At 70.3% G+C, this 44,410-nt stretch carries 39 protein-coding genes and 2 tRNA genes; 14 read left to right on the forward strand and 27 right to left on the reverse strand.

Annotated features, from left to right (window positions below; genetic code table 11):
- Nucleotides 1-263: 263 nt before the first annotated feature.
- Nucleotides 264-1,127 carry an alpha/beta fold hydrolase gene (locus FL311_RS09290; RefSeq protein ID WP_141324583.1) on the reverse strand — a complete coding sequence of 288 codons (864 nt, stop codon included), beginning with the start codon at nucleotides 1,125-1,127 and terminating at the stop codon, nucleotides 264-266.
- 176 nt (nucleotides 1,128-1,303) lie between these two features.
- On the opposite strand from FL311_RS09290, the gene FL311_RS09295 reads away from it, so the two are divergent.
- Complete coding sequence (locus FL311_RS09295; RefSeq protein ID WP_141324584.1) at nucleotides 1,304-1,759, forward strand: DUF1622 domain-containing protein; 456 nt, start codon at nucleotides 1,304-1,306, stop codon at nucleotides 1,757-1,759.
- 8 nt (nucleotides 1,760-1,767) lie between these two features.
- Here FL311_RS09295 and FL311_RS09300 read toward each other — a convergent pair whose 3' ends face one another.
- From FL311_RS09300 to tgt, 4 genes are all read right to left on the reverse strand, one after another.
- Entirely contained in the window at nucleotides 1,768-2,301 is a 534-nt protein-coding gene (locus FL311_RS09300; RefSeq protein ID WP_141324585.1) for a hypothetical protein, read from the reverse strand.
- A 42-nt stretch (nucleotides 2,302-2,343) separates the two neighbouring features.
- The gene (locus tag FL311_RS09305) at nucleotides 2,344-2,868 is read right to left on the reverse strand and encodes a hypothetical protein (RefSeq protein WP_141324586.1); all 525 of its coding nucleotides are present in this window, start codon (nucleotides 2,866-2,868) and stop codon (nucleotides 2,344-2,346) included.
- A 126-nt stretch (nucleotides 2,869-2,994) separates the two neighbouring features.
- Nucleotides 2,995-3,843, reverse strand: a complete 849-nt coding sequence (locus FL311_RS09310) for an MnmC family methyltransferase (RefSeq protein ID WP_141324587.1) — start codon at nucleotides 3,841-3,843, stop codon at nucleotides 2,995-2,997.
- Nucleotides 3,840-5,009, reverse strand: a complete 1,170-nt coding sequence (gene tgt / locus FL311_RS09315; protein WP_141324588.1) for a tRNA guanosine(34) transglycosylase Tgt — start codon at nucleotides 5,007-5,009, stop codon at nucleotides 3,840-3,842. Before tgt ends, FL311_RS09310 begins: the two co-directional genes overlap by 4 nt.
- A gap of 212 nt (nucleotides 5,010-5,221) precedes the next feature.
- Between tgt and FL311_RS09320 the strand changes: the two genes are divergently transcribed.
- The 3 genes from FL311_RS09320 (at nucleotide 5,222) to FL311_RS09330 (ending at nucleotide 8,385) form a co-directional block, all read left to right on the forward strand.
- Nucleotides 5,222-6,820 (forward strand): ABC-F family ATP-binding cassette domain-containing protein, encoded by a 1,599-nt coding sequence (locus FL311_RS09320; protein WP_141324615.1) that lies wholly within the window; start codon nucleotides 5,222-5,224, stop codon nucleotides 6,818-6,820.
- Between the two features lie 85 nt (nucleotides 6,821-6,905).
- Nucleotides 6,906-7,886, forward strand: coding sequence for a sigma-70 family RNA polymerase sigma factor (locus tag FL311_RS09325; protein ID WP_141324589.1), 981 nt, complete (start codon nucleotides 6,906-6,908; stop codon nucleotides 7,884-7,886).
- Between the two features lie 82 nt (nucleotides 7,887-7,968).
- A complete protein-coding gene (locus FL311_RS09330; protein ID WP_141324590.1) occupies nucleotides 7,969-8,385 on the forward strand; it encodes a VOC family protein in 417 nt (138 codons plus the stop codon).
- A 3-nt stretch (nucleotides 8,386-8,388) separates the two neighbouring features.
- Here the strand turns inward: FL311_RS09330 and FL311_RS09335 are convergent, their stop codons facing one another.
- From FL311_RS09335 to FL311_RS09350, 4 genes are all read right to left on the reverse strand, one after another.
- Nucleotides 8,389-8,847, reverse strand: a complete 459-nt coding sequence (locus FL311_RS09335; protein WP_141324591.1) for an Rrf2 family transcriptional regulator — start codon at nucleotides 8,845-8,847, stop codon at nucleotides 8,389-8,391.
- 111 nt (nucleotides 8,848-8,958) lie between these two features.
- Entirely contained in the window at nucleotides 8,959-10,026 is a 1,068-nt protein-coding gene (locus FL311_RS09340; protein WP_141324592.1) for a YihY/virulence factor BrkB family protein, read from the reverse strand.
- A gap of 157 nt (nucleotides 10,027-10,183) precedes the next feature.
- The gene (locus tag FL311_RS09345; RefSeq protein ID WP_141324593.1) at nucleotides 10,184-11,206 is read right to left on the reverse strand and encodes an LLM class flavin-dependent oxidoreductase; all 1,023 of its coding nucleotides are present in this window, start codon (nucleotides 11,204-11,206) and stop codon (nucleotides 10,184-10,186) included.
- A 141-nt stretch (nucleotides 11,207-11,347) separates the two neighbouring features.
- Nucleotides 11,348-11,953: a hypothetical protein gene (locus FL311_RS09350; protein ID WP_141324594.1), complete on the reverse strand. Its 606-nt coding sequence runs from the start codon at nucleotides 11,951-11,953 to the stop codon at nucleotides 11,348-11,350.
- Between the two features lie 115 nt (nucleotides 11,954-12,068).
- On the opposite strand from FL311_RS09350, the gene FL311_RS09355 reads away from it, so the two are divergent.
- From FL311_RS09355 to FL311_RS09365, 3 genes are all read left to right on the forward strand, one after another.
- Nucleotides 12,069-12,953, forward strand: coding sequence for a LysR family transcriptional regulator (locus FL311_RS09355; protein WP_194869131.1), 885 nt, complete (start codon nucleotides 12,069-12,071; stop codon nucleotides 12,951-12,953).
- Between the two features lie 13 nt (nucleotides 12,954-12,966).
- The gene (locus FL311_RS09360) at nucleotides 12,967-13,743 is read left to right on the forward strand and encodes an AAC(3) family N-acetyltransferase (RefSeq protein WP_194869132.1); all 777 of its coding nucleotides are present in this window, start codon (nucleotides 12,967-12,969) and stop codon (nucleotides 13,741-13,743) included.
- A gap of 180 nt (nucleotides 13,744-13,923) precedes the next feature.
- Nucleotides 13,924-15,603, forward strand: a complete 1,680-nt coding sequence (locus FL311_RS09365; RefSeq protein WP_228556776.1) for a hypothetical protein — start codon at nucleotides 13,924-13,926, stop codon at nucleotides 15,601-15,603.
- Nucleotides 15,604-15,621: 18 nt separating this feature from the next.
- On the opposite strand, the gene FL311_RS09370 is transcribed toward FL311_RS09365, so the two are convergent.
- Complete coding sequence (locus FL311_RS09370) at nucleotides 15,622-15,951, reverse strand: helix-turn-helix transcriptional regulator (protein ID WP_141324596.1); 330 nt, start codon at nucleotides 15,949-15,951, stop codon at nucleotides 15,622-15,624.
- Nucleotides 15,952-16,005: 54 nt separating this feature from the next.
- Here FL311_RS09370 and FL311_RS09375 point away from each other — a divergent pair, with 54 nt between their 5' ends.
- Nucleotides 16,006-16,446 carry an SRPBCC domain-containing protein gene (locus FL311_RS09375; RefSeq protein ID WP_141324597.1) on the forward strand — a complete coding sequence of 147 codons (441 nt, stop codon included), beginning with the start codon at nucleotides 16,006-16,008 and terminating at the stop codon, nucleotides 16,444-16,446.
- Nucleotides 16,447-16,474: 28 nt separating this feature from the next.
- Here the strand turns inward: FL311_RS09375 and rfbC are convergent, their stop codons facing one another.
- The 4 genes from rfbC to rfbB are packed head-to-tail and all read right to left on the reverse strand — an operon-like array spanning nucleotide 16,475 to nucleotide 19,846.
- Nucleotides 16,475-17,020 (reverse strand): dTDP-4-dehydrorhamnose 3,5-epimerase, encoded by a 546-nt coding sequence (gene rfbC / locus FL311_RS09380; RefSeq protein ID WP_141324598.1) that lies wholly within the window; start codon nucleotides 17,018-17,020, stop codon nucleotides 16,475-16,477.
- Entirely contained in the window at nucleotides 17,017-17,901 is an 885-nt protein-coding gene (gene rfbA, locus FL311_RS09385; protein ID WP_141324599.1) for a glucose-1-phosphate thymidylyltransferase RfbA, read from the reverse strand. The genes rfbC and rfbA overlap by 4 nt, the downstream gene beginning before the upstream one ends.
- A gap of 15 nt (nucleotides 17,902-17,916) precedes the next feature.
- Nucleotides 17,917-18,819, reverse strand: coding sequence for an SDR family oxidoreductase (locus FL311_RS09390; RefSeq protein WP_141324600.1), 903 nt, complete (start codon nucleotides 18,817-18,819; stop codon nucleotides 17,917-17,919).
- Nucleotide 18,820: 1 nt separating this feature from the next.
- Nucleotides 18,821-19,846, reverse strand: a complete 1,026-nt coding sequence (gene rfbB, locus FL311_RS09395) for a dTDP-glucose 4,6-dehydratase (RefSeq protein WP_141324601.1) — start codon at nucleotides 19,844-19,846, stop codon at nucleotides 18,821-18,823.
- A gap of 120 nt (nucleotides 19,847-19,966) precedes the next feature.
- Here rfbB and FL311_RS09400 point away from each other — a divergent pair, with 120 nt between their 5' ends.
- Genes FL311_RS09400 through FL311_RS09410 form a run of 3 tightly spaced genes read left to right on the forward strand, consistent with a single transcriptional unit; the run spans nucleotide 19,967 to nucleotide 24,440 of the window.
- Entirely contained in the window at nucleotides 19,967-21,601 is a 1,635-nt protein-coding gene (locus FL311_RS09400; RefSeq protein WP_228556777.1) for a glycosyltransferase, read from the forward strand.
- Nucleotides 21,591-22,235, forward strand: coding sequence for a hypothetical protein (locus FL311_RS09405; protein ID WP_141324602.1), 645 nt, complete (start codon nucleotides 21,591-21,593; stop codon nucleotides 22,233-22,235). Before FL311_RS09400 ends, FL311_RS09405 begins: the two co-directional genes overlap by 11 nt.
- A gap of 21 nt (nucleotides 22,236-22,256) precedes the next feature.
- On the forward strand, nucleotides 22,257-24,440 hold the full coding sequence (locus tag FL311_RS09410) for a glycosyltransferase (RefSeq protein ID WP_228556778.1): 2,184 nt from the start codon (nucleotides 22,257-22,259) through the stop codon (nucleotides 24,438-24,440).
- 47 nt (nucleotides 24,441-24,487) lie between these two features.
- Here the strand turns inward: FL311_RS09410 and FL311_RS09415 are convergent, their stop codons facing one another.
- From FL311_RS09415 to FL311_RS09460, 10 genes are all read right to left on the reverse strand, one after another.
- Nucleotides 24,488-26,779, reverse strand: a complete 2,292-nt coding sequence (locus tag FL311_RS09415; protein ID WP_141324603.1) for a glycosyltransferase — start codon at nucleotides 26,777-26,779, stop codon at nucleotides 24,488-24,490.
- Nucleotides 26,776-28,737 (reverse strand): methyltransferase, encoded by a 1,962-nt coding sequence (locus tag FL311_RS09420; RefSeq protein ID WP_194869133.1) that lies wholly within the window; start codon nucleotides 28,735-28,737, stop codon nucleotides 26,776-26,778. The genes FL311_RS09415 and FL311_RS09420 overlap by 4 nt, the downstream gene beginning before the upstream one ends.
- A gap of 273 nt (nucleotides 28,738-29,010) precedes the next feature.
- Nucleotides 29,011-32,823, reverse strand: a complete 3,813-nt coding sequence (locus FL311_RS09425) for a glycosyltransferase (protein ID WP_305036144.1) — start codon at nucleotides 32,821-32,823, stop codon at nucleotides 29,011-29,013.
- A 75-nt stretch (nucleotides 32,824-32,898) separates the two neighbouring features.
- Complete coding sequence (locus tag FL311_RS09430; RefSeq protein ID WP_141324605.1) at nucleotides 32,899-34,191, reverse strand: ABC transporter ATP-binding protein; 1,293 nt, start codon at nucleotides 34,189-34,191, stop codon at nucleotides 32,899-32,901.
- 9 nt (nucleotides 34,192-34,200) lie between these two features.
- Nucleotides 34,201-34,983 (reverse strand): ABC transporter permease, encoded by a 783-nt coding sequence (locus tag FL311_RS09435; protein ID WP_141324606.1) that lies wholly within the window; start codon nucleotides 34,981-34,983, stop codon nucleotides 34,201-34,203.
- A gap of 219 nt (nucleotides 34,984-35,202) precedes the next feature.
- Nucleotides 35,203-35,277 (reverse strand) — tRNA-Gly (locus tag FL311_RS09440).
- A 91-nt stretch (nucleotides 35,278-35,368) separates the two neighbouring features.
- A tRNA-Gly gene (locus FL311_RS09445) sits at nucleotides 35,369-35,443 on the reverse strand.
- Nucleotides 35,444-35,520: 77 nt separating this feature from the next.
- Nucleotides 35,521-36,210, reverse strand: a complete 690-nt coding sequence (pgsA, locus tag FL311_RS09450) for a CDP-diacylglycerol--glycerol-3-phosphate 3-phosphatidyltransferase (protein ID WP_141324607.1) — start codon at nucleotides 36,208-36,210, stop codon at nucleotides 35,521-35,523.
- A 10-nt stretch (nucleotides 36,211-36,220) separates the two neighbouring features.
- Nucleotides 36,221-38,086, reverse strand: coding sequence for a tetratricopeptide repeat protein (locus FL311_RS09455; RefSeq protein WP_141324608.1), 1,866 nt, complete (start codon nucleotides 38,084-38,086; stop codon nucleotides 36,221-36,223).
- On the reverse strand, nucleotides 38,043-38,732 hold the full coding sequence (locus FL311_RS09460) for a lytic transglycosylase domain-containing protein (RefSeq protein ID WP_141324609.1): 690 nt from the start codon (nucleotides 38,730-38,732) through the stop codon (nucleotides 38,043-38,045). The genes FL311_RS09455 and FL311_RS09460 overlap by 44 nt, the downstream gene beginning before the upstream one ends.
- Before the next feature lie 87 nt (nucleotides 38,733-38,819).
- Between FL311_RS09460 and nadB the strand changes: the two genes are divergently transcribed.
- The 3 genes from nadB to FL311_RS09475 are packed head-to-tail and all read left to right on the forward strand — an operon-like array spanning nucleotide 38,820 to nucleotide 41,735.
- Entirely contained in the window at nucleotides 38,820-40,409 is a 1,590-nt protein-coding gene (gene nadB, locus FL311_RS09465; RefSeq protein ID WP_141324610.1) for an L-aspartate oxidase, read from the forward strand.
- Nucleotides 40,410-40,414: 5 nt separating this feature from the next.
- Nucleotides 40,415-41,140 (forward strand): rhomboid family intramembrane serine protease, encoded by a 726-nt coding sequence (locus FL311_RS09470; RefSeq protein ID WP_141324611.1) that lies wholly within the window; start codon nucleotides 40,415-40,417, stop codon nucleotides 41,138-41,140.
- A gap of 1 nt (nucleotide 41,141) precedes the next feature.
- The gene (locus tag FL311_RS09475) at nucleotides 41,142-41,735 is read left to right on the forward strand and encodes a TIGR00730 family Rossman fold protein (RefSeq protein ID WP_141324612.1); all 594 of its coding nucleotides are present in this window, start codon (nucleotides 41,142-41,144) and stop codon (nucleotides 41,733-41,735) included.
- A gap of 16 nt (nucleotides 41,736-41,751) precedes the next feature.
- On the opposite strand, the gene FL311_RS09480 is transcribed toward FL311_RS09475, so the two are convergent.
- From FL311_RS09480 to FL311_RS09490, 3 genes are read right to left on the reverse strand one after another with little or no spacing between them, the layout of a single operon-like run.
- Nucleotides 41,752-42,384 carry a hypothetical protein gene (locus FL311_RS09480; protein WP_141324613.1) on the reverse strand — a complete coding sequence of 211 codons (633 nt, stop codon included), beginning with the start codon at nucleotides 42,382-42,384 and terminating at the stop codon, nucleotides 41,752-41,754.
- The gene (gene pyrE, locus FL311_RS09485) at nucleotides 42,381-42,947 is read right to left on the reverse strand and encodes an orotate phosphoribosyltransferase (protein WP_074955483.1); all 567 of its coding nucleotides are present in this window, start codon (nucleotides 42,945-42,947) and stop codon (nucleotides 42,381-42,383) included. The genes FL311_RS09480 and pyrE overlap by 4 nt, the downstream gene beginning before the upstream one ends.
- Nucleotides 42,947-43,900 carry a ParB N-terminal domain-containing protein gene (locus FL311_RS09490; protein WP_228556779.1) on the reverse strand — a complete coding sequence of 318 codons (954 nt, stop codon included), beginning with the start codon at nucleotides 43,898-43,900 and terminating at the stop codon, nucleotides 42,947-42,949. The genes pyrE and FL311_RS09490 overlap by 1 nt, the downstream gene beginning before the upstream one ends.
- Nucleotides 43,901-44,410 lie beyond the last annotated feature (510 nt).

A 44,410-nucleotide genomic window follows, 5' to 3' on the forward strand; every position in this document is an offset into this window, starting at 1 on the left:
AAAGACAGTATCCGCGTGCGGTGAAAATCAAGATGAGCAGCTACCCACGGAAACGCCCTCGCCCGGTCCGTCGAGCACGCTCCCTCGGCCCCCTACGTCGCGTCCGTCCCTAAAGTGAACGGCATTGGGTTTAGGTCCTCAATAGCCCCGAGGAGAAATCTGTCGGGGCTGCCTACCCACCACAATTCACTGGAATTGAAGTCCAGGCTGAAGGGGCATGAACACGACACAGGCTCCGACAGCTTCAATCGCCTAACTGCCCCTTAGCGCGCCTGACGCAGCGGCTCGCCAGGAGCCTCGAGTGAGTCCAGGAACGCGAGGATGCGCCGGGCACAGTCCGCCGGGTCCTCCAACGGGAACAGGTGCCCGCCGGGAGCCTCCTCCAGGCGGACACCCGGGATGACCCGCCGGGCCTTGGCGAAGGCCGAGGTGGCCAACGTGCGCGTGCGTGCCCCTCGAACGATGAGCGTGGGCACGGAGATGGAGCGCAGCGACCGCCACATCCCCTTCGGCGTCGTCTCGAAGACGCGGGCCTCCCACTCCCGCGGGATGGTCAGCTGGAAACCACCCTCGGGAGCCTCCGTGAGCCCATACGTCACATAGTCCTGGAAGCACGCCTCGTCGAAGGCCGCGAACAGCGGCTTCTTGCGATAGACGGTGTAGGCCAGCTCACGCGTGGGCCAGTGCGCGCGACGGCGGCGCGCCAGGCTCGCGGGAGGCACACGGCTTCGCTGTCCGAGCAGCGTCAGCACGTCCAGCACCAGCTTGCGCATCCCGGAGAACAGCACCGGGTCCAGGGTGACGACGGCGCGGAAGAGGCTCGGGTCCTTCACGGAGGCGAGCAGCGTCGCCACGCCGCCCATGCTGTGCCCCACCCCGACGATGCCCTCCAGCTTCGCGGCGCGGAGCGCGCCGATGAGGTCATCCGCCATGTCGTTCCAGTCCCGCATCGACAGCGGATCCGAGCCGGGGACGAGGCACCGCGAGCGCACCATCACGACGTGGAAGCGAGGCTTCAGCCGCTCGATGAGCTGGCGATAGGTGCCTGGGGGAAATCCGTTGGCGTGCGCCAGGTGCAGCACGGGGCCGGTGCCGCCCCAGTCATCCAGTTGAAGGGCCTCGCTCATCGCCCCTCCCGGATATCCCGAACAGCCCCGGTTGTCTGCCTCGACGACAGCTCCCCAGGGTGTCCACGAGATGCAGGCAGGCGGCGACCCCTCGCGCGCCCGTCCGCGCATCCGGAGAAAAAGGACCAGCGCCCGCTGGCGATGTCCATCTTCCGAAGCGGAGGAGCCCCGGGTCCATGGACGAGCTCATCAACGAAGCCTGGCTGCACGGCGTGGTGACGCTGCTGGTGCGACTGGTGGAGGTCGCCGCCGCGCTCGTCATCTTCACCGGCGCCGCCATCGGCTTCGTGCGCTTCATCCTGGCGGCGGTCCAGAAGGAGCGGACCGATTCCTTCACCCGAATCCGCCTCACCCTCGGCCGGTTCCTCGCGCTGGGGCTGGAGTTCCAGCTCGGCGCGGACCTGCTGCGCACGGCCGTCGCGCCCACGTGGGAGCAGATCGGCCAGGTCGCCGCGGTGGCCGCCATCCGGACCGCCCTCAATTACTTCCTCGGCCGGGAGATTCGCGACGAGCAGCGACAGGACGCACTCGCGCGGGCGGCCCGTTCCTCCTCGGAAGAGGTGCCCCCGCGAGAGCAGCCTCCCCTCCGGCGACCTCCGGGAGCGGACCCCACGTCACATCCGCCCCACTGAGCCAGGCGTCAGGAGCCGGTGAGGGTGAGGACCACGGGCCCCGCCGTGGCGGTGACGCCCTCGTCCGTGAAGCACCCGGTGACCTGCGTCTGGGCCAGGACGAGCACCATGAGCACATCGGCCCCCGCGAACCGCCCGCTCGACACGGTGCCGGAGTACGTCACCACCACCTCGCCGAGCGGCCGGGCGGAGACGAGGATGCTCACGCTGACGGTGCTGGTGGTGCCGTCATTCCACGTGAGCGTCGACATGGACTGCGTCGACCCGGCGAGGCAGCTCAGCTGCCCCGTCCCGCCTCCTTCCAGCGACGCGGACAGGAGCGTCAGCGGCGTACCCACACAGGGGCCGAACGTCCCGCTCACACTCGTCGCGATGGTTTGCGGAGTGTTGGTCATGCCCGGCGAGTACCGCGCCTGGAGCGTACCGGGACAGGTCAACAGCACCGCCTCGGCGCGCGAAGGCGAGGCCCAGCCCAGCGCGACGACGACCCACAGCAGCGACAGACTTCCCCACGCACCACGACACCTCGAACCGTAGGACATGCTTCCTCCCAGGACAGACGTGTTCCGGCTCCCACCGGAGCCTCAGAGCAGCCCGATGAGGGTGATGACGGCCGGACCCGCCGTGGCGGTGACCCCCTCCTCGGTGAAGCACCCCAGGAGGTCCGTCTGGAGGAGGGTCAGCGTCCCCGTCGCGGTGGCGCCCTGGAAGCGGCCCGAGGTCACCGTGCCCGCATAGACAGACACCACCTGCCCCGTCGGCCGGGTGTTGAGGGTCTGCGTCATGGAGAGCGTGCTCACGGTGCCGTCGTTCCACGTCAACGTCAGGTTCGCCGTCGTCGAGCTGGTCAGACAGCTCGTCGTCCCCTGCGCCACGCCGGAATAGTCCGCGGAGAGGATGCCGAGCGGCAATCCCGTACACGGACCGAACGTGCCCGTCCCGGAGATGGTCATGAAGCGCGGGGTGTTCGTCATGCCGGGCGAGTAGTTCACCGCCATGGTGCCCGGGCAGTTGAGGGTGACGGGTTCAGCGCTCGCGGGCCCTGCGTGGAAAACGAGCACCGCGAGAAGAGAGGACAACGACATCAGCCGCGCGCGAATGGCAGACATGGGGGAGCTCCCAGCCCGCGACAGGCCTGAGCGCGGGGACTCCACACCTAACCCCAATGTCCATCACTACCCATTGCACCCTCGTCCCAGGGGCCACGCTCGCACCTGGGAACCAGGCGGGCCCGCTCACCGCCACTGCGGATGTGCGAGCACGCGCGCTTCGACCTCGGGCGTCAGGCTGCCACCGTGCGGCGCCCGCGACGAGGAGCGCGTCCACCGCTCCACCCACCGCTGCCCCAGCGGCGCCACCAGCGACTCGCGCCGCGTGGAGGCCACCGTCGTCTCACCCTTCGTCCCCGTGGACGAGCCCGCACCGACGAAGAACCCCGCGAGCAACAGCGTCACCCGCGTGGGCGTCGCCGCGCTGTACGTGAGCAACAGCGCGCCCTCGCCGTCCTCGCGGCAGTGCCGACGCACCCGCGCGAGCACGCCCTCCGTCCACATGTCCGGGTTCGACGCGGGGGAGAACGGATCGAAGTACACCAGGTCCGCCACCGGCAGCGCCCCGTCCAGGAACGGCACCGCGTCCCCCAGGTGCAGCCGCCAGCGAAGGCCCTCCTCCTCCCACACCCCGTCCCGCATCAGCGTCTCGACGGCCGCGCGGAACGGCTGCAGGAACGGGAAGCCCGCCGCGTCCGCCAGCGCCAGCCGCAGGGGCGCCAGGTCCACCTCGAAGCTCACCACCTCCAGCGCCCGCCTCCGCGCCGCGCCCAGCTCCCGCGCGCACGTCAGCGCCGCCACCGCGTTCGTCGCCGCGCCCAGCCCCACGTCGTGGATGACCAGCGTGGGCCCCGGCTGGGACAACCGCTCCGCCAGCCTCGGCTGCTCGACGTAGAGCCCCAGCGCTTCCTTCCACGGCCCCACCGACGGGTGCATCACCTCGCCATGGCCCAGGTGCCGCACCGCGCGCGAGCCGTTGCGCAGCGTGACCAGCTCGAAGTCCCCGTCGCGCGGATTGCCCTGCGCCTGGCTCACCCGACCTCCTTGAGCGTCACGTCGCGCGCCGCCGCCTCTTCCTTCAGGTCCTTCGGCGTGGCGATGGCGGCCTTGAGCTCCCGCGCCACCTGGTCGTACGTGCCGGAGAGGATGCCCTCGCGGATGCGGCCCATCAGCTTCTGGTAATGCCGCACGTTGTGCACCGACAGGAAGCGCGAGCCCAGGTGGTGCTTGCCGCGCATCAGGTGCTGCAGGTACCCGCGCGTGTAGCGCTTGCACACGTAGCAATCACACTCGGCGTCCAGCGGCTCGTCCGCCAGCCGGTACACGGTGCGGGTGATGCGCACCAGCCCCTGGAACGTGTACGCGTAGCCCTGCTGCGCCATCTTCGTGGGGATGATGCAGTCGAACATGTCCACGCCGCGCAGCACCGCCTCGATGAGGTCCGTCGGCGTGCCCACGCCCATCAGGTAGCGCGGCTTGTCCGCGGGCAGCGACGCGGTGGTGCGCAACGTCATCGTCTCGCGCTCCGCCTTCGTCTCGCCCACCGCCAGCCCGCCGATGGCGAACCCGTCGAACGGCAGCTGCGTCAGGAACGCCGCGCTCTCGTCGCGCAGGTGCGGGAACACGCCGCCCTGGACGATGCCGAACAGCGCCTGCCCGGTGTCCACCTGGTTCTTCGCCGCGAGGCTGCGCACCGCCCAGCGGTGGGTGCGCTCCATCGCCTCGCGCGTGCCCGCCTCGTCCGTGCGCGAGTCGATGCACACGTCCAGCACCATCATGATTTCGGAGTTGATGGACTGCTGCATCGCGATGCTGGACTCGGGGCTGAGCAGCTGCCGGCTGTTGTCGTAGAAGCTGCGGAAGTGCGCGCCCTTCTCCGTGATGAGCCGGTCCTCCGGCAGGGAGAAGATCTGGAACCCGCCCGAGTCCGTCAGCACGCCGCCATCCCACTGCATGAAGGGATGGATGCCGCCGAAGCGCTTGAAGACCTCCGTGCCGGGCCGGAGCATCAGGTGGTAGGTGTTGGCCAGGAGGATGCTGGCCCCGGTCTCCTTCACCTCTTCCATGGCCAGGTGCCGGAAGGCGGCGTGGGTGGCCACCGGCATGAACATGGGCGTGCGGAAGCTGCCGCGCCGGGTGTGGAGGATGCCGGCGCGGGCGCCGGTGGGGTCGGTGGTGACGAGCTCGAAGCGGACGGCCATGGGCGGGGCCTTATACCCGCCAATCCCGCCCGACAGTCCATCCCTGTCGCCCGTTCCCCCACCTGCCGGCCGGACAGGGCCCCAAGGCCCCGCCATTCCAGGGCATTTTTCGTCACCTGGCAGGCGTTTGCTCAGGTCACCGCGAGACGGTCCGGAGGCGATTCCACGCTTCCTTGGCCGCTGCGCGTCAATTCCGCTACAACGCCGCCGCCATGTTCAACGTCATCAACGTCTCCAAGGCCTACGGGCCCAAGAAGCTGTTCGAGGAGGTCAACGTGACCTTCTCCCCGGGCCGTCGCTACGGCCTGACCGGTCCCAACGGGGCGGGCAAGTCCACGTTCATGAAGATCCTCGCCGGAGACGAGGAAGCGGACATGGGCAACGTCGTGCGCCCGCGCAAGCTGGGCATCCTGCGCCAGGACCACTTCCGCTACGAGGAGAACCGCGTCCTCGACGTCGTCCTCATGGGCAACAAGCCCCTGTGGGACGCCATGTCGGAGAAGAACCTGCTCTTGGCCAAGTCCGACATCACCGAGGAGGACGGCAACCGGCTGGGCGAGCTGGAGGGCGTCATCGCGGAGGAGGATGGCTACTCCGCCGAGAGCGACGCGGCCACGCTGCTGGCGGGCCTGGGCATCGAGGAGTCGTTCCACGAGGGCCCGATGCGCCAGCTGACGGGCGGCCTCAAGCTGCGCGTGCTGCTCGCCCAGGCGCTGTTCGGCAAGCCCGAGGGGCTGCTGCTCGACGAGCCCACGAACAACCTCGACATCGACTCCATCCGCTGGCTGGAGAACTTCCTGCACGAGTACGAGGGCGTGCTCATCACCATCAGCCACGACCGGCACTTCCTCAACTCCATCTGCACGCACATCGCGGACATCGATTACGAGGCCATCATCCAGTACACGGGTGGCTACGACGACATGGTCCGCCAGAAGGCCCAGCTGCGCACGCGCGTGGAGTCCGAGACGGCGGAGAAGAAGAAGAAGATCGCCCAGCTGCAGGACTTCGTCGCGCGCTTCCACGCCGGCACCCGCGCATCCCAGGTGCAGAGCCGCATCAAGCAGATCGAGAAGCTCAAGACCGATGACCTGAAGCGCTCCAACATCGCGCGCCCGTTCATCCGCTTCGACCAGAAGGTCGTCAGCGGCAAGCAGACGCTCATGGTGGAGGGCATCAGCAAGTCCTTCGACGGCCAGGCCGTCATCCGGCCCTTCAACGCGCTGGTGTGCAAGGGCGAGAAGGTCTGCGTCATCGGCCGCAACGGCGTGGGCAAGTCCACCCTGGTGCGCATGCTCGCCGGCCAGCTGGAGCCGGACACGGGCAAGATCGGCTGGGGCCACCAGGCCTCCGTGGGCTACCTGCCGCAGGACCACCACGGCGTCGTGCGCAAGGGCACCACCTGCTTCGGCTGGCTGCGGGACTTGCACGACAAGCTCACCAACGAGGAGATCTCCGGCGTGCTGGGTCGCATGCTCTTCTCCGGTGAGGAGCGCATGAAGAACACGGACACCCTCTCCGGTGGTGAGACGGTGCGCCTGCTCCTCTCCAAGCTGATGATCATGCAGGACAACGTCCTGGTGCTCGACGAGCCCACCAACCACCTGGACCTGGAGTCCATCTCCGCGCTCGCCGAGGGCCTGCAGAAGTACGAGGGCACCGTCATCGTCGTGACGCACGACCAGGAGCTCATCTCCGAGGTGGCCACGCGCATCTGGTCGCTCCAGGCCGGCCAGGAGGTGCTCGACTTCAACGGCCCCTACTCGGAGTTCCGCGAGAAGCACGCGGACGTCACGGCCCACCGCCGCTGACGCACCGCTTCTTCGAGTCGAAGCGCCGGGGCCCTCACACCCCGGCGCTTGGCCTGTCCCGCGGAGGCTTGATAGAGGCCTGGCCATGGCGGAAGGCCCTTCCCCCGCACCGCAGGCCGCGCTCCTCGCGATGGAGGAGCACCGCACCGCGCTCACCGGACACTGCTACCGGATGCTCGGCTCCATCGCCGAGGCCGAGGACGCCGTCCAGGAGACCTTCGTGCGCGCGCTGCGCAACCTCGAGCACTTCGAGGGGCGCTCCAGCGCGCGCACGTGGCTGTACCGCATCGCCACCCACCGCTGCATCGACGTGCTCCAGGAGCGCACCCACCGCGTGCGGCCCATGGAGCTGGGGCCGCCGGGCCCGCTGGACGCGCCCCTGGGCGAGCGCCCCGGTGAGGAGTGGCTGGAGCCCGTGCCGGACGCGCTCGTGGTGCCGAGCCACGCCACGCCCGCGGAGCTGGTGATGATGCGCCAGAGCATCCGGCTGGCCTTCGTCGCCGCGCTCCAGCACCTGCCGCCCCGGCAGCGCGCGGCGCTTCTGCTCACGGAGGTGCTGGACTGGTCCGCCGCCGAGGTCGCCGACGCGCTGGAGCTGACGGTGCCCGCCGTCAACAGCGCGCTGCAGCGGGCCCGCGCCACGCTGGCCACCAAGGACGTGAGCACGCCCAGGGCGCCGCTGTCGGAGAACCAGGCCTCGCTGGTGGACCGGTACGTGGACGCGTTCGAGCGCTACGACATGGCCGCGCTCACCGCCCTGCTCCACCAGGAGGTCAACATGTCCATGCCTCCGCTCGCGCTCTGGGTGCGCGGCCCGGAGCAGGTGGCCCTGTGGATGGAGGGACGGGGCGCGGCGTGCCGGGGCTCGCGGCTGGTGCCTGTGTCCGCCAACGGTGCCCCCGCCTTCGGCCAGTACAAGCCGGGCGGCCCGGACGGGACGCTCACCCCGTGGGCGCTCAACGTGCTCGAAATCGAGGGGGAGCGCATCGTCGGGCTCAACTACTTCCTCGACGCGAAGACGCTCTTCCCGCGCTTCGGGCTGCCCCCCTTCCTGCCGGCGCGCTGAGGGCCTTTTTCTGGGGGGCACCGATGATTCCGGGCCCCCTCGTCCGTCCATGCCAGGAAACCCACCCGAGGTGGAGGCATCCATGGCCATGACCGGCTCGCGCAAGCTCTTCGTCAACCTGCCCGTGAAGGACCTGAAGCGCACGAATGCGTTCTTCACGAAGCTGGGCTTCACGTTCGACGCCCGCTTCTGTGATGACCACGCGACGTGCATGGTGGTCAGCGAAGAGGCCTTCGTGATGCTGCTCACGGAGGCGCGCTTCCAGGACTTCAGCAAGAAGGCCCTGTGCGACACGCGCACGACGGCCGAGGGCATCTTCGCGCTGTCGGCCTCCAGCCGCGAGGACGTGGACCGGATGGTGAGGACGGCGGTGGCGTCCGGCGGCTCGACGGCGGGGGAGCCCCAGGACCACGGCTTCATGTACGGCTGGAGCTTCTTCGACCCGGATGGCCATCACTGGGAGGTCATCCACATGGACATGAGCGCGCTGCCACACTGAGGCTCAGCCGGACTGCCCGAGGGAGGGATTGAGCGCGCGGAAGCGGGCCTCCAGCTCCTCGGACATCTGGGCGACGGTGGTGCCCTCCAGGCTCTTCTTCAGCGCGGCCTCCGCGCGGCCGAAGACGCCTTCCAGGTACTCGGCCACGCACGGGCCGATGGTGCAGTCCGGCGCGGGGCCCACGGGGTGACGGCCGAAGAGCTCGCCCTCCTCCACGGACTCGTAGATGTCGCGGAGGGTGATGGCTTCGGGGCTGCGGGCCAGCGTCACGCCGCCCCTGGCGCCGCGCTTCGTCTCGATGAGCCCCGAGCGCGCCAGGTCGCCCAGGAGCCGCCGCACCACGACGGGGTTCGTCTGGATGCTGCGCGCCATGACCTCGGACGTGAGCGGACCCTCCGCCTTCGCCGAGCACTTCGCGAGCATCGCGACGATGTGCGCCGCCATGGTGAATCGGCTGTTCACTCACCCTCCGGGCTGGGATGCAGACACCTCCAGGTTACCTATCGTCCGCCCTGGCGGCGTGCAACCCGGCAAACCCCGGCCCTGGGGCGTCCGCCCGCTTCCGGACGGGCCTCAGCGAGACGTCCTGCGCAGGAAGAAGACGCCCAGGCCCAGGCCGGCGGCCCACTTGGCGGCGGCGGCCAGGGGCGTCTGCCCGAGCTTCGGGGGCGTGTTGGTGACGGGCTGGCCCGTGGCGGGGTCCAGCTGGGGGCGGAAGTCGCGCGAGCCAGGCAGGCCCGCGCCGCCCTCCTCCAGCTCCGTCTTGGTGGCCCTCAGGGCCTTGCCCTGCCCCGGCGCGTGCTGGCCCGGCGCCTTCCCCTCCGGAGAGCGCTGCTCGAGGATGGCGTTGATCTCGGCGCCCAGCAGGACCACCTGCGAGGACAGCCACATCCACAGGAGGAGCACGATGACGCCGCCGATGGCGCCGTAGTTCACGTCGTACTTGCCGAAGTTGGCCACGTATTTGGAGAAGCCCCAGGACGCGGCCACCCAGATGAGCACGCCCACCACGGAGCCCGGGGTGATGAACCGGAACTTCTGCTTCGCGTTGGGCAGGACGTAATAGAGCACCGCCCACAGGAACATCATCAGCAGGCCCGCCACCGGGAGGCGCAGCCACAGCGCCACGGTGGACACGGGCCCGGGCAGCTTGCTCGCCAGCGCGGGCGTGGCCACCGCCGCCAGCGCCGCGACGATGGCGACCACCGCGGCGATCAGCGTCGTGGAGACAGCGATGAGCCGCAGCTTCCACACCGGCCGCGTCTCCTCGACGCCGTAGGCGGTGTTGAGCGCGTTGATCAACGCGACGATGCCACCGGACGCCGCCCAGATGGCGCCCACGCCGCCCACCGTGAGCAGGCCCACGGGGTTGCTGCTGGCGAGCGACTCGATGCGCTGGCTCAGGATGGAGGTGACCTCCTTCGGGGCCACCTTGCCCAGCTCCTGGATGAGCACCTGCGCCTGGTTGGGGTCGATGATGACGCCCGCGAGTGACACCAGGAACAGCAGGAACGGGAACAGCGCGAGGATGGCGCGGAACGTCAACGCTCCCGCGACGTCGCCCACGTCATCGCGTTTCCATTCGTCCTTCAGGAGCTTGAAGAACTCCAGCCATCCCATGCCCTTGCCCGGCAAGACCATCGCGCAGCCCTCATCCCATGGAAGTCCCAGGGGATATTGGCCATGCGCGCCCTCGGTGGCGCCCCTGCCCGGAAGGACAGCCTCCTCGCCCGCTCCCCCAGGGAGGATGACCGAGGGCAGGCATCCAGGGGAGCGCTCGTGAAGGAGGGAGCCCGGCTCAGCCCGCGGAGCGCTGTGCCGCGTCGCCGCTGGAGAGGCGGGCGTGGGCCTGGGCGAGCAGCTCGTAGGAGCGCAGCCGCGCGGTGTGGTCGAAGATCTGCGAGGTGACCATCAGCTCGTCGGGCTGGACCTCCACGATGAAGGAGCGCAGCCCCTCCTCGACCTGCTGTGGGTTGCCGACGATGGAGCAGGCGAGCATGGACTCCACCTCCGCCAGCTCGTACTCGGTGATGCGTCCGTCCATGCTGTCCACCGGAGGCGGCAGCTGGCCGGGGCGTCCGCGGCGCAGGTTGATGAAGGCCTGCAGGAGTGACGTGAACAGCTTCTGGGCCTCCGGCTCCGTGTCGGCGGCGAAGACGTTGAGGCCGACCATGGCGTAGGGCTTGTCGAGCGCCGCGGAGGGGCGGAAGTTGGCGCGGTACACGCGCAGGGCGGACAAGAGCTGCTGGGGCGCGAAGTGCGAGGCGAACGCGTACGGCAGGCCCATGACGGCGGCGAGCTGGGCGCCGAAGAGGCTGGAGCCGAGGATCCACAGGGGCACCTTGAGCCCCATGCCCGGCACGGCGCGCACGGCCTGCTGGGGTTCGGGGTCCTGGAAGTAGGCCTGGAGCTCGGCGACGTCCTGGGGGAACGCGTCGGAGGTATCCACGCGGCTGCGGCGCAGGGCGGAGGCGGTGCGTTGGTCGGTGCCGGGGGCGCGGCCCAGGCCCAGGTCGATGCGACCGGGGTACAGGGTTTCGAGCGTGCCGAACTGCTCGGCGATGACGAGGGGCGAGTGGTTGGGCAGCATGATGCCGCCGGCGCCCACGCGGATGCTCGAGGTGCCCTGCGCGACATGGCCGATGACGACGGCGGTGGCGGCGCTGGCGATGCCGGTCATGTTGTGGTGCTCGGCCAGCCAGAAGCGCCGGTAGCCCCAGCGCTCCGCGTGCCGGGCCAGATCCTGCGTGGAGCGCAGGGCGTCCGCCGCGTCGCTGCCCTGGCGGATGGGGGAGAGGTCGAGAACGGAGAAGGGAATCATCGGAGGACCTCAGGGCGCGCACGCGCAACGAGGGACGGGCCCGTCCCGTCCCGGGCGGCGCCATCCCCGGAAAGCCCTTGCGTTAACGCAGGGCGCGCTCCCGTGCACGGGAAACGCAGGAGGGCTCGGACGCCCCCCTCGTCACCGCGTCGTCGGAGGCGACTCGAAGCGGTGGGGGGCGAAGAGCCCGGCCCGCTCGTGGTTGCGCACCCAGGGCCGCTCGCCCTTGTCCAGGGACACCGTCTCCTTCAACAGCCCCTGCTCGTACTCGTAATGCTGCTGGATGCGGTAGGTGTCGAAGGGCGCGAAGGAGCTCAGCTCCGGGTGGAACACCAGCCTCGCCTCCCGGAACGCGCGGTCGGTCGTCCCCTCGCCCGGGCCCAATGTGGAGACCAGCTTCAGCGCCACGCGCCCCGAGGACTCCACCGCCCCCAGGTCGACCCGGAAGAACATCGTCTGCTCCCGCGGACCCGCGCTCCCGTCATAGTCCGGGTGCCGCCGACGCAGGTGCTTCACCGACTCCCAGTGGTTCCCGAAGCGACGCTGCTCCACCGTGAACTCGTAGTCGAACGCCGGCACCCGCTTCCACGCCCCCTCCTCGAAGCGCTCCGCCTGCGCCTCGCCCACCCACAACAACGTGACCTCCGGCTCCGGCCCCTTCTCAGCGCGCAAGGGCAACGCGCCCGGAACGGTGCTGGCGCAAGCAAAGGTGAACAGCAACCACGGGACGACGACCCAACGCTTCATGGGAGGCAACCTCTTCGGACTCGATGGCGCGACATGCGCGAGCCCCACCATGCGTCCTCCCAGACCCCGTCAACAATGCGAGGAAACGCAACCCACCGTTGTAGAATCCGCAACGATGAACCTCAACCATCTGACGGTCTTCGTCGCGGTGGCGCAGACGCGCGGCTACACCCAGGCCGCGAAGCGGCTCGGCGTGGACAAGGGGCACGTGAGCCGGGTGGTCCGCGCGCTCGAGGCCGAGCTGGGCGTGGTCCTGCTCACCCGGACCACGCGCGCGGTGGCGCTGACCGTCGCCGGAGAACAGCTCCTCGCGCGCATCGCCGAGCCCCTCGCCGCGCTCGAATCCGCCACGACCTCGCTGGAGGACCGGCCCGTGACACCCTCGGGGCTGGTGACGGTGACGACGACGCCGGACCTGGGCCGCACCGTGGTGGCTCCCCTGGTCGCCGCCTTCCGCGCGCGCTACCCGCTGGTCCGGGTGCGGCTCATCCTGGAGTCCTCCGTGGTGGCGCTCGCGGCGACACGCTCGGACCTGGCCCTGCGGGTGGGAACGCTGCGCCCCGGCCCATACAAGGCACGCAAGCTGGGCACCCTGGAGGCGGGCTTCTTCGCCTCGCCCCGCTACCTGGCCTCACGCGGGAGCATGAAGTCCGTGAGCGAGCTGGCCCGGCATGACGGCCTGTGGCCCTCCACCCAACCGGGGCGCAAGAGCTTCGCCGCGAAGAAGGACTCGCCTCCTCCCGCCGTCGAGTGCGAGGACTTCGGCGCCCTGTTGGAGCTGGCCCGGAACGCGGGCGGCGTGGCGCTGTTGCCCACGTTCCTCGCCGCGCGGGACGTGGCGCAGGGAACGCTCGTTCGGGTGCTGTCGGACCTCACCTTCCCCGGCACCCCACTCTCCCTCGTCACCCTCCCCGAGCGCCCCCTCGCGCCCCGCGTGGTCGCGATGCGAGACTTCCTCATCGAGCACGTTCCGACGGCGCTCACGATGAAGCCCCATTGAGCCTTCGAGCCACATGTCCAACGAGATCACCCAGCAACAGATGGTGGAGCAGCTCCGCGCGATCGGCGTGCGCGAGGCGGGCGTGCTCCTGGTCCACACGTCCTTCCGGGCCGTGCGCCCCGTGGAGGGCGGGCCGCTCGGCCTGGTGGCCGCCCTGCGCGCGGCCCTCGGACCTCACGGGACGTTGGTGATGCCGACGATGACCGATGGCGAGTCCATCTTCGACCCGCGCTCCACGCCCACCACGGACATGGGCATCACCGCGGAGCTGTTCTGGCGCCAGCCGGGCGTGGTGCGCAGCACGCATCCGGGCGGCTCGTTCGCCGCGGCGGGTCCCCACGCGGTGGAGATCTGCCGTCCCCAGCCCCTGTCTCCGCCGCACGGCCCCGACAGCCCCGTGGGTCAGGTGCACGCGCTGGGTGGACAGGTCCTGCTCCTCGGCGTGACCCACAGCGAGGACACCACGCTGCACCTCGCCGAGTCGCTCGCGGGTGTGCCCTACTCCATCTCCCATCCCTGCGTCGTCGAGGTCGACGGCGTCGCGAGCACGGTGGACATCGCCGAGACCGACCACTGCTGCACCGGCTTTCGTCGCGCCGACGCCTGGCTCCGCGCTCGGGGCCTGCAACGTGAAGGCAAGGTGGGCCACGCCGATGCGCGACTGGCGGACGCACGGGACATCGTCGCCGTCGCGCTGGAGCAGCTCGCTGCGGACCCGCTCGTCTTCCTCTGCGGGCCAGACGCGGGCTGCGAGGAGTGCACGCTCGCCCGTGACAGCGTCTCGCGCTGAGTGCCCCGCACCCGGAAGCACGGCGCCCGACGCTCGCGCGCCCGAGTGAGCACAGGCGTTCACCCCGGGTGTCGCTGAAGCGACAGGCACCAACTCCCGCGCGGAATGCACGTGCCACGCGCGCCCGAGTGACCTCAATAGCTGCGCGCTTCGAAGCGCGTCAGCATTGGGGGAACAAGGATGAAGAAGAATCGTGGGAAGGTCGGCTGGGTGTTCCTGGCCACCAGTCTTGCCATGGCGCAGGGGGCCTGCTCGAAGAGCAAGGACAGCGGCCCGAACATCAACCAGAACCAGACGAAGGACGGCCCCGCGGACCAGGGTCCGGACCTGCCGCGCCTGACGGGCGGTGACAGCACCCGGGGCCAGCAGGTGTTCCGCTTCGAGACCTTCGGCAACGAGGGCTTCTGGACGGACGCGGTGCGCCTGCCCGCGGGCATCGTCGCCGCGCGGCTCACCCCGGTGCAGGCGCTGCAGGCGGGCCTCAGTGTCAACGTGGACGCGCTGGACGACGCCACGAAGGCCGCCGTCGCGGCGGAGCTGGCCTCGCAGGGCACCAGCGGTCCGCTGCTCAATGACCCGGCCACCACCGTGGCGCTCATCAACGCCAACGCGGTGATTGGCGTCGTGGTCAAGGACACCAACGGCGACGGAAAGCTGGACGTCGCCAGCGGCGACAAGGTGGGCGTGTCCTGCGCGCTGTGCCACGCCATCACGGATGGCTCGGTGGTGAAGTCGCCGAACAACCTGGGCGGGGGCTCCGTCGGCAAGCAGATCGACGGCCCCACGCCGCACAACCTCAACGTGGGCGGCATCTTCGCGGTGGCGGCCAACACGCGCGCGCTCTACCCGCTCCTCCAGGTGAAGCTCACCGCCAACGGGGACAAGTCCATCGGCCGCGCCCCCTCTGAGCAGGGCCTCACGGAGAAGTCCACGGAGGCGGAGGTCGACGCCTTCGTGAGCAACCCGGACTTCTACCCGCTGGGCTCGTTCGACGACGCGCCGGACGGCACGGGCGCGCAGCAGCACATCGCGTCGTTCTTCCGCACGGACCTGGCCGCGCCCTGGGGCACGCCCGGCGACATCGCGCGGCTCGAGAACTTCAACAACCTCGTCTACACCGTGCTGCTGGACCTCACGAGCCTGGTGACGCCCGAGGGGCGCACCTTCCTCCAGGCCCTGGGCGGCAAGGCCGCGGGCGCCGAGCTGGCGGACGACTACCTGGCCATCCTCAAGGAGACGCAGGTGGCGGGCAAAGGCGGCGTGGTGGGCGAGGGCTTCCCCTACGTCACCGCGACGGCCGTCCCCCAGGAGGCGGGCACCGAGGCCGCGCCCGTGGGCCTGCGCGTGGACGAGAACGCACTGAGGGACCTCAACGCGTACACCGACAGCCTCCAGGCGCCCGCGCCGGTCGCCTTCGACGCCACCCGGGCCGCGCGGGGGCGCGAGCAGTTCACCGCGCGCTGCACGAACTGCCACAACGTGGACCAGAGCAAGCGCGTCCCGTCCTTCATCGTGCCGATGAAGAGCATCTACCCGGGCTACAACCCGACGGTGCTCGCCGAGCGCCCCGTGGAGCCCGGCATCCGGACCATCGCCTTCGCGCCCATCCAGGACGACCCGACCACCATCTTCGACGACAAGACGGTCATCGTGGAGGCCAGCCGCCGCGGTGAGCCGCGTGGCTCCGCCCTGCCCCTGCTGTTGGACCTGGGGCGCAAGGACCGCTTCCTCCACGACAGCGAGGTGGCCGGGCTGGACTCGCTGCTGGACCCCGCGCGCGGCGACAAGGCACCCCACCCTGTCTACGTGCAGGACGCCACGGAGCGGGGTGATTTGGTGGAGTTCCTCAAGAGCCTGTAGCCGCGAGTCCAGCGGGCGTCAGTCGTCTTCCACGTCCCGCTTCAGCTTCGACAGGAGGCCCACCGCCTCCCGTGCATAGGGGGAGATCCACCGCTCGTGGATCTCCTGGAAGGGCGTGACGTCGAGGTAGTTCCAGCGCGTGCGCCCCTCCTTCACCGCGATGACCAGACCCGCGCGCTCCAGCACCTTCAGGTGCTGCATCACCGTGCACCGGTCCAGCGAGCCCTCGAACCGCTCGCACAGGTCCCCCGTCGTCTGCGGCGCCTCCTTCAACAAGTCCAGCATCGCCCGCCTCCGCGAGTCCGCCAGCGCCTTGAAGATGAGGTCATCCCGCTCCGCCCTCGACATGTTATAATTCTATAACATATTGTCCGACCGAACCCCAGCGAGAGGAGCAACGAGATGGAGCCCAGGTTCCAGGTGCAGCTGAAGGTCCAGAAGCCGGTGGCGCAGGTGTTCGACGCGGTGGTGGACCCGCGCAAGCTCAGCGGCTACTTCGTCCAGACCGCGAGCGGGCCGCTGGTTGCGGGCACCACGGTGAAGTGGAGCTTCGCGGAGGTGCCCGGTGAACACGACGTCGTCGTCCGCGAGGTGGAGAAGGACGCCCGGCTCGTCTTCGAGTGGGAGGCGGGCCCGGGCGGCTATCAGATTCGGGTGGAGATGCGCTTCACGCCCATCGATGCCGGCAACACGATGGTCCAGATTCGCGAGTCCGGCTGGAAGGACACCCCGGCGGACGTCCAGGCGTCCTACGGCAACTGTGGCGGCTGGATGCACATGATGTCGTGTCTCAAGGCCTACCTCGAGTACGGCATCAACCTGCGCGCGGGCGGAGCGATGTGAGCGGGCCCGTCGCCCGCCCAGGCGACGACTACAGCGAAGGAAGCACCTGCGCGTCCTTCAGCCGGGGGGCGCGCAGGTCCTTCGGGGACATGAGCGGCTCCGTCACCGGCCAGGGGATGGCGAGGTCCGGGTCGTCCCACGCGATGCAGCGCTCGACCTCCGGCGCGTACAGCGTGGTGCACTTGTAATGGAAGTCCGCGGTGGCGCTCGTCACGCAGAAGCCGTGCGCGAAGCCCGGCGGAATCCAGAGCTGCCGGCGGTTCTCCGCGGACAGCTCCACGCCCACCCACCGGCCGAACGTCGGCGAGCCGCGCCGCACGTCCACGGCCACGTCGTACACGCTGCCGGCGAGCACCTGCACCAGCTTCCCCTGCCCCTGCGGCTCCTGGAAGTGCAGCCCGCGCAGGGTGCCCTTCCCCGAGCGCGAGTAGTTGTCCTGCACGAAGGGCCCGGGGATGCCGGCGTCCGCGTAGCGCTTCGCGTGGAACAGCTCCATGAAGAAGCCCCGGTCGTCACCGAAGACCTTGGGCTCGAGCAGCAGCAGCTCCGGAATCTCCTGGGGAATGACCTTCACGACACCGCCCCCCGGTTCTCCGCGACGGCCAGCAGGTACTCGCCGTACTCGTTCTTGCGCATCGGCTCGGCGAGCGCCACCAGCTGTTTCACGTCGATGTAGCCCATCCGGTACGCAATCTCCTCGGGACACGACACCTTGAGCCCCTGCCGCCGCTCGATGACCTCGATGAAGTTGGAGGCCTCCATCAGCGAGCTGTGCGTGCCCGTGTCCAGCCACGCATAGCCGCGCCCCATCAGCTCCACGTCGAGCTGCCCCCGGCGCAGGTACTCGATGTTGACGTCAGTGATCTCCAGCTCACCGCGCGGGCTCGGCTTGAGCGCGGCGGCGATGTCGAGCACCTGGTTGTCGTAGAAGTACAGCCCGGTGACGGCGTAGCTGGACTTGGGCTTCGCCGGCTTCTCCTCCAGGCTCACCGCGCGGTTCTTCGCGTCCAGCTCGACGACGCCGTAGCGCTGCGGGTCCTTCACGTAATAGCCGAACACGGTGGCGCCGGAGGACGTGCGGCGCGCGGCGTTGCGCACCAGGTTGCTGAGCCCGTGGCCGTAGAAGATGTTGTCGCCCAGGATGAGCGACACCGGGTCCTTGCCCACGAAGTCGCGGCCGATGATGAACGCCTGGGCAAGGCCCTCGGGCCGGGGCTGCTCGGCGTACTCGAAGCGCATGCCCCACTGCGAGCCATCCCCCAACAGCTCCCGGAAGCGCGGCAGGTCCTGCGGCGTGGAGATGATGAGCACGTCGCGGATGCCCGCCAGCATCAGCGTGCTGAGCGGGTAGTAGATCATCGGCTTGTCGTGCACCGGGAGCAGCTGCTTGCTGACCACGCGGGTCAGCGGATACAGCCGGGTGCCCGAGCCGCCGGCGAGGATGATGCCCTTCATGTCCACCTCTCCACGTCAGTGCCCCCGCGCGGCCTTCCACGTGGCGTGGAAGCGCGCGAGCGACTCGGCCAGCTCCAGGGGCTTCGCCTCGAGCTGGGTGCGAACCTTGTCCGTCCTCAGTCCCCCCTTCAGCGGACGGGGGCTGGGCAGCTTCAGCTCCGCCATGCGCGTGGGGATGATGAGCTTCGGGTCGAACCCGAACACCTCGCACAGCGCCCGGCCGTAGGCCACCCGGTCCACCACGGCGGCGCCGCAGGTGTTCCAGATGCCGCCGAGCTTGCGCTCGCCCAGCTCCACCAGCATGGCCGCCACGCTGTCCGCGAGGCTGGGCGAGACGACCTGGTCCTCGAAGAGCTTCGCGGGCTGGCCCTTCTCCAGATTCGTCACCAGCCATGCGCCGAAGTTGAGCCGTCCCTCCACCGGAGGCCAGCCGTACACCACCGCCGTGCGGGCGATGGCGCAGCCGGGCGCGAGCACCCGCGCCGCCTGCTCACCCATGTGCTTGGTCACCGCGTAGACGCCGCGCGGGTTGGGCACGGCGTCCTCGTCGTACGGGCCCGCCTCGCCGTCGAAGACGTAGTCGGTGGACACGTGCACCAGGTGCGCCCCGGCCCTGCGGGCGCCCCGCGCGACGAACTCGGTGGCGCGCACGTTGCCCGCGTAGGCGGCCTCCGGGTCCTGCTCACAGGCGTCCACCTCCGTCATGGAGGCGCAGTGGATGACGACCTCGGGCGCCGCGGCCTCCAGCGCCGAGGCCACCTCCGCCTCGCGCGTCAGGTCCACCGCCACGTAGCCATACGCGCCGCCGGTGCGACGGGGACCTCGCCCCAGGCCCACCACGGTGTGGCCCCGTTGATCCAACTGCAGACAGGCGCGGCTGCCCACCAGTCCATTCGAGCCCGTGACGAGCACACGCATGTCACGCCCTCCCCTGGAGGCGGTGCTGGTACTGCGTCTCGAAGTACTGGCGATACGCGCCGCTCATCACCCGTCCCCACCACGCCGGGTGGTCCACGTACCAACGCACCGTCTGGGCCAGGCCCTCCTCGAAGGTGTGCGCGGGCGTCCAGCCCAGCTCCGCGCGAATCTTCGACGGGTCGATGGCGTATCTCCGGTCATGTCCCGGCCGGTCCTTGACGTACTGGATGAGCGACTCGGGCTTGCCCACCAGGCCGAGGATGGCCTTCACGATGTCGAGGTTGCGCCGCTCCGCGCCGCCGCCGATGTTGTAGACCTCGCCCGCGCGGCCCTTCTCCAGCGCGAGCAGCAGCGCCCGGCAGTGGTCCTCCACGTGGAGCCAGTCACGCACGTTGGCGCCGTCGCCGTACACCGGCAGGGGCTTGTCGTGCAGCGCGTTGACCACCATGAGCGGGATGAGCTTCTCGGGAAACTGGTAGCGGCCGTAGTTGTTCGAGCAGCGCGTCACCACCACGTCCAGCTTGAACGTGTGGTGGTAGGCGAGCGCCACCAGGTCCGAGCTCGTCTTGCTGGCCGAGTACGGGCTGGAGGGGTTGAGCGGCGAGGACTCGGTGAAGGCGCCCGTGGGGCCGAGCGAGCCGTAGACCTCGTCGGTGGACACCATGACGAAGCGCTGGATGCCGCGCGCGCGGCTGGCCTCGAGCAGCCGCTGGGTGCCCAGCACGTTGGTGGTGACGAAGACCTCGGGGCCGAGGATGGAGCGGTCCACGTGGCTCTCGGCCGCCAGGTGCAGCACGGCGTCGATGGCGTGCACGGACATCAGGTGCTCCACCAGCTCGCGGTTGCCGATGTCGCCTCGGACGAAGACGTGGCGGGGGTCGCCCTCCAGGTCGGAGAGGTTCTCCAGGTTGCCCGCGTACGTCAGCTGGTCGAGATTGAGCACCGTCCAGTCGGGTCGCTCGCGTCGCAGGTACCGCACGAGGTTGGAGCCGATGAAGCCACACCCTCCTGTCACCATTACGTTCATGTGCCGCGGGCCTCGGGTGCTCAGAGAGGGTGCCTGCGTATCGGAGAGGTTCTTGACGGTCAAGGCGCCAGGGGCCTCGGGCTTGTGTGCTCCCCCTCGCGGCGCTAAGGGAGCCTCCGCGTGAGTGAATCCAGACGCAGCCCCCCGACGACGGGTCTCCCGGCGGTCCACCAGCTCCTGCCCAGGCTCGCCTGGGGCGACGCGGTGGGCAACCAGGTGCGCTATCTCCAGGACCTGCTGCGTCGCTGGGGCCACGCGTCGGACATCTACGCCGAGGACTGGGACGACGCCTGCAAGGACCAGGTCCGCCACGCGCGCGAGTACGCGAAAGACGCTCGCCCGGACTCCCTCCTGCTGGTGCACCACAGCTTCCAGTCGCGGCTGGTGCCGCTCATCGCCCGGGCGCCTGGTCGCAAGGTGCTCGTGTACCACAACGTGACGCCCGCCCGGCTGTTCGAGGGGTTCGAGCGGAAGGTGGCCGCCGCGTGCGACGCGGCCCGGGAGGAGCTGCTGGAGCTGCGGCCGCACATCGAGCGGGCGTTCGGCTACTCGCGCTTCAGCGCGGAGGAGCTGGTGGCCGCGGGCTATGGCTCCGTGGCGACGCTGCCGTTCGCCATCGACTGGAGCGCGTTCGACACGGCCCCGGACCCGGCGCTGCAGGCGGAGCTGGGTGACGGGTGCGCGAACGTCCTCTTCGTGGGACGCGCGGTGCCGAGCAAGAAGGTGGATGACGTGCTGCGCGTCTTCACCGCGTACCAGCGGCTGTACCAAGCGAGGAGCCGGCTGGTGGTCGCGGGGTATCTGCATCGGGACGGGGCCTACGGTGCGTATCTGCACGGGCTCAAGGAGGTGCTCGGCGCGGAGCGGGTGCTGTTCCTGGGGCGCGTGAGTCCGGCGCAGCTCTCCGCGTGCTTCAGGACGGCGTCGGCGTACCTGTCGATGAGCCGGCACGAGGGCTTCGGTGTGCCCTTGTTGGAGGCGATGTATCGCGACGTGCCCGTGGTGGCGTATGGGGCCGCGGCGGTTCCGGAGACGATGGGCGGCGCGGGGCTGGCCACGCTGACGGATGCGCCGACCGAGGTGGCGCAGTTGCTCGCCGTGCTGGACCGCAACCCCGCCCTGCGCGCGGAGGTGCTCCAGGGACAGCGCGCCCGGCTGGCTTCGCTCTCACAGGAGAGCGTGGCCGAGCAGGTGCGCCAGGCGTTCGAGTCGCTGCTCACGGCGCGCCCGAGCGGGCCCGCGCTGGGACACGAGAAGGCTGCTGTCGACGTGGTGTGTCCCGCGTTCACCGTGCGCCCCGAGGACGTTTCGTCGCGACTGGCGCGACGTCTGGTGGAGCGGTTGCCGGGAGCACGGGTGCTGGCGTTGCGGCCCCGGGGACAGGAGGCGTCCGCCACGCTGGGGCCCGAGGACGTGGAGGGAGTGCCCGTGTGGCACTTCACGCCGGACCAGCCGGTGGGCCCGGGCCCTGGTGCGCTGCCTGGGTCCTCGTCGCTGGAGACCGCGGTGCGCGTGTCCTCGGCGCCGGTGGTGCTGCTGGGAGTGGAGACGCTGGTGGCGCAGGCCCTCCTGCCGCACGTGGGAGCCAGGGCCTGTGGCACGCATGTTCCGTCGGCGCCGTCGATGGTGTTGGAGCCCGCGCGTCGCCAGTTGGGAGCGCGGCTGGTCGCCATGGAGCCTGCGCATCCGGAGCAGGCCGTGACAGCGCTGGTGGAGGCACTTTCTTCTGCCCGAGGTGGCTTGAATGCGCGCTGAGGACTTGTTGACCCGAGCGCCCTCCGCCGAGACGGTGGCGAGGGAGACCCTGAAGCTTCCGGAGCCCTCGGACGAGGCGAGGGAGTCGCTTCGCCAGGTCCTCGATGCGTCCGCGAGGCCGGCGGTCACCACGCCCTGGCCCGCGCTGCTCACCGAGGCGCGAGGGAAGATGGACAGCCGCTACGCGGGGCCGGTGACGTCGCACCGGGGCGGGTTGACGGGGCCCGCGCTGGTGCTGGCGAAGCGCGCCTTCCGGCTCGTGTTCCAGCCGTTCATCAACGAGGCGCTGCGCAAGCAGGTGGAGTTCAACGAGTCCATCCTCGATGCGCTGGCGACGATTCACGACGTGCAGCGCGAGCACGCGCGGACCCAGGCCACCTGGAGACAGGACGTCGAGCGGCGGCTCGCGCGCATCGAGGAGGCCGCGCGCGGAAGCGGCACGCAGGCGCAGTCCGCGTCGTCGCAAAGCAGCGCGCGCGAGGTGGCTCAAGACGTGCCTTCGTTCACGTCACCGCAGGGCAGCGACGCGATGGATTCGTCTCGGCCTCCGGAGCCCATCGACAAGGGCACCGGCGCAGCCACTCCGCGTCCATCCGGCGGCACCTCGCGACGTCGCCGTTCGGGTAAACGGTAGCCCTTCGCTTCCGAGGTCTTCGTGCGCATCTGCCTGGTCCGCCGAGCGCTGCCTGTCAGCCCCGCCGAGGGTATCGGCCACCCTGCCCTGTCGATGAGCCGCGCGCTCGCGGCCTCGGGCCATGAGGTGCATCTGCTCACCGCACCGCATCCGGCCCTCGAACAGACACGGGCGCTGCTGCCCGGCGTCCACCTCCACACCGTACCGTCCGAGCTGACGCCGGGGTTCGCGGGGGCCTTCCCCTTCCCGCCCCTGCGTCACTCGATGGCGGTGTATCTCGCGCTGCGCGAGCTGCACGCGAGCCACCCCTTCGACGTCATCGAGTTCCCCGAGTACGAGGGAGAGGGCTACTTCTCGCTCCGCGCCCGACGCACCCTGGGCCACTTCGCTTCCGCCGTGCTCGCGGTGCGGCTGCATGGCCCCACCCACGAAGCCCGTGCGCTCAATCGCGTCGCCACGATGGACATGGACGCGGCCCAACTGGAGCACCTGGAGGACACGTCCATTCGCGAGGCGGACCTGCTGCTGTCCCCCACTCGCGCCCTGCTCGCGCAGGTGAGCACCCGACTGAAGCTCGACACACGGGGTGTCGTGGTGCCCCCGCCGTTCGTCGTGCGGAGCGACACTTCCCCGACCCGGCGCACGCAGACGCCTCGGCCACGCGTCGTGTATGCCGGCCGGCTCGAGTGTCGCGCGGGCCTCCACCTCCTCATCGAGGCCATGCAGTCGCTCTTCGAGCGAGGCGTGGACGCGGAGCTCCGCCTCATCGGAGACGACACCGAGACCGGCCCCTTCGGGCGCTCCTTGCGTGGCTGGCTGGAGCGGCAGGTCGCTCCCGCGTGGCACGAGCGCATCCACTTCGACTCCGCGCTTCCCGACGCCGAGCTGGCAACGGCATTCGCCGCGACCACCGTGTGCTGTGTCCCAGCGCCCTCGGGGCCAGTTCCGGAAGCCTGTCTCGAAGCGATGTCCTCCGGCGTGCTCGTGGTCGGCGACGATGCGAGCGGACTGGCGGACCTCCTCGAGGACGGCCGCAGCGGCCTGCTCTTCCGCTCTGGCGACGTGGGACACCTTGCGGCCACGCTGGAGAAGGCACTCACCCTCCCCGAGCTTCGACAGACAGCACAGCGCGAAGCCCCGCTCCGTGTCGCCGACGTCCACGCCCCCTCGCGAGTCGTGAAGCAGTGGGAGACCGCCGTGGAGGGCGTGGCGCACGTGCGAAACCACGTGCTCCCCCGACCCGCTCGCGAGCGGTCCGACACGCCACGCGTCTCGGTGCTCCTGCCCTACTTCAACATGGGGCGATACCTGCCGGAGACGCTGCGCTCCATCCGCGCGCAGACCTTCACGGACTACGAAATCCTCCTCGTGGACGACGGCTCCACCGACCCGGAGAGCATCGAGCTGCTCGACAGGGTCCAGGCACCCGACCTGCGCATCATCCGCAAGCAGAACGGAGGCCTGAGCTCCGCACGCAACGCGGGTTTGAAGGCCGCCCGAGGGCACTACATCCTGCCGTTGGACCCGGACGACCTCATCGCCCCGACCTTCCTGGAGAAGTGCCTCACGGTGCTGGAGGGCACGCCGGGGCTCGGCTACGTGACGTCCCTGGTGACCTACTTCGTCGAGGACGCCACCCACGTGACGGGGGGCTGGGCTCCGTGGGGCGTCGAGCGTGACGCGCTCTGGGTCGCCAACGTGGCCTCCACCTGCACCGCGCTGATGCGGCGCAGTCACCTGGAAGAGGTCGGCGGGTACGACGAGTGGCTCACCGGCTTCGAGGACTGGGATGTCTTCTGCTCCCTCGCGGAGCGGGGACTCGGCGGCTCCGTCATCCCGGAGCCCCTGTTCCAGTACCGGCTGAGACAGGACTCGATGACGCGGACGTCGATGGTGGGAGACCGCCCTGCACTGATGGCCTACCTGCGTCAGAAGCACCCACGCCTCGCGCTCCACCCCGAGCGCTCGCTGTGCATCCTCCAGGGCGAGGCCCTCAAACTGGAGTCATTGGCGCTCGCCAGGGCCGCGGAAGCAGCCCCCCGTCCCCTGCTCGACAAGGTGGTCGACCGGGTGAACGGGACGCTGAAGCGCCTCGACTTCGTCCACCACGCGCTGCGCGGCGTCGCGACACGCGTGGTGGGGACAGAGGACAGCTCGCGCCCGCTGCGGCAGCAGCTCGTGGACCGCCTGCGCGGTCGGCGCTGAAGGACACCCGGAGGACACCGTGCCGTGTCTCTCCGGGCGCCGCCGGCTCAGCGACGGCTGAGCCCCCACTGGCTGGTGGTGCGAACCACCTGCTTCATGCGGGGATGCACGGCCGGCATCCGCTTGAGGGTTCGGTTGAGCAGGTCCACCAGCGAATAACGGATGGGCCGGACCTCCTCGCCCTCCGGCGTCAATCCGGCCGCGGCGACCTTGAGCATCCGGTGCACCACGGGCACGCGCTTCAAGGCCCGGTTGACCTTGTCCACCACGTCGTAGCGCAGGGGCGCCTCGCTCGCCGCCGCCGTCGACACCGCCTCGGTGGTCGCCGCGTGGAGCGCGTGCTCCGGCTGGGCCAGCAACAGGAACATGGCCAGCTGCGTACCCGCGGGCAGCGGCCGGGGAAGGCCCTGGTGGAGCTGGTACAGGAGCTCCAGGTGCCGGTGCCGGTTGACCCCGGTAATCATCGAGCCCTTGCGCCGCCGGTAGTGGAAGTGCAGCGCGTTGGTGACCAGGAACCGGCTGCCCGAGTGGGCCAGCCGCAGGTAGAGGTCCCAGTCCTCGTAGCTCGTCAGCTGCTCGTTGTAGCGGACCCGCTCGAACACCGAGCGGCGCATCAGCGACGTGGCGCACGCCAACCGGTTGGCGACCATTCCAAGGGATGGGCAGTCACCGATGAAGAGCGCGTAGTCGATGAAGCGACGCTGGGCCCGCGCTTCGTCGGAGTCGAAGTAGCCCGTGGACGGCACCACCACGTCGAACTCGCGGTGACGCTCGAGCGCCTCCACCGCCATGCGGATGAAGGTGGGGCTGATGCAGTCATCCGCGTCCAACGGCAGGATGTAGTCGCCCGTCGCGGCGCGCAGGCCGATGTTGCGCGAGGCCGGCAGCCCTCGATTGACCGGGTTGCGGATGAGCTTCACCCCGCTGTCACCGGCGAGGATGGCCTCCTCGATGTGCGCCAGCACCTCGTGGTCGAACGCCCCCGTGGAGGCGTCATCGACGATGATGACCTCGATCTCCGGATGGTCGCTGTCCGCGATGCTCTCGAGCGTCTCCGGGAGGAAGCGCCCCAGGTTGTGGTTGGTGATGAGCACGCTGACGCGAGGCCGCCGCTCGTCGGGCGGCTTCCCGGTCCGCTCGGACTTCGGCTGGGGCCGCTCCCAGTACGGCGCGTCCGCCGTCCACTCCACCGGATGGAGCGCACCGGAGCGCCACGCGCGCTCCATGGCATCCACGAGCCCCTCCACCGAGCCATCGAAGGTGTGGCAGTTGACGCCGTCCACGAAGGGGCTGCCCGGGGCGAAGGCCACGCACGCCGCGTTGAGCACCAACGTGGCGCCCGCGCTGGCGGCCTCGTACGCGGTGAGGTTGAGGGACTCGTAGGCGGACGGGATGACGACGATGCCCTGTCGCATCAGCGCGTCCCGGTCCTTGCTGGGACCGGTGAAGACGAACCGCGGACGCAGGTCCTCCGGAATCAGCGCCTGGACCTGGGCCAGGTACGCCGCGCTCGCGACGTGGCAGGCCAGCACCGCCTTGCCGCGGTACTCGGAGCAGCGGCGCATGAAGGCGGCGGCTCCGCGCACGAAGACATCCGCGCGCTTGATGCTCTGCACCTTGGTCACGAACAGCAGGTCCGGCTCACCCTCGCCTCGCAGCGGCACCAGCTCCCGCTTCGGCGCGACGGGCGGAAACTCCCGGATGACCTTGTCCAGCCAGCCACGCGCGAAGCCGTAGTGTGAGCAGTTGAGCTCGGCGACGCCGGGGATGTGCGCGACGACGAGGTCCGCGTCCAGCAGCGCCTTGCGCTCCAGCTCGTACTGGCCCAGGTGCTCGCGCCCCGGCAGCTGACGCTCGAAGGGCGCCAGCATCCCGGCCGTCGAGTGCAGCCGCACCACCATCCGCGCGCCCACGAGGCCACAGCCGAGCAGCTTCTCCTGGATGGCGCAGAAGCCCCAGCCCCGGTAGTCCGGGAACTCGATGACCTCGAAGTCGATGCCCTCGGACTCCAGCCGGCGCAGCTCGAGCAGCAGTTCCATCGACTGGGCATGACAGGAGGTGTCGGTGAAGGCCCCCGGAGGCGGATAGACGCCGCCCTCGTCGATGCTCGTCTCCCAGTCGGCGCGCGGCGCGGCGCGGTGCGCTCGCACGCGGCCCTGGAAGTGCTCCTCCACCTCGCGTGGGTTCAACGTCGCGTTCGACGGGAAGAGCAGGTGCAGCTCGATGTCCGCGTCGCGCTGGAGCGAGTCCTCGACCAGGTTGTGGAGGACCCGTCCGATGCCTCCCGCGGTGAAGGGATAGAGCTCGTCGGTGACGAGACAGACACGACGCGGGCTCATGACTGAACGAACTCCCCCAGGACGTCGACGGCCTCCGCCGTCAGGGCGCGCGCGTAGTCCGCCATCATCCCCGCCAGCTCCTCGGGCGCACGCTCGCGCAGCGACACCACCTGCTCGATGGCGGCGGTGACGGCCTCCACGGAGTCCACGCCGGCGATCTGCGAGAGCCGCTGATAGGGATGCGCATCCAGCGCGCCCATGCTCAACGTGCCATGGACACACGGGATGCCCAGCGAGAGCGCCTCCAGCGCCGTCATGGGCTGGCACTCCGACAGCGAGGCGTTCAGGACGATGTCGCACCGGCGCACCAGCTCGAACAGCTCCGTGCGGCTGGGGCGCGCGACGTGGTGGATGCGACGGCGGGCCTTGAGCGCCTCGGGCAGCTTGTAGCTCGCGGTGACGTAGACGTCGTCGATGCGCGTGGAGGCCTGGCAGGCGAAGAGGTTGGTGAAGAAGTTCTTGCGCCAGTCATTGGGCGTGGGGATGAGCGCGGCGCGCGTCATCCGCCGCGTCGGCGAGGTGCGCTCGGCGTCCGACACGCGCGGCGGCAGGTTGATGACCGTCTTGGGGAAGATGTCCGAGGACAGCAGGTGCATGCCCGGCTTGACGGTGGCCACCTCGTCGATGACGCCGCGCCGCTTCAGGTCCACGAGCTGCGCGAAGTAGTCGAGCTCCAGCGAGTAGTGGAACTGCGCCGACGAGCCGTGCCACAGCGAGAGGATGCGCACCGACGAGCCCATCGTCCGGCGCAGCAGCACCATGAAGTCGCGGGCGTTGGGCGAGTACGAGTGGACGATGACCGTGTCACAGCCGCTGCGCTGCACCAACTCCAGGGCCGCGCGCAGCTCGCGCTCATCCAGCGTGCGCTCGCAGGCGATGGCCAGCTTCTGCCCCGGCATGTAGCCGGCGGCGGCGCGGATGCCATGCCACTCCTGATGGAAGACATGCATCAGCTTCCCGAAGCGGGGCATGACGGCCGCCCAACGCGTGTCCAACGGCGCGTTGTGAAGGAAGCCTGGGATTCCCGCGGGCGGCGTGTACGCGGTGGGTGCATCCGGGAACGCGACGCGCGAGGCCCGCAGGCGCGCCAGGTCGTCGGACAGCGCCTGGAGCCGCTGGCGGCGCGCGAAGCGCTCGGTCTCCGCCGCCAGCCGCGCGGTGAGCTCCTCCACCTTCGCCTCGGCGCTCGTGGCCGCGGCCCCCGACAGGGACTTGCTGGCCCGCTCCGCCCACGCCAGGAACTGGGGCATGGCGCGCTCGCGCAGCGCCTCCAGCGTCACCGGCCGCGACTCGTCCCGCGGAGACTCCGGCCCCGTGAGCTGGAAGTAGCGGCGGCCCTCGCCGCCGTGACGCTTGAGCACGTAGACGTCCTGGCCGTCCACCAGGCCGGGCCCGTGGTGCAGGTCCCACCCCTGCGGCAGCGCGTCCGCGAAGGCGTGGAGCCAACCGCCCGGGTGCTGCGAGGCGTCCCACACGCTCGTGGGCACCAGCGGGTTCTCCACCAGCACCAGCACGCCATCCGGCGACAGCAGCCGCCCCAGGCGTTCCAGCAGGCTGGAGATGCGGTCCCCCGGCGTGTGCAGCAGCGTGGCGACACTGAAGACCACGTCGAAGCGGCGCTCGCCCACCGCGGTGAGCGGGTCCTCGCCGAAGAAGATGCGCTCCTTCGCCAGGTGCGGCGCCTCGCGACGCAGCGGCTCCGTCATGGACTCGGAGGCGTCATACCCGTGGTACTGGACGTGCGAGAGCCGGGTGACATAGGCGGCGTGACGACCGAAGCCACAGCCGAGCTCCAGCACGGACAGGGCACGGTCCAGGCGCTTCTGCTCCGCGCGGATGAGCGTGCTCAGCACCCGCTCCTGCTGACCGTAAATCCTGGCGCCCTGCGCGTCGGCGATCCCCGCCTCCCACTGCGCGCGGCCGGCGGCCGGCGTCCACAATGGAAGCCCCTTGCTCATTTGCGTCGAGTCCCCGCTGGGGCGCTCGCTCTTGATGTCTTTGTACATAGGCCGTTGAGAATTGACGCCGCCTACATGGACCGAGGGTCCGTTTCCAGCGAAGTTCGGTAAGTCCTGCAACCATTCCCATGACTGGCGGCGCTCAGGCAAGGGACGTGCTGGCAGTGAAGGGTAAAAGCCACGAGGTGCGCCCAGTCGCACGCGCACCTGTCTTACCCGACGCATCCGACGCCCGCCTGGCCCACATCCGAGCGAGCGGGCCGTGCGAGTGCCTCACTTGACGGCGGCGCGAGCGCTCCCGGCGTCTGGCGTCAGCAGATATTCAAGCAGCAGGTCCACCTGTTCCTCCCAGCTCGTGCGGCGCACACGCTCCGCGGCGCGCGCACCGATTCGCGCGCGCAGCGAGGCATCCGTCACGGCCGCGCGCAGCCGCGCGAGCACGCAGCTCACCGTCGGCGCGGACAGCAGACAGTTCTCCCCGTCCTCCAGCAACCAGTGGTTCGCGGGATTGTCATTGGTCACCACCGTCACGCCACACGCCATCATCTCCAGGGGCAGGTAGGACGGGTGACGGGTGAACATGAAGCACAGACCCACGTCGCATTCCCGGTAGAGCGCCGCCGTGCGCTCCGCGGGCAACACGCCCAGGTTCGTCACCAGCCCGCGGACGCCGTAGGACTCCGGATGCCACTCGGCGCCCGCCGTGATGATGTCCACCGCCGGCCCCAGCTCCCGCTTGAGCCGCGCCAGCGCCGCCAGGCCCAGCTCGAAGCCGTTGCGCTCGTTGCCGGGCCGTCCGTAGAAGAACACCCGCACCGGGCCCTTGCGCGCCGGACGCCGGTCATGGAAGAGCGCCGAGTCCACGGCGGGCTCGAAGGCGAAGCCGTCCATGCCATGCAGCGCCTTCACCGTGTCGCGCAGGCCCGGCGTGTTGAAGATGCCCTGGAGCCCCAGCTGATAGGTCTGCTCCGCGAGCGCGGACTGGGTGCCGGCCGCGAAGAACATCGGCTCGTAGTCCTGCACGAAGTACGCGCGCACCGCCGCGCGCGGGTGGCGCAGCACCTGGTACGCGGACGTCCAGTACGTGGCGATGGCCAGGTCGCACTCGGGCAGCTCCGCCAGCGCGGACGCCCCCGCCAGCACGCGGAAGGCCCCCGCCGCGCCGGGGAACACGGTGGCCGCCCTGGCCTCGAAGTCCCCGGGGCTCGCGCCCGGCTTGTCGTAGACGACGAAGTCGCTCCGCACGCCGTGACGCCGCTGCATCAGGTCCGCGAAGCGGAACAGCGTGTGGATGCCCGCGTAGACGTGCCCGAACGCGGGGATGAACCAGGTGGCCGTGCGCACCTTCCCCCGCGCGCGCAGGGCCGAGAGGGCCGCTCCCGCCGACTCGCGGGACGCCGCCGCCTGCTCGGGCGTGAAGTCCAGCTCGCCCAGGTGCTCCACCAGGTGGCGCTGCGCCCGCGCCCGCGCCTCCATGGCCGGGTCCTGCGCGCTGGGCACGTCGTGCGTCAGCGTGCGCAGGGCCAGCGTCTCGCCCGTCTCCGGGTGACGTCGGAGCGAGCAGTCCGTGCCGAGCAGCGAGAGGTTCGGGTTGTAGAACGGGTCTCCGCGCTCCCCCAGCCAGGGCCGGTAGGACACGTAGGACCACCAGTAGTCGGACTCCGGCACGGCGTCCGCGCGGCGGCTGGCGGACTCGTGGTGGATGAGGCGCGCGTGCGGCGTGTACACCACGCGCAGGCCGCGCTGGTTGAGCCGCAGGCCGATGTCCACGTCGCTGCCGCAGACCTGGAAGCGCTCGTCGAAGCCTCCCAGGCCCTCGAAGACGTCGCGCCGGAAGATGACGCACGCGCTGGTGACGGACAGCCAGTTGCGCGTCCACTCGGTGTGGCCGAACGGCGTGGAGATGGGGCCGTCCGGCAGCCGCCAGAACGGGTGGCCCGCCATGCCGGTGATGCCCACCACCGCGCCCGCGTGCTGCACCGTGCCCTCGGGGAAGAGCAGCTTGCAGCCCACCGCGCCCACCTCGGGCCGCTGCGCCTGCGACACCAGCTCCGTCAGCCAGCCCGGGTCCACCACCTCCATGTCGTTGTTGAGGAAGAGCAGCAGCTCGCCCGTGGCCTGCTTCGCCGCCCAGTTGTTGATGGCCGGGTAGTTGAAGGGGAAGTCCCAGGTGAGCTTCACCAGCCGGGGGTCCGTCAGCCGCTCCAGGAGCGCGAAGGTCTCCGGCTTCGTGCTGTTGTTGGAGACCAGCAGCACCTCGAAGTGCGGATACGTCGTGCGCGAGAGCAGCCCCGGCACCAGCAGCTCCAGCAGGTCCGGCCGGTCCTTGAACGGGACGATGATGGACACCTTCGGCGTGCCCTTCACCGGATAGCGCACCCGGTACTGCGTGGGCGCGGGGCTGGACACCTCGGCCGCCTCGCCCTTGCGCGCCAGGTGCTCGCGCAGCGCGCGCTCGCCCGCGTCCGTCGCCTTCGAAAGCCCCTCCGCCTGGCTGGAGAAGGACGCCGGGTTGGCGCGCCAGTGATACAGGAGCTGGGGCACATGGCCGATGCCGCGCGCCGCCTCGCTCAGCCGCAGCATCAGGTCGAAGTCCTGCGAGCCGTCGAAGCCCTCGCGCACGCCCCCCACCGCCTCGATCAACCGCCGCCGCGCGAAGAGGAAGTGGCAGACGTAGTTCACCGAGCGCAGCAGGTCCGGAGACCAGTCCGGCTTGAAGAACGGCGCCGTGCGCCGGCCCTCGGAGTCCAGCCGGTCCTCGTCGCTGTAGAGGACCTCGAGCGAGGGCTCCGCCTCCGCCGCGAGCACCATCCGCGCCAGCGCGTGCGGCGCCAGCGTGTCGTCGTGGTCCAGGAAGCCCACCCAGTCGCCCGTCGCCACCGCCAGGCCCGCGTTCGTCGCCCGAGCGATGCCGCCGTTCTGCCCCAACGTCACCACGCGGATGCGCGCGTCCCCCGCCGCCGCCTCGCGCAGCATCCCCGCGACGTGCGGCGCGGTGCTCGCGTCGTCGACGAGCACCCACTCCCACTCCGTGTAGAGCTGCGCCCGCACGCTGTCCGCGCACTCGCGGAAGAAGGACTCGGGCGTGTTGTAGACGGGCGTGACGAGCGTCACCCGGGGCCGCGAGGACAGCGTCCCGAGCGCCTCGCGCGCGGCCTCCAGGTCCGCCGGCTCCCGGCTCGCGCACCAGCCCTCGTAGTCACCCAGCTCCGGGGGACGAGGCGCGGGGGTGCGCGTGCCCAGCACACCCGCCAGCGCCAGCACCGCCTGCTCGTTGAAGCGCGTCTGCCGACGCAACAGCTCCGTCCACAAGGGCGCCCCCGCGCGCAGCGGGCGCGGCAGGGCCTCGGGCCGCAGCGGGTCATTGTGCTCGACGAGCCCCGCCACCCACCGGGCGCCCGTGGCCTCGTCGGGCGGCGTGGGGCTGGCCGCCGCGACGACGGCCTCCACCATGGCCGCGTTCCAGGCCGACTGTCCCTTGAGCAGCCCCTCCAGCACGGGCCCCGCCGCGGACAGGTACGAGCGCTTGGCGGCCTCCACCACCGAGCCCAGCGCGCCGCCCCGGTGGGAGCGCGCCACCCGCCAGCGCGTCGGGTCCGCCTTGGGCGCCAGCTGCGCGCGGGCCCAGGCCGACACGTCCTCGCGCAGGCCCAGCGCGCGGTGCACCGTGAGGTACTCCAGCACGCGCACCACGGCCTTGTTGAAGTCGGCCTGGGGACGCAGCGACTCGACGTGGAACGGGTGCAGGCCCTCGATGAAGGCGCGCTTGGTCGCCGTCACCACGCGGCCCAGCGTGGCGCGGTGCGAGTCCGGCACCGCGAACTCGTGCGGCACCGCCAGCCGCGAGGCCTCCTGCAGCGGGGACAGCGCGTGCGCCCCCTCCGGCCGGGCCTGGTAGAGCTGCTCGGTGAGCAGCCGCAGCGCGCCCTCCAGCGCCGTCACGTCCTCGCAGGATCCGGGCAGACACGGGCGGCGCGCCTCCAGCAGCGAGCGCACCACGGCCACCATCCGCGCCAGCTCCCCGGCGCCCGGCGCCGCGTCGGGCGCCTGTGAATCACCGGCGAGCTTCTCCAGCACTGTCTTCACCGCCGTACCGCCTCTCTCGTTCGCGTGCCGGCCGCACGGATACGCCCCCTGACGACTCCCGCCAACCCGAATGACTCAGGGACGGCCGCCACCCGCGAGCGCGGGGGGGAGCTGCACCGCGACGGGCTCCACCACCCAGTGGTGGGCCGGACGGAACACCCCGCGCTCGGCCACCGAGGAGCTCACCTCGAAGGTGCAGCGCTCGCGGGACACCCCTTGCGCCGTGCGTGCCGACACCACACACACGTACGTGCCCGCCAAGAGGCCCAGCCGCTCCAGCACGAAGCGCATCCGCCCCGAGGACGGCAGCTCCTTCGGCAGCGGCACCGACTCCACGCGCGTGCTCGTCTCGTAGAGCGCCCGGCCCTCCGGGGACTGGAGCGACACCTCGAACTCCAGGTCCGCGCACGGGCCCTGGACGGAGAAGTCCACGCAGACCTCCACCGCCACCTCGGGGGACAGCCGCGCCACCTCCGCGCCGCCCGGCGACGTCAGCCGCAGGCCGGACAGGCGCACGGGGCCGTCCTCGACGGGCACGTTGACCTGGGGCAGCGCGCCGCCGTCCTCCGTCAGCGCCGGCGGCGTGAAGGTGGCGGACTGCGCCTCCGCCAGGGCGATGGCCTGCTTGTACTCGGCCACGACGTCCGAGGGGCGGCCCACGCGGCGGATGTAGCCACCGTCGATCCACGCGACCTCGTCACACCACTTCTCCACCGTGCCCAGGTCGTGCGTCACCAAGACGATGGTCTTCCCGCGCTTCTTGAACTCCGTCATCTTCGCGAGGCTCTTCTTGCTGAAGTGCTCGTCGCCCACCGCGAGAATCTCGTCGACGATGAGGATGTCCGGGTCCACGTGCGTGGCCACCGCGAACGCCAGGCGCATGTACATGCCGCTGGAGTACGTGCGCACCGGCTCGTCGATGAACTCGCCCAGCTCGCTGAAGGCGATGATGTCATCCATCCGCTCGCGCACCTCCGTGCGCGACATGCCGAGGATGATGCCGTTGATGAGGATGTTCTCCCGGCCGGAGAAGTCCGGATGGAAGCCCGCGCCCAGGTCCAGGAGCGCGGAGATGCGACCGTTGATCTCCATCACCCCGGAGGTGGGCGTGTAGATGCCGGTGATGAGCTTGAGCAGCGTGCTCTTGCCGGAGCCGTTGCGGCCGATGATGGCCACCGTCTTGCCGCGGGGGATGCGCAGGTTGATGCCGCGCAGGGCGGTGATGAGCCCCCCCTCCTTCGGCTTGTTCCTGCCGCGCAACCAGCGCAGCAGCTCGGACTTGAAGGTCGTGTACTCCCCCCGGATGGTCCTCTTCCGGAAGCTCTTCACGACATCGCGCAGCACTATGGCGTCGAGGGGTTCCTGCATGGCGACGGCTCAGATGGATTCCGCGAAGTCCTCGCGGCGGGATTCGAAGAGGACGGACGCGCCCCACAGCAGCACCACCGACACGACGGCCAGCGCGGCCAGCGGGCCCGCGTCCGGCAGGCGGTGCTCGTAGAAGATGGCCTGGTACGACAGCATCAAGCTGGCCATGGGGTTGGCCATCAGGATGGTCGTGCGCAGGCCCTCGTCGTGGATGCTGCTCGCCTGGTACAGCACCGGCGTGAGGAAGAACCACATGGTCAGCACGTTGCCGACGATGTGCTGCAGGTCCCGGAACGACACGTTGATGGCCGCGACGATGTACGTGAGCGCCAGCGTGAAGATGAGCTGGATGAGCACCACCAGCGGGAACGCGATGACGTGCCAGGTGGGGTACTGCCCGTAGATGAGCCCCAGGGTCAGCATCAGCGGGAGCGACAGCACGTAGTTGCTCAGGTTCGTCATCACCACCGTGGTCGGCAGCACCTGGGCCGGGAAGCGCACCTTCGTCATCAGGTCGCGCCGATCACTGATGGCGCTGGCGCCCGCCGTCAGCGACGAGGTGAACCAGATCCACGGCAGCAGCCCCACGAACATGAAGTACGGGTAGTTGGGGATGTTCTGCCGCATCACCATGGTGAAGAGCAGCGCGTACACCAACATGTGCAGCGTGGGATTCAGGAACGTCCAGAGGAAGCCCAGGAACGAGCCGCGGTAGCGGGCCTTGAGCTCACGCTGGACAAGGCTGAGGAGCAGGCCTCGGTATTGGTACAGTTCTCGGACGAGGCGAATCATGAGGGGGCCCTTCATATAGCAGGGCCCGAGTGCGTGCGAGGCAAGCCATACACCCCGCACGATTCCCCCGTGCCCTCTCGCGAAGGGTCGTCTCCCCTCCGTCCAGCCGGCCCTGACGCACGCTCGGCCGTCCCACCCCGCGGGGCCGCCACGCATGCGATGCGAGTCATTGCGTGAGAAAACAAAAAGGCTCCCGGGTTTCCCTGGGAGCCTTCGTTCTGGAGCGGGAAAAGGGATTTGAACCCTCGACCCTCGCCTTGGCAAGGCGATGCTCTACCGCTGAGCTATTCCCGCATCACGTACCGCGACGACGTCTCAACCTTCGGCGCCCGCACCTTCTCAGGTGAAAACAAAAGGCCCCCTGGTTTCCCAAGGGGCCTTCTTTTGGAGCGGGAAAAGGGATTTGAACCCTCGACCCTCGCCTTGGCAAGGCGATGCTCTACCGCTGAGCTATTCCCGCATCAGGCACCCTTCAGCCGCGTCGCGTCAGCGCCGCGCCCGAAGTGAGGTGGGGTATACAGAGGCCTCCCCACGGCGTCAAACACTTTTCGCGATCGGCGCCTCGTCTCCCCGCTTCGCGAGCATGGCGAGGAAGGCCCGGAAGTAGACGACCGCGCTCCAGACGGAGAACGCGCCGGACAGGTAGACGAGCACCTTGCCCACGAGGTTGTAGTCCACGGGCGTGCTGAACGAGCCGAGCGTCAGCGGGTGCACGTAGTGGACGCACAGGGAGATGATGCCCACGAGCTGGAGGGAGGTCTTCCACTTCCCCTCCTGGCCGGCGGCGATGACCATGCCCTCGCTGGCGGCGATGGTGCGCAGGCCGCTGACGATGAGCTCGCGGGCGAGCAGGACGATGACGACCCACGCCGCGATGCGTCCGAGCCGCACCATCATCACCAGGGCCGCCATGGCGATGAGCTTGTCGGCCAAGGGGTCCATGAACTTGCCGACCACGGTGATGAGGTTCCACTTGCGCGCCAGGTAGCCGTCGATGACGTCGGTGATGGCGGCGACGGCGAAGACGAGCCCCGCGAACAGGGAGCTGAGCGGGTCCCCGTCGTACATGAGCCAGACGAACGGGGGGATGAGGAAGATGCGCCCCAGCGTCAGCATGTTGGGCAGGTTCCAGAACTCCTGCACCAGCACGCTCGGCTTGCGCTCGGCGCGCCGGCGCGCCCGCTCCTCCCGCTTGCGCTGTTTGCGAATCGCTCGGTCGGTGGCCATGGCGCGCCTTCTAGCGGACCCCAAGGGCGATGAGGGCAAAACCTTCGCCCCCCAGCTCCACCGCCGTGCGCAGCGACTCGCCGGAGGCGGACTTGAGCAGCGGCACCACGCGAGGCGTCAGGTTGCCCTGCCACCCGACCAGGTGTGTCAGCGGCACCGTCACCGGCGCCTCCAGGCGCACCGCCACCGAGCGCAGCGGCCCGGGCAGGCTCAGCAGCACCTGTCCCTGACCGCGCAGGTGGACCAGGTCCAGGTCCGGCGCGATGTCGGAGGGCACCCGGCCATTCTCGAACATCACCGGCTCCTCGAAGGCGAAGACGTTCTCGTCGCGGAAGTAGGCGGAGTCCTCGCCCAGGTCCACCGCCAGGAACGTGCGGCGCTCGGAGGGCTCCAGGTGGAGCACGCCCCGGCCCCGGGCGCGCACCATGCGCGAGGCGCCCTCACCGAAGGGCTTGTCCGTCGCACGGCCCCGGAAGCGCTTCATCTCCGGCTGGAACGCGAGCTGCCCCTCGAGCGCCACCAGGCCGTCCAGCCGGGTGAGCAGCTCCGTCTCCACGGCGATGCGGAAGCGGCCCTCACCGAGGGCGAAGGGGCCACTCCCCCGCTCCGACTCCAGGGCCAGCGAGGGCGCCAGCACCGCCAGGAGCGGCGCGGAGGAGGTCGCCTCACGCGTCGGAGCGGGCCGCGCGGCGACCTTGGTGAGCTGCAGCCGGGACAGCGGCACCGAGGAGGTCGCGGCGGAGGTCTCGTCCGAGGTGGAGCCCGTGCCCGCCGTGGCGGAGGAACCCGCCGCGGAGGACGTGCTCGAGCCCGTCTGGAGGGACGCGCCCGCCGAGGCCGACGCCCCGTGGATGGGCGGCGAACCCACCGCGGCACCCTGGCTCGCCACGTTCGACGCGCCCGAAGCGGTGACGGCTCCGACCGAGGCGGACGCTCCCGAAGAACCGACCGCGCCAGTCGCACCCGGCACACCACCCGCCGAGGACGCACCCAGCGAGCTACCGACCCCGGACGGGCCTGAACTCCCCGGAGAGCCACCCGCTGCGAACGCTCCCGAGGCGCCACCCGCTCCGGATACTCCCGAGGAGGAGAGCGCGCCACCGGCCACCGACATTCCCGGCGCGCCAGCCGCTCCGGACGACCCCGACGCGGAGAGCGCCCCCCCCGACGTGCCGACAGTGCCAGCGGCCGCGAACGGACTCCCCGCATCCTCGGGGGACTGCGACGCGGAGGACTCCGACTCACCACCACCGAGCGCGCTCGGCCCCTCGTCCTCGGCGAAGCGGATCTCCTCTTCCTCGGGCTCCGGGGGCCCAGCCCGCACGGGGGAAGGACTCTCCACCCGCGCCGCGGGCGGCGGCACGGGCGCGGGCGTGGCGCGGGCGAAGTTCTCCCCGGCGATGGCGCGGGACATCTTCTCCGCCATCGCGTCGCTGCCCGCGAGCAGGAAGTGCTCACGCGCGCGGCCGTACTCGCCCATCTGCGCGAGCGCCAGGCCCAGGTAGTTCTGCGCCTTCTGGTGCTCGGGCGACAGGTCCGTGGCCGTCTCGAACTCGCGCACCGCGCGCTGCAGCGCGTTCGTCTTCAGGTACACCAGGCCCAGGTTGACCCGCAGCGTCGGGTCCACCGGGTTGTCGCGCACGAGCATCTCGTAGAGCTCGGCCGCCCTGTCGAACATGCCGAGCTTGAAGAAGCACAGCCCGAGCAGGTTCTGCGCCTTCTCGTTGCGAGGCTGGAGCTGGTGGGCACGCTCCAGGAAGCTCCTGGCCTCGATGACCTTGTTGGCCGCCAGCAGCTCTCCACCACGCTGGAGTTGTTGGAGGAACTCGTCGTCAGCGGGGCTCGTCTCCGGCCGCCCCTTCACGCGCGTCGTCATTCTGGGATGTGAGCTCGCGGGGTCCGCTCTCGGCGGGTCGCTCGCGCTCCTTGTAGTGGTAGTAGAGCTGGAGCACCTTGCGCACGTACCCCTGCGTCTCTTCGTACGGGGGCACCTTGCCGCCGTAGCGCTTCACCGCGTCCGGGCCCGCGTTGTACGCGGCAATCATCTTCACCATGTCGCCGTCGAACATGTTGGCGAGCACGCGCAGATAGCGCACCCCGCCCTCGATGTTGTCGCGCTCGTCGAAGATGTCCTTCACGTACATGTCCGACGCCGTGGCCGGCATCAACTGCATCAGTCCGCTCGCGCCCTTGTGGCTCAGCGCGTTCTTATTGAAGTTGCTCTCCGCGTGCATGATGGCGCGCACGAGCGCCGTCGGGATGCGGTAGCGCACCGCCGCCGCCGCGATGTGCGGGTCCAGGTCCGGCGGCGTACGGGAGCGCCCCACCACCGGCCGGCTCTTCGCCGGCGCCTGGGTGAACGCCCCCTTCATCTTCTTCGCGCGCTTGGAGCCCGTCGGCGGCACGTTCGTGTAGACGATGGTCCCGTCCTTCTCCACGTACCGGTAGATGGACTCGGACGCACCCGCCCAGGACGGGAGGCCCAGCACGGCACAGAGCATGAGCGCGGGAATGGCTCGCATATCGGCCCTCGAACCTTAGACACACGCCGGAAAGTCCTCAAGAAAACGCCTTGTTTCCAGCACTTACAGTCGTTAAGGCTGTTGGCCATGCCCCATCGGTTCGACTTTCTCGTCCTGGGAGGCGGCGTGGCGGGCCTCTCGTTCGCCCTCCAGGCGGCCCGGCATGGCACCGTGGCGGTGCTGACCAAGCGCGAGCGAGGCGAGAGCAACACGGCCTACGCCCAGGGTGGCATCGCCAGCGTGCTGGCCCCCACCGACTCCTTCGACGCCCACATCGAGGACACCCTCGTCGCGGGCGCGGGCCTGTGCCACCGGGACGCGGTGGAGGTCACCGTGCGCGAGGGCCCCGAGCGCGTGCGGGAGCTCGTCACGCTGGGCGCGGAGTTCAACCGGCAGACCTCCGGCGAGTTCGACCTGACGCGCGAGGGCGGCCACTCCGCGCGGCGCATCATCCACTCGGGTGACATCACCGGGCGCGAGGTGCAGCGCGCGCTGCTCGCGAAGTGCGACGAGACGCCCAACATCACCTTCTTCGCCAACACGGCCGCCATCGACCTCATCCTGGACCGGCGCCAGCCCAGGCCCGGCGGCAGCCGCTGTCTGGGCGCGTACGCGCTCCTGGAGAATGGCGGCATCGAGCGGTTCCTCGCGAAGGTGACGGTGCTGGCCACCGGCGGCGCGGGCAAGGTGTACCTGTACACGTCCAACCCGGACGTGGCCACGGGGGACGGCGTCGCCATGGCGTACCGCGCGGGCGCGCAGGTGGCGAACATGGAGTTCTACCAGTTCCACCCCACCTGCCTCTTCCACCCGGAGGCCAAGAGCTTCCTCATCAGCGAGGCCCTGCGCGGCGAGGGCGGCAAGCTGCGACTCAAGGGCGGGCAGACGTTCATGGAGCGCTACCACCCGCTGGGCGCGCTCGCCCCGCGCGACGTGGTGGCGCGCGCCATCGACGCGGAGATGAAGCGCACCGGCGACGAGTGTGTCTACCTGGACATGACGCACATGGGCCGGGCGTTCCTCACCGAGCGCTTCCCCAACATCTACGCCACCTGCAAGGCGTTCAACATCGACATGGCCGTGCAGCCCATCCCCGTCGTCCCCGCGGCCCACTACCAGTGCGGCGGCGTGGTCACGGACCTGCACGGGCGCACGTCGGTGCCCGGTCTGTACGCCATCGGCGAGGTGTCCTGCACGGGACTGCATGGCGCCAACCGGCTCGCGTCCAACTCGCTGCTGGAGGGGCTCGTGTTCGGACAGCGCGCCGTGAAGGTCGCGGCGGAGGAGCTGGCGTCGCTGCCCACCCCGCGCGAGGACCCGCCGGAGTGGGACCCGGGCAGCGCGGTGGAGTCCGACGAGAGCGTCGTCGTCAGCCACAACTGGGACGAGATCCGCCGGCTCATGTGGAACTACGTGGGCATCGTCCGGACGGACAAGCGGCTGATGCGCGCGCGACGCCGGCTGGAGCTGTTGCGCGAGGAGATTCGTGATTACTACTGGCGCTTCGAGGTGACCCGGGACGTCATCGAGCTGCGCAACATCGCCGATGTGGCCCTGCTCATCGTCGACTGCGCCAGCCGTCGCAAGGAGAGTCGGGGACTGCACTTCACCCTCGACTATCCGCATCCCGATGACCACCACTGGCTGCGAGACACCACCCTTTCCCGGGAGCTGTGAGGGACATGTCCTCCGGACCGCGACACATCCTCGACGCGCCAGGTGGCGGGCCTGACTCTCGCGGCGGAGGCCATCCGTTCGGCACGCCTCCCCCGCCCCAGGCCCCGCAGCCGCGCCCGTGGGTCTGCTACGCCATCATCGGCCTGTGCGTGGCGGTCTTCCTCCTGGAGGAAGCCGGACAGCTGCCGTCCTTCACCGCGCGGCAGCTCCCGCTGGGCGCGCTGTACGGCCCCGCGGTGCAGGAGGGCCAGTACTGGCGGCTGCTCGCGTGCGCGCTGGAGCACGGCGGCATCCTCCACCTCGTCTTCAACATGTCCGTCGTCGTGACGCTGGGCTTCACGCTGGAGCGCGGCATCGGCTCGCTGCGCTTCCTCGGCCTGTCGCTCGTGACGGCGCTGGGCTCGTCCGTGTTCTCGCTGCTGTTCAACTTCGACACGCCCATGGTGGGCGCGTCCGGGATGATTCTGGGCTGGGCGGGCGCCATGCTGCCCATCGCCACGCGGCAGGGGCGCCGGGAGCTGGGCATCTGGCTGGTGCAGGTGGCGGTGCTCAGCCTGTTGCCCTTCGTGAGCTGGTCGGGCCACCTGGGCGGCTTCCTCTTCGGCCTGCCGTGCGGCATCGCCCTCCGGCAGGGTCGGCAGGTGTACGCGCTCGCGCTGCCCATCATCCTGTTCCTCTCGGCCCTGGTGGCGCTCTACGCGGCGCACCCCGAGCGGCGCGGAGCCTTCTGACATGTCCGTGCGCAGCGTCTGCGTCTTCTGCGGCTCCAGGCCGGGCACCCGCCCCGAGTACACCGAGGCCGCGCGCGAGCTGGGAACGGAGCTGGGCCGCCGGGGGATGACGCTCGTCTACGGCGGCGCGAGCGTGGGCCTCATGGGCACCGTCGCCGCCGCCACCCTCGCCGCGGGCGGACAGGTGGTGGGCGTGCTGCCCCACTTCATGGGCGCGCGGGAGATTGCCCACCTGGGCCTCACCGAGCTCATCCGCGTGGACTCCATGCACGAGCGCAAGGCCCTGATGGCCACGCGCGCGGACGCCTTCGTCGCCCTGCCCGGCGGCTTCGGCACCCTGGACGAGCTCTTCGAAATCGTGACGTGGGCGCAGCTGGGCCTGCACCAGAAGCCCATGGGTCTGCTCGACACGCGAGGCTTCTTCCAGCCGCTGGTGGCGCTGTCCAGGCACCTGGCCACCGAGGGCTTCGTCCCCGAATCCCAGGCCCTGCCCTTCGCGGTGGAGGCCTCGCCGGCCGCGCTGCTGGAGCGGCTGCGGGCCGGCCCCACGCTCACCGTCACCGAGAAGTGGCTCAAGCGCCCCGAACAGACCTGAGGCGCGAGCTGTCCTGCTACTGCGCGGAGACCTTCATCTCCGCCTGCCCCAGCGACGAGGCCAGCCGGAACGTCACGTGCTCGGTGCCCGGCGGAATCACCGGCTGACCGCTGGCCATCACGGTGGGGAACTGCACCTCGTACCCCACCCAGAAGACGTTGGTGTACGGGTAGTAGGCGCGCATCTCCAAGTCCGCGCGGCCCAGGCGGCGGATGCGCACGGGCGTCACCTCACCCGCGGGCGTCACCAGCGCCAGGCGCCAGATGGAGCGACGGAAGTCGAAGTCGAGGTAGCGGTAGTCGTTGACGTGCACGCCCAGGAAGAACTCGTGCACCTGGGACGACTCGGCGCGCTCCTCGGCGAGCAGCTCCGCCACCTTCGCCTCGGGCAGCACCTGGAAGGCCGCCTGCCGCTTCACGCGCGCCTCGCGGAAGGTCCACGTCTGCAGCGTCGCCCCCGCGAACAGGCGCGTGTCGAAGCCGTCGTAGATCTCCTGGTGGCCCGTGTACTTCGCGAGCAACGCCCGGTAACGCGACTCCGCGTTCTCGTCCTTCAGCGTGGGGGCCTGCTCGCCCACGGCGATGGGAGGCAGGGAGGAACAGCCGGCCAGCGCTCCCAGCAGCGCTCCCGTCGCGAGCAGCTTCTTCAAGGGATGAAGTCCTTGCGGGTGAAGAGCGTGGTGAGTCGGTGGCCCGCGGCCTCCACCGCCTCGCGCCCTCCCTCCAACCGGTCGACCAGGGCGAACGCCCCGAGCACCGTCAGCCCCTCCGCCTGGGCCCGCTCGATGGCCTTCAGCGTGGAGCCACCCGTCGTCACCACGTCCTCGACGATGGCCACCTTCGCGCCCGTGCCCAGCCCGCTCAGGCCTTCGATCCACTGGCCGGTGCCGTGGCCCTTGGGCTCCTTGCGGACGATGAACGCGGACAGCGGGTAGCTGGAGAGGTAGCCGGTGAGGCTCACCGCCGAGGCGAGCGGATCCGCGCCGAGCGTCAGCCCGCCCACGCCCACCGCCTCCGGGGCCTCGCGGCGGATGGCGTCCAGGAACAGCCGACCGATGAGGAAGTGCCCCTCGGCCAGCAGCGCCGTGCGCTTGCAGTCGATGTAGAAGTCCGACTCCTTGCCGGACGAGAGCACGACGCGGCGACGCTCGAAGGAGCGCTGGGTGAGCAGCTCCAGCAGCCGGGCCCGGTCTCGGGCGAGAGCATCCACCATCACGACAGGCCCTCCAGGTACGCCACCAGCTCCGACGAGTACCGCAACTGCATCAACAGCTCCGCCCGGCGTGACTCGTCCAGCGAGGCGAACACGTCCGCCAGCAGCGAGAGGTCCTGGTTGATGGCGCCCAGCCGCTGCGACACGTCCGAGGCCAGCTCGTCGGCGTCGATCTCCTCCTCGACCCCTTCGGGCGCCAGCGACTCGTCCGTGGCGAGCGCCTTGGCGAGCATGTCCGCCACGGCCGCGCTCAACCGGCCCTCGGACTCCAGCTGGTCGCGCTTGGCCTCGAGGACCTCCGGCTCCACCGGCGTGGCATGGATGGCCTCCGCCAGCGACATGAGGAGCGCGTCCTCGTCCGACAGGTCCGTGTGCACGCGCGCCTGCACCGCGTCGCGCTTGAGGAAGCGCAGCGCCGCCACGCGACGGAACCCGCACACCAGTTGGTAGCGGTCGTTGCCCCGGGGACGCACGTCGACGGGGAACAGCTGCCCCAGCCGCGCGATGTCCGTGGCCAGACCGGACACGTCACCCTCGGGCCGCAGCCGGTACGCCGACTCGTCCTCCAGGCGCTCCAGCGGCATCAACACCGTCACCACCCGCCCGGCGAGTCGCTCCTCGGGCGCGGCGAGCAGCTCGGACTCCCCGTCCTCGTCCGCTCCGGACGCCTCGGCCCCGCTCGGGGAGCCGACAGAGGACGCCGCCGCCTCGGACTCCTGGCCTGGCGCCCCGCCGGACGACGCCTCCGCGGACTCCTGGCCCGGCGCCCCATCGGAGGACGACGCCTCGGACTCCTGGCCTGGCGCCCCAGCGGTGGACGCCACCACCTCGGACTCCTGGCGGGGAGCGACCTCGGAGGCCGCTGCCTCCGACGACACCGCGGACTCGCTGCTCGCAGCCTCCGGCGTGGACTCCGACGGGGACTTCTCCTGGGACTCTTCCGACGAACCCACCGACGACTCCATGCTCCGCTCGGGCTCGCCCGTGCTGGGCGCGCCTTCGGCGGCGATTGCCTGGGACTCCGGTGAACCGCCTTCCGGCGCCGACGCACCCGCTTCGGGCGCGGGGGAATCGACCGGGGCGGACTCCCCGACGGCTCCCTCTATACGCGACGACTCTGACGGCGCGCCGTCCTGGCTGGCGCCATCGCCCCGCGCCGACATCGCCTCGGGCGCGGACGACGAGCCACCCTCCGGAGAACCCGGCATCCCTTCCTCTCCGTCAACCCTGTGCTCGGCGTCCATGGTGGCACCCCTGGTCTGCCCACTCCCGCGCCACCGACTCCGGCGGCGCGGGCTGTGTGCTCTAGCGGGTCTTCTTCTTCACCACGACCTTCTTCTTGGCGCCAGCACCCACCGAGAAGGGCGTTGGCGGCTCGGCAGAAGTCGTCTGCTCCACGGGCGGCGGCGTCGGACGCGGCTCGGCCCGGGGGGGCGGAGGCGGCGGCAGAGGCTTGCTCGAGG

The sequence above is a fragment of the Myxococcus sp. AB025B genome (assembly GCF_006518215.1).
GTDB lineage: Bacteria > Myxococcota > Myxococcia > Myxococcales > Myxococcaceae > Myxococcus > Myxococcus fulvus.

Coding starts and splice junctions, on each gene's coding strand:
- FL311_RS09290 (WP_141324583.1), bottom strand. CDS start 1,127: ATGAGCGAGGCCCTTCAACTGGATGACTGGGGCGGCACCGGCCCCGTG.
- FL311_RS09295 (WP_141324584.1), top strand. CDS start 1,304: ATGGACGAGCTCATCAACGAAGCCTGGCTGCACGGCGTGGTGACGCTG.
- FL311_RS09300 (WP_141324585.1), bottom strand. CDS start 2,301: ATGTCCTACGGTTCGAGGTGTCGTGGTGCGTGGGGAAGTCTGTCGCTG.
- FL311_RS09305 (WP_141324586.1), bottom strand. CDS start 2,868: ATGTCTGCCATTCGCGCGCGGCTGATGTCGTTGTCCTCTCTTCTCGCG.
- tgt (WP_141324588.1), bottom strand. CDS start 5,009: ATGGCCGTCCGCTTCGAGCTCGTCACCACCGACCCCACCGGCGCCCGC.
- FL311_RS09320 (WP_141324615.1), top strand. CDS start 5,222: ATGTTCAACGTCATCAACGTCTCCAAGGCCTACGGGCCCAAGAAGCTG.
- FL311_RS09325 (WP_141324589.1), top strand. CDS start 6,906: ATGGCGGAAGGCCCTTCCCCCGCACCGCAGGCCGCGCTCCTCGCGATG.
- FL311_RS09330 (WP_141324590.1), top strand. CDS start 7,969: ATGGCCATGACCGGCTCGCGCAAGCTCTTCGTCAACCTGCCCGTGAAG.
- FL311_RS09340 (WP_141324592.1), bottom strand. CDS start 10,026: ATGGTCTTGCCGGGCAAGGGCATGGGATGGCTGGAGTTCTTCAAGCTC.
- FL311_RS09345 (WP_141324593.1), bottom strand. CDS start 11,206: ATGATTCCCTTCTCCGTTCTCGACCTCTCCCCCATCCGCCAGGGCAGC.
- FL311_RS09350 (WP_141324594.1), bottom strand. CDS start 11,953: ATGAAGCGTTGGGTCGTCGTCCCGTGGTTGCTGTTCACCTTTGCTTGC.
- FL311_RS09355 (WP_194869131.1), top strand. CDS start 12,069: ATGAACCTCAACCATCTGACGGTCTTCGTCGCGGTGGCGCAGACGCGC.
- FL311_RS09360 (WP_194869132.1), top strand. CDS start 12,967: ATGTCCAACGAGATCACCCAGCAACAGATGGTGGAGCAGCTCCGCGCG.
- FL311_RS09365 (WP_228556776.1), top strand. CDS start 13,924: ATGAAGAAGAATCGTGGGAAGGTCGGCTGGGTGTTCCTGGCCACCAGT.
- FL311_RS09370 (WP_141324596.1), bottom strand. CDS start 15,951: ATGTCGAGGGCGGAGCGGGATGACCTCATCTTCAAGGCGCTGGCGGAC.
- FL311_RS09375 (WP_141324597.1), top strand. CDS start 16,006: ATGGAGCCCAGGTTCCAGGTGCAGCTGAAGGTCCAGAAGCCGGTGGCG.
- rfbA (WP_141324599.1), bottom strand. CDS start 17,901: ATGAAGGGCATCATCCTCGCCGGCGGCTCGGGCACCCGGCTGTATCCG.
- FL311_RS09390 (WP_141324600.1), bottom strand. CDS start 18,819: ATGCGTGTGCTCGTCACGGGCTCGAATGGACTGGTGGGCAGCCGCGCC.
- rfbB (WP_141324601.1), bottom strand. CDS start 19,846: ATGAACGTAATGGTGACAGGAGGGTGTGGCTTCATCGGCTCCAACCTC.
- FL311_RS09405 (WP_141324602.1), top strand. CDS start 21,591: ATGCGCGCTGAGGACTTGTTGACCCGAGCGCCCTCCGCCGAGACGGTG.
- FL311_RS09415 (WP_141324603.1), bottom strand. CDS start 26,779: ATGAGCCCGCGTCGTGTCTGTCTCGTCACCGACGAGCTCTATCCCTTC.
- FL311_RS09420 (WP_194869133.1), bottom strand. CDS start 28,737: ATGAGCAAGGGGCTTCCATTGTGGACGCCGGCCGCCGGCCGCGCGCAG.
- FL311_RS09430 (WP_141324605.1), bottom strand. CDS start 34,191: ATGCAGGAACCCCTCGACGCCATAGTGCTGCGCGATGTCGTGAAGAGC.
- FL311_RS09435 (WP_141324606.1), bottom strand. CDS start 34,983: ATGATTCGCCTCGTCCGAGAACTGTACCAATACCGAGGCCTGCTCCTC.
- pgsA (WP_141324607.1), bottom strand. CDS start 36,210: ATGGCCACCGACCGAGCGATTCGCAAACAGCGCAAGCGGGAGGAGCGG.
- FL311_RS09455 (WP_141324608.1), bottom strand. CDS start 38,086: ATGACGACGCGCGTGAAGGGGCGGCCGGAGACGAGCCCCGCTGACGAC.
- FL311_RS09460 (WP_141324609.1), bottom strand. CDS start 38,732: ATGCGAGCCATTCCCGCGCTCATGCTCTGTGCCGTGCTGGGCCTCCCG.
- nadB (WP_141324610.1), top strand. CDS start 38,820: ATGCCCCATCGGTTCGACTTTCTCGTCCTGGGAGGCGGCGTGGCGGGC.
- FL311_RS09470 (WP_141324611.1), top strand. CDS start 40,415: ATGTCCTCCGGACCGCGACACATCCTCGACGCGCCAGGTGGCGGGCCT.
- FL311_RS09475 (WP_141324612.1), top strand. CDS start 41,142: ATGTCCGTGCGCAGCGTCTGCGTCTTCTGCGGCTCCAGGCCGGGCACC.
- pyrE (WP_074955483.1), bottom strand. CDS start 42,947: ATGGTGGATGCTCTCGCCCGAGACCGGGCCCGGCTGCTGGAGCTGCTC.